35 protein-coding genes, 1 tRNA gene and 2 pseudogenes (1 of these 38 running past the window's edge) are annotated in these 57671 nt (G+C 54.5%); 24 read left to right on the forward strand and 14 right to left on the reverse strand.

The window, feature by feature from the left end; genetic code table 11:
- Positions 1-213: 213 nt before the first annotated feature.
- The 8 genes from chlP to IQ241_RS07500 all read left to right on the forward strand — a co-directional run bounded on the left by chlP (position 214) and on the right by IQ241_RS07500 (position 6848).
- Complete coding sequence (gene chlP, locus IQ241_RS07465) at positions 214-1437, forward strand: geranylgeranyl reductase (protein ID WP_193905798.1); 1224 nt, start codon at positions 214-216, stop codon at positions 1435-1437.
- Between the two features lie 243 nt (positions 1438-1680).
- A complete protein-coding gene (locus IQ241_RS07470) occupies positions 1681-2004 on the forward strand; it encodes an urease subunit gamma (protein WP_193905799.1) in 324 nt (107 codons plus the stop codon).
- Positions 2001-2393: an urease subunit beta gene (locus tag IQ241_RS07475; RefSeq protein WP_193905800.1), complete on the forward strand. Its 393-nt coding sequence runs from the start codon at positions 2001-2003 to the stop codon at positions 2391-2393. The genes IQ241_RS07470 and IQ241_RS07475 overlap by 4 nt, the downstream gene beginning before the upstream one ends.
- A gap of 11 nt (positions 2394-2404) precedes the next feature.
- Positions 2405-4111, forward strand: a complete 1707-nt coding sequence (gene ureC, locus IQ241_RS07480) for an urease subunit alpha (protein ID WP_193905801.1) — start codon at positions 2405-2407, stop codon at positions 4109-4111.
- 4 nt (positions 4112-4115) lie between these two features.
- Complete coding sequence (gene ureG, locus IQ241_RS07485; protein ID WP_193905802.1) at positions 4116-4763, forward strand: urease accessory protein UreG; 648 nt, start codon at positions 4116-4118, stop codon at positions 4761-4763.
- Positions 4764-5630 carry an urease accessory protein UreD gene (locus tag IQ241_RS07490; RefSeq protein WP_193905803.1) on the forward strand — a complete coding sequence of 289 codons (867 nt, stop codon included), beginning with the start codon at positions 4764-4766 and terminating at the stop codon, positions 5628-5630.
- On the forward strand, positions 5627-6154 hold the full coding sequence (locus IQ241_RS07495) for an urease accessory protein UreE (protein ID WP_193905804.1): 528 nt from the start codon (positions 5627-5629) through the stop codon (positions 6152-6154). Before IQ241_RS07490 ends, IQ241_RS07495 begins: the two co-directional genes overlap by 4 nt.
- Positions 6144-6848 (forward strand): urease accessory protein UreF, encoded by a 705-nt coding sequence (locus IQ241_RS07500; RefSeq protein ID WP_193905805.1) that lies wholly within the window; start codon positions 6144-6146, stop codon positions 6846-6848. Before IQ241_RS07495 ends, IQ241_RS07500 begins: the two co-directional genes overlap by 11 nt.
- 197 nt (positions 6849-7045) lie before the next feature.
- On the opposite strand, the gene urtE is transcribed toward IQ241_RS07500, so the two are convergent.
- The 5 genes from urtE to IQ241_RS07525 all read right to left on the reverse strand — a co-directional run bounded on the left by urtE (position 7046) and on the right by IQ241_RS07525 (position 12142).
- On the reverse strand, positions 7046-7732 hold the full coding sequence (urtE, locus tag IQ241_RS07505) for an urea ABC transporter ATP-binding subunit UrtE (RefSeq protein ID WP_193905860.1): 687 nt from the start codon (positions 7730-7732) through the stop codon (positions 7046-7048).
- A gap of 37 nt (positions 7733-7769) precedes the next feature.
- Positions 7770-8525: an urea ABC transporter ATP-binding protein UrtD gene (urtD, locus tag IQ241_RS07510; protein WP_193905806.1), complete on the reverse strand. Its 756-nt coding sequence runs from the start codon at positions 8523-8525 to the stop codon at positions 7770-7772.
- 41 nt (positions 8526-8566) lie between these two features.
- Positions 8567-9679 carry an urea ABC transporter permease subunit UrtC gene (gene urtC / locus IQ241_RS07515; RefSeq protein ID WP_193905807.1) on the reverse strand — a complete coding sequence of 371 codons (1113 nt, stop codon included), beginning with the start codon at positions 9677-9679 and terminating at the stop codon, positions 8567-8569.
- Between the two features lie 41 nt (positions 9680-9720).
- Complete coding sequence (gene urtB / locus IQ241_RS07520; protein WP_228021475.1) at positions 9721-10710, reverse strand: urea ABC transporter permease subunit UrtB; 990 nt, start codon at positions 10708-10710, stop codon at positions 9721-9723.
- 61 nt (positions 10711-10771) lie between these two features.
- Positions 10772-12142 (reverse strand): ABC transporter substrate-binding protein, encoded by a 1371-nt coding sequence (locus IQ241_RS07525; protein ID WP_228021476.1) that lies wholly within the window; start codon positions 12140-12142, stop codon positions 10772-10774.
- 436 nt (positions 12143-12578) lie between these two features.
- On the opposite strand from IQ241_RS07525, the gene IQ241_RS07530 reads away from it, so the two are divergent.
- The 10 genes from IQ241_RS07530 (at position 12579) to IQ241_RS07575 (ending at position 24984) form a co-directional block, all read left to right on the forward strand.
- Entirely contained in the window at positions 12579-15401 is a 2823-nt protein-coding gene (locus IQ241_RS07530) for an ATP-binding protein (protein ID WP_228021477.1), read from the forward strand.
- A gap of 362 nt (positions 15402-15763) precedes the next feature.
- On the forward strand, positions 15764-16843 hold the full coding sequence (locus IQ241_RS07535) for a MarR family transcriptional regulator (protein ID WP_193905809.1): 1080 nt from the start codon (positions 15764-15766) through the stop codon (positions 16841-16843).
- Positions 16844-17137: 294 nt separating this feature from the next.
- The gene (locus IQ241_RS07540) at positions 17138-18223 is read left to right on the forward strand and encodes an aliphatic amidase (RefSeq protein ID WP_193905810.1); all 1086 of its coding nucleotides are present in this window, start codon (positions 17138-17140) and stop codon (positions 18221-18223) included.
- A 127-nt stretch (positions 18224-18350) separates the two neighbouring features.
- On the forward strand, positions 18351-19889 hold the full coding sequence (locus IQ241_RS07545) for a tubulin-like doman-containing protein (protein WP_193905811.1): 1539 nt from the start codon (positions 18351-18353) through the stop codon (positions 19887-19889).
- A 13-nt stretch (positions 19890-19902) separates the two neighbouring features.
- Positions 19903-20229 carry a hypothetical protein gene (locus IQ241_RS07550; protein ID WP_193905812.1) on the forward strand — a complete coding sequence of 109 codons (327 nt, stop codon included), beginning with the start codon at positions 19903-19905 and terminating at the stop codon, positions 20227-20229.
- Between the two features lie 151 nt (positions 20230-20380).
- Positions 20381-22030: an FtsZ/tubulin family protein gene (locus IQ241_RS07555; RefSeq protein WP_193905813.1), complete on the forward strand. Its 1650-nt coding sequence runs from the start codon at positions 20381-20383 to the stop codon at positions 22028-22030.
- 135 nt (positions 22031-22165) lie between these two features.
- Positions 22166-22354, forward strand: coding sequence for a CbtB domain-containing protein (locus IQ241_RS07560; protein ID WP_193905814.1), 189 nt, complete (start codon positions 22166-22168; stop codon positions 22352-22354).
- 28 nt (positions 22355-22382) lie between these two features.
- Positions 22383-23519 carry a hypothetical protein gene (locus tag IQ241_RS07565; protein WP_193905815.1) on the forward strand — a complete coding sequence of 379 codons (1137 nt, stop codon included), beginning with the start codon at positions 22383-22385 and terminating at the stop codon, positions 23517-23519.
- 18 nt (positions 23520-23537) lie between these two features.
- Positions 23538-24524, forward strand: a complete 987-nt coding sequence (locus tag IQ241_RS07570; protein WP_228021478.1) for a CobW family GTP-binding protein — start codon at positions 23538-23540, stop codon at positions 24522-24524.
- A gap of 55 nt (positions 24525-24579) precedes the next feature.
- The gene (locus tag IQ241_RS07575) at positions 24580-24984 is read left to right on the forward strand and encodes a DUF1636 family protein (RefSeq protein WP_193905816.1); all 405 of its coding nucleotides are present in this window, start codon (positions 24580-24582) and stop codon (positions 24982-24984) included.
- A 262-nt stretch (positions 24985-25246) separates the two neighbouring features.
- Here IQ241_RS07575 and IQ241_RS07580 read toward each other — a convergent pair whose 3' ends face one another.
- The gene (locus tag IQ241_RS07580; protein WP_193905817.1) at positions 25247-25537 is read right to left on the reverse strand and encodes a hypothetical protein; all 291 of its coding nucleotides are present in this window, start codon (positions 25535-25537) and stop codon (positions 25247-25249) included.
- A 129-nt stretch (positions 25538-25666) separates the two neighbouring features.
- Complete coding sequence (locus IQ241_RS07585; protein WP_193905818.1) at positions 25667-26044, reverse strand: hypothetical protein; 378 nt, start codon at positions 26042-26044, stop codon at positions 25667-25669.
- An 80-nt stretch (positions 26045-26124) separates the two neighbouring features.
- Between IQ241_RS07585 and IQ241_RS07590 the strand changes: the two genes are divergently transcribed.
- On the forward strand, positions 26125-27660 hold the full coding sequence (locus IQ241_RS07590) for a SagB/ThcOx family dehydrogenase (RefSeq protein WP_193905819.1): 1536 nt from the start codon (positions 26125-26127) through the stop codon (positions 27658-27660).
- A 30-nt stretch (positions 27661-27690) separates the two neighbouring features.
- Here IQ241_RS07590 and IQ241_RS07595 read toward each other — a convergent pair whose 3' ends face one another.
- The 3 genes from IQ241_RS07595 to IQ241_RS07605 all read right to left on the reverse strand — a co-directional run bounded on the left by IQ241_RS07595 (position 27691) and on the right by IQ241_RS07605 (position 29667).
- Entirely contained in the window at positions 27691-28563 is an 873-nt protein-coding gene (locus IQ241_RS07595) for an NAD(P)-dependent oxidoreductase (RefSeq protein ID WP_193905820.1), read from the reverse strand.
- A 121-nt stretch (positions 28564-28684) separates the two neighbouring features.
- Positions 28685-28897 (reverse strand): hypothetical protein, encoded by a 213-nt coding sequence (locus tag IQ241_RS07600; RefSeq protein WP_193905821.1) that lies wholly within the window; start codon positions 28895-28897, stop codon positions 28685-28687.
- Between the two features lie 254 nt (positions 28898-29151).
- Positions 29152-29667, reverse strand: coding sequence for a metal-binding protein (locus tag IQ241_RS07605; RefSeq protein WP_193905822.1), 516 nt, complete (start codon positions 29665-29667; stop codon positions 29152-29154).
- 118 nt (positions 29668-29785) lie between these two features.
- On the opposite strand from IQ241_RS07605, the gene IQ241_RS07610 reads away from it, so the two are divergent.
- Positions 29786-29858, forward strand: a tRNA-Val gene (locus IQ241_RS07610).
- A 20-nt stretch (positions 29859-29878) separates the two neighbouring features.
- A pseudogene (locus tag IQ241_RS26410) lies at positions 29879-30065 on the forward strand (DUF433 domain-containing protein).
- Here the strand turns inward: IQ241_RS26410 and IQ241_RS07620 are convergent.
- The 4 genes from IQ241_RS07620 to IQ241_RS07635 all read right to left on the reverse strand — a co-directional run bounded on the left by IQ241_RS07620 (position 30060) and on the right by IQ241_RS07635 (position 31776).
- Positions 30060-30683, reverse strand: coding sequence for a DNA-processing protein DprA (locus tag IQ241_RS07620; protein WP_193905823.1), 624 nt, complete (start codon positions 30681-30683; stop codon positions 30060-30062). The pseudogene IQ241_RS26410 and the gene IQ241_RS07620 sit on opposite strands and share 6 nt — an antisense overlap.
- 85 nt (positions 30684-30768) lie before the next feature.
- The gene (locus IQ241_RS07625; RefSeq protein ID WP_193905824.1) at positions 30769-31188 is read right to left on the reverse strand and encodes a putative toxin-antitoxin system toxin component, PIN family; all 420 of its coding nucleotides are present in this window, start codon (positions 31186-31188) and stop codon (positions 30769-30771) included.
- The gene (locus tag IQ241_RS07630; protein ID WP_193905825.1) at positions 31181-31402 is read right to left on the reverse strand and encodes a hypothetical protein; all 222 of its coding nucleotides are present in this window, start codon (positions 31400-31402) and stop codon (positions 31181-31183) included. The genes IQ241_RS07625 and IQ241_RS07630 overlap by 8 nt, the downstream gene beginning before the upstream one ends.
- Before the next feature lie 35 nt (positions 31403-31437).
- On the reverse strand, positions 31438-31776 hold the full coding sequence (locus IQ241_RS07635) for a XisI protein (protein ID WP_193905826.1): 339 nt from the start codon (positions 31774-31776) through the stop codon (positions 31438-31440).
- Between the two features lie 139 nt (positions 31777-31915).
- Here IQ241_RS07635 and IQ241_RS07640 point away from each other — a divergent pair, with 139 nt between their 5' ends.
- The 3 genes and pseudogenes from IQ241_RS07640 to IQ241_RS07650 all read left to right on the forward strand — a co-directional run.
- Positions 31916-33109: a hypothetical protein gene (locus tag IQ241_RS07640; protein WP_193905827.1), complete on the forward strand. Its 1194-nt coding sequence runs from the start codon at positions 31916-31918 to the stop codon at positions 33107-33109.
- Positions 33110-33382: 273 nt separating this feature from the next.
- Positions 33383-34111 carry a hypothetical protein gene (locus IQ241_RS07645; RefSeq protein ID WP_193905828.1) on the forward strand — a complete coding sequence of 243 codons (729 nt, stop codon included), beginning with the start codon at positions 33383-33385 and terminating at the stop codon, positions 34109-34111.
- 3531 nt (positions 34112-37642) lie between these two features.
- Positions 37643-57671, forward strand: a pseudogene (locus IQ241_RS07650) (putative Ig domain-containing protein); its annotated part runs 1088 nt beyond the window's last position; the annotation flags it as partial.

A 57671-nucleotide genomic window follows, 5' to 3' on the forward strand; every position in this document is an offset into this window, starting at 1 on the left:
GGGAATAAGGGAATGGGGAAATAGGGGGGTTGAGGCGGGAGGTTGCTCTTGATGATAGTTCATAGATACTGTCTGGGCTGCTGGAGCTGCGGCGGTGTCGTTATGTAAAACTGTGTTTCATTTAAGTTACATCTGCGGAGTCCTTACTGCCCGGTTCAAATCAGCGTGATACGATTCATCTCGTAGCTTTTACGTGTTGTGGAGAAAAAGCCCTTGGTACTTCGGGTCGCAGTTGTCGGATCGGGTCCGGCTGGCTCCTCTGCCGCTGAGACGTTGGCAAAAGCGGGGATTGAAACCTTCCTGTTTGAGCGCAAGTTGGATAATGCTAAGCCCTGCGGTGGGGCCATTCCCCTCTGTATGGTCGATGAGTTTGACCTACCGCCGGAGATCATCGATCGGCGGGTGCGCAAGATGAAGATGATCTCGCCTTCCAACGTTGAAGTGAACATCGGCCAGACGCTCAAGGACGATGAATATATCGGCATGTGCCGCCGTGAGGTGCTCGACGGGTTCCTCAGAGACCGCGCCGCTAAGTCGGGCGCGAAGCTGATCAACGGCACCGTCCATAAGCTAGACATTCCAGACAGCGATAAAGCGCCCTACACCCTGCACTATGCCGACCACAGCAACGGCAGCCTGCAAGGGGAGGCTCGGTCTCTACAGGTGGATATGGTGGTGGGCGCTGACGGCGCTAATTCGCGGGTGGCCCGGGCGATTGACGCGGGTGACTACAACTATGCGATCGCGTTCCAGGAGCGCATCCGCCTGCCCGACGCCAAGATGGCCTACTACGAAGACCTGGCTGAAATGTACGTGGGCGGCGATGTCTCCCCAGACTTCTATGCCTGGGTGTTCCCCAAGTATGACCATGTGGCCGTCGGTACCGGCACAATGAAGCCCAACCAGGCTCGAATTAAGCAGCTCCAGGCGGGCATCCGGGCTCGGGCGGCCAAGCGACTGGAAGGCGGCGAAATTATCAAGGTGGAAGCGCATCCGATTCCTGAGCATCCCAGACCGCGCCGGGTGGTGGGCCGGGTTGCCCTGGTGGGGGACGCGGCGGGGACGGTGACCAAGTCTTCCGGCGAAGGCATCTACTTCGCGGCCAAGTCGGCCCGGATGTGTGCTGAAACTATCGTTGAATTTTCCAACGGCGGCCAGCGGGCGCTGAGTGAAGACGAGCTGAAAATCTATCTCCAGCGCTGGGATAAAAAGTACGGCCTCACCTACAAGGTGCTGGATATTCTCCAGTCTGTCTTCTACCGCTCCGATGCCGCCCGCGAGGCGTTTGTCGAAATGTGCTCCGACATTGACGTGCAGAAGCTCACCTTCGACAGCTACCTCTATAAGACGGTGGTTCCGGCTAATCCCCTGACTCAGCTCAAGATTACGGCTAAAACCGTCGGCAGCCTGCTCCGGGGTCACGCCCTAGCCCCTTAAGGCGGCGCAAATCTAAGCGATCGCAAGGTTATGCAACAAAAGTCCGGCTTTCTTCTAGAGGCCGGATTTTTGTTGGGAATTCACCCATCGCGCTACCGAAAACAGAGCCCCATTATCTCCTAGCAAAGCGTTTGCGGGCCAGGTTTTGACCCAACCTGATTAAGGCAATTTAATCTGTAGTCCATGGACAGAATTTACTGATTGAATGCTCTACAGTTGCGGTCTGGTTAGAGTTGTTGGCCTATGTACTTGACGCCTAAGGAACAGGAACGCTTAACCCTCTTCACCGCTGCCGAGCTTGCCCGACGCCGTAAAGCACGCGGTATCAGGCTAAATGTGCCCGAGGCAACTGCCTATATTGCCGATTATGTGGTGGAAGGGGCGAGAGAGGATAAATCTGTAGCGCAGCTGATGTCAGAAGGCGCAACGCTGCTGACCGAAGCAGATGTGCTGCCTGGCGTTGTGGCCTTAATGCCGCTGATTCAGGTAGAAGCGCATTTTGCCGACGGCACCAAGCTGATCAGCATTCACAATCCCATCCGCGCCGTAGAGAGGCAAGGATCATGACGAAGCAGCCCAGCGCGACTGTTCCGGGCGCTATTCTCTGCGCAGCGGGGACACTGGAACTCAATGCCAATCGTACCCAAAAAGAATTAACCGTCGCCAACAGAGGCGATCGCCCAATCCAAATTGGTTCTCACTTTCACTTTTTTGAAGTCAACCGGGCTTTGCAGTTTGACCGACCTACGGCCTATGGCTTTCGGTTGGACATTCCCGCTGGAACGGCGGTTCGCTTTGAACCGGGAGATACTAAAACCGTAAATTTGGTGGCTATGGCTGGCGATCGCACGGTCCGGGGATTGAACAATTTGGTCAACGGTGCGCTAGACGATGCTGACGTGCGGGCGAACGCGATGGAACAGCTGCAAACGCTAGGTTTCAGTGATCAGGGGTAGAAAGGTTGAAGATGGAAATTAGTCGCGATCGCTATGCCGAACTGTTTGGTCCCACGACGGGCGATCGCATCCGTCTGGGAGACACTTCTCTGATCGTAGAAGTGGAGCGAGACACCACGGTCTACGGAGACGAATGCGTCTTCGGCGGCGGCAAAACCTTGCGAGACGGCCTGGGGATGGCGGCAGGCGTCACCGCAGCGGCGGGCGCGTTAGACCTGGTCATTACTAACGTGGTGCTAATCGACCCGGTCCAGGGCATCGTGAAAACCGACATTGGCATTAAAGACGGCAAAATTGTCGGCATTGGCAAAGCGGGGAATCCGGGCATTATGGCGGGAGTTGCGCCCAATCTGATGATCAGCGCCAATACGGATGTGAAAGCCGGGGAAGGGCTGATTGCCACCCCCGGCGGCATCGACTGCCACGTCCACTTTGACAGCGTCGGACTCTGTGCAGAAGCGCTTTCTAGCGGCTTAACCACCATGCTGGGCGGCGGCCTCGGCCCGGTGACGGTGGGAATTTGCTCCAGCGGTGCCCACAATCTGGGAATGATGCTGCGGGCCTCAGAGGGGTTTCCGATTAACTTTGGCTTTTTGGGTAAAGGCAGCTCTAGCTTGCCCGCCAGCCTGGTAGAGCAGGTTGAAAACGGCGCAATGGGGCTGAAAATTCACGAAGATTGGGGCGCGATGCCCGCCCTGATCGACACCTGCCTCTCGGTAGCGGATGAGTACGACTTTCAGGTCAAGATCCATACCGATACGCTAAACGAGTCGGGCTATGTCGAAGACACCCTCGCGGCGATTAACGGTCGCACGATTCACACTTACCACACCGAGGGAGCAGGCGGCGGCCATGCGCCCGACATCATCAAAGTCGCCGCCTATCCCCACTGCCTCACCTCGTCTACCAATCCCACCAATCCCTACACCGTCAACACCTTTGATGAGCATCTGGATATGGTGATGGTCTGCCATCATCTCAATCCTAAGGTGCCAGAGGATGTGGCCTTTGCAGAGTCCCGAATTCGGGCGGAAACCATCGCTGCCGAAGATATTCTCCACGATATGGGCGCTATCAGTATGCTGGGCTCCGACAGTCAGGGGATGGGGCGGATTGGAGAAGTGATCTGCCGGACCTGGCAGCTCGCCTCCAAGATGAAGGACCAGCGCGGCGCTTTGCCTGAAGATAGCGATCTCAATGACAACCATCGCGTCCTGCGCTATCTGGCCAAATACACCATCAATCCGGCCCGTACCTCGGGGATTGCCGACTATGTGGGGTCAATTGAACCCGGCAAAATGGCCGACCTAGTGCTCTGGCAGCCGGGATTTTTTGGCGTTAAGCCCGAGCTGATCATCAAAGCTGGATTCATTGCCTGGTCGCCGATGGGAGAATCCAACGCCTCGCTGATGACCTGCGAACCGATCCTCTATCGGCCCCAGTGGAGCAGCTTTGGCAGTGCGCCAGCGGCGACCTCCACCGGTTTTGTCACCCAGGCTGCCTTAGACAACGGGCTGGCGGAGCGGCTGGGCCTACGCAAAGCACTCCTGCCCGTGAAAGACACTCGTTCGCTCAGGAAGCAAGACATGCTGCACAATGACGTTTGCCCCGATATTGAAGTGGATCCCGATACGTTTCAGGTGCGGGTGAATGGGGAGCTGGCGACCTGTGAGCCGGTCAGCACCGTACCGCTGGGTCGGCTGTATTTTTTTAGGTAAAGCCATGACAGATGACATTCAATCCGCTGCCCGAGTTGGCATTGGTGGCCCCGTCGGCAGCGGCAAAACGGCTTTGTTGGAGGGACTGGTGCCGCGACTGATGCAGCAGGGCATCGAAGTCGCTGTTGTCACCAATGACTTACTCACCCAGGAAGACGCCGATCGCCTGCGGCGTAAGGGCTTTTTGCCATCGGAGCGAATTGTTGGGGTGGAGACCGGCAGCTGCCCTCACACGGCGATCCGAGAAGACCCAACGATGAATTTGCTAGCCGTCCAGGATCTGGAAAGGCTGATTCCTCAGCTCGATCTGGTGTTCATCGAAAGCGGCGGCGACAATCTCGCCTCTACCTTCAGCTATGACCTGGTAGACACCTACATTTTTGTGATTGACGTCGGCGCGGGGGATGATATTCCGCGTAAAAACGGCCCTGGCTTTATGCAGGCCGACCTGGTGGTCATTAACAAGGTCGATATTGCCCCCTATGTCGGAGCCGATTTAGCCGTCATTCGCCGGGAGGTCGCAGCGCGACGACGGGAGAAACCGGTCGCCTATACCAACTGCAAAACGGGAGAGGGGTTGGATCAGGTCGTCTATTTTATCTCAGAAACGGTGCTATTCCAGACCAGCCAAACTGCCGTAAAAGTCATCTGAATGGTTATCGTTAACGATCGTAACTTGATAACAACCCGACCTCAACTCGAATTACAGATCGGGTGCGATCGCAACTTCCAATCTTTCATTTCCCATCAGTATGCGGCCTATCCCTTTCGCCTATCGCGCTGCTTCCGGCTTGACACCGACCGTCCTCAGCGGGCCTACCTTTATCTGATGAATGCTTCTCCCGGCTTACTGGCCCAGGATAGGATTGAAACGACGATAAAGCTGAACGATTTTACTCAGCTCTATCTGACCGATCAGGCGGCACTCAAGGTTCACAGTATGCCTGCCAGCGGCACGTCAGCCCAGGTAGTTCAGCATATTCAGATTGGCAAAAAGGCCTGCCTGGAATATGTTCCAGAGCCAATTATCCTATATGCTGATGCGGAATTCAATCAGCGATCGCGTCTCACCTTGCATCCCACCGGCCAGCTGTTCTGGAGCGAAATCATTCTTCCCGGTCGGCTGGCTCGCCAGGAATGGTACCAGTTTCGACACTATCGCAGCCGTCTTCAGGTCGTTCATTCGGATGGAACGCCGCTCTTTACCGATGCGATGTTTTTGGCAGGACAGACAAATCCTTTCAAAGACCGACCGCTTTTTTCTGCGCTGCCCGCGATCGCAAATCTGATTACCGTCTTGCCAGAGACCGATTTAACCCCGCTGACAGATCTGCTCTCGTCCCACAGCCCCTCTGTTCAGCGGCTACAAGCCGAGCACTCGCGTTTGCCCAACTGTAATGGGCTATTGATTCGCGCGATCGCGGATAGCGCCAGCACGCTCAAAGCCTACATCCATTTTGTGCTGAATCAGATTCGCCAGCTCACCCAGCAAGCCCTGCTGCCGGAGGTGCCCAAATGACCGAACTGGTTTCTCACTATCTGGGTAATATCACGACGGATGCGGCCCTAGAGCAGCGGGTTCACCAGGCGCTGCATCGGGGGCAATGTCTGGAGCTGTATTTGGATGAGCGCGATCGCGTTAAGGGGCGAATTCATGCCCAGGCGCGGTCTGGCGAATCTATTGGCATTATTAAGGACCGCAGCTGGTCTCTAAAGCAGGGAGATGTTTTTGCAGCCAAAGCTGGCAAGCTGCTGCTGGTTCACTTGCAAAACTCGGGAATGCTGGTGTTGGACTGCTCCGGCATTGCAGCGGGTTATGAGCTGGCGCTGATTCATTTCGGCCACACCCTGGGAAATCATCACTGCCCCATCAGCATTCGAGATCAGAAAATCTATATTCAGCTCCAGGATAATCGCGCTCTGATTGAATCGCTCATTGACAGCTTTGCAATTCCCGGTCTGGAAATCGCCTACGACCCCCATCCGCCTGCCCTGGCCGCCATTCCTCCCCATTCTTCTATCCCTCACTATCATGACTGGTAACCGATCGGTCCTTGACTCCCGACTGGCCCTGATGCAGCTGTCAGATTCTTTCTTTCCCTCCGGTTCGTTTACCCTCTCCCATGGGCTGGAGTCCCTTGCCCACTCAGGCCAAATTCAGTCACCTCAGGACTTTCAAGACTTCCTGCATATCCTGCTCTATCAAAAAGTGGGCTCTTCTGACTTAGTGGCGCTGCTTCATGCTTACCAGGCCAGTCAGAGCGCAGCCTTGGATGAGATTCGACAGGCCGACCTCAGCCTGTTTGCCCAGACGCTGATTCAACCTGTGCGGGAGGCGCAGGGTAAAAGCGGTCGGGCTTTGCTGATGGTCGCGCGGTCTACCTGGCCCGATCGACAGCTGGACTGGCTAGCCGATCAGATCAGCGTAGGCCAATGTCACGGCCTGCATCCCGTTGTCTTTGCAGTCGTAGGCCGGGCGGCTGGGCTCGAACCGTCTGATATTCTGCTGGCCTATCTGCACAGCTTCGTTACCGGCCTCTGCGGGGCGGCGATTCGGTTGGGAGTCTTGGGCCATCTCAAAGCTCAGCTTGTGCTTAAAGCGATCGCGCCTGAGTTGGAAACCGTCATAGCTCAGGCGACCGATCTGACGCTGGAAGACATGTGGACCTGCACGCCCCTAATTGACATCGCTCAAATGGGCCATCAGCACCTGCCGCAGCGGCAGTTCATGACCTAAGGCACTGGCAATTAAATAGCGTACCGGTTCGCCCTCACCCTAAATCTCTCTCCCGAGGGGAGAGAGACTTTGAATCCGGCTCCCTTCTCCCCTCGGGAGAAGGGCTGGGGATGAGGGCTCCGGCGCTTACAGCTGGTGCGTTACTAACATGCACGTCCCCTCTCCCTCTATCTCTGGGAAACATTTCAGACGTCAATTTAGACAGCCAGGTACCGATGCAGCAGGTCGTTGGTGAGCTGCTCGGTGCTGCCCCGCTCGACGATCGCGCCTTTTTCCATGATGAAAAATTTCTGGGCCAGCTTGCGGGCAAACTCAATTTTTTGCTCGACCACCATGACGGTGATGCCCTTTTCTTCGTTAATTCGCTTCAGGGTATCTTCAATTTCCTGAACGATTGACGGCTGAATCCCTTCGGTCGGTTCGTCCAGCAGCATGATTTGGGGATTGCACATGAGGCCGCGCGCGATCGCGAGCTGCTGCTGCTGGCCGCCGCTGAGCAGGCCGCCCTGGCGGCTCAGATGGTCCGACAGCATGGGGAAAAAGTCAAAAATTTCGCTGGGAATCCGGTTTCCCTTCTTACCGCTCGCCGCAAACCCCATCTTCAGGTTATCCAGCACCGACAGGTAGGGAATGATCTCCCGCCCTTGGGGAATGTAGGCAATGCCCTGACGCGCCCGCTTATAGGTCGGCGCTTTGGTAATATCCTGACCGCCGAAGCTAATCGAGCCCTTAGTAGGCTGGTTGAGGCCGATGATGCTCCGCAGCAGCGTCGTCTTGCCAACACCGTTACGCCCCAGCAGGCAGACGATTTCGCCGCGATTTACCGCTAGGCTAATGTCAAACAGCACCGGCGTCTGACCATAGCCCACCGTCAGATCGCGCATTTCGAGCAGCGGCTGGGCAGCTCCATTCTGTTCCAACTCAAGCAGCTGTGCTGATGGCTTCACGACCTAAATAGACCTCGATGACTTCACGATTACTTTGGACCTCTTCCACCGACCCTTCGGCCAGTACGCTGCCCTGGTGCAAAACGACAATCCGCTCGGCAATCTGTTTGACAAACTCCATGTCATGCTCAATCACGACGACAGAGTGCGTCTGAGCAATACTTTTGATAATCTCGCCGGTCATCCGGGTCTCCTTAGCCGTCATCCCGGCGGTCGGCTCGTCTAATAGAACAATAGACGGGTCCTGGGCCAGCACCATGCCAATTTCGACCCACTGCTTCTGGCCGTGGGAGAGCGAGTCAACCTGCTCAAACGCCTGGTCAAGTAGGGTAGTCCGCTCGAGCACGTCATAGATCCGGCCCTTCTTGGCCTTGGTCAGCTTGGCCGTTATCGACGCCAGGATGCCGTGGGAGCCCTTCAGCGCCAGCAGTATGTTGTCAAACACGGTGAGCTGATTATAGACGTTGGGATTTTGGAACTTGCGGCCAACGCCCATGCGAGCGACCTGGTGGGGGCTCCGGTTGGTAATCTCCTTGCCCTGGTAAAAAACATGCCCCGAGGCCACCGGCGATTTTCCTACAATCGCGTCTAGCAGCGTGCTCTTTCCAGCCCCGTTCGGGCCAATAATGGTGACGATCTCGTTGTCATACACCTCTAGATTGACGCCTTTCAGCGCCTTGAAACCCGAGAAAACAACGTTTAGATCCTTAACCGATAAGACCGCATCCATGGATTAATCCCTCAGAAATTTAACCGAAATCGGGCGCGTCCTCAGGACTTTTGCTCAGACGGGGCACGGGGCGATATTCGAGTGGGCTTTGACAAGTTGGCCAGACTAAAGCGCTCGGGCAGCAGGCTCATCAGCCCGTTGGGGATAAACAGCACCACAACCAGCAGCAAAATACCCACAATCAGCTGCCAGTCCTGAGTCACCCGGTCGGCATAGTTTTGAAACTGGCCTAGCAAGATCGCCGCGATGAAAGGGCCAATCAGGGTGCCGCGACCGCCAATGGCCACCCAGATCACCACCTGAGTGCCAAAGGCCACGGCCAGATACACCGGCGAAATAAACCGGTTCAGCGGGACAAATAATCCCCCCGCCATGCCCGCCATCGCGGCGGAAAGCGTCCAGATAAAAATCTTGTACTGGGCCACGTCATAGCCCAGGAAAGCGATTCGCTTCTCATTTTCGTTAATCGAGCGCAGAACTAGGCCAAAGTTAGACTGGGTGAGCCACCAGCTCAGGGCCAGCACAAACGCGGCATAGGCCAGGATAATAAAATACAGCCCGATCGGTGGAATCTCACTGCCGAAAAAGCTCAGACTGCTGACATCTGTAATCCCGTTTGTCCCGCCCGTGTAAGCCTGCTGGCTGACGAAAAAGGTGGTCAGGGCCGACGCAATCGCCAGGGTAATAATCGTGATATAAACGCCGCTGACCTTAGAGCGAAAGATAAAATAGCCAATTATATAAGCAAACAGCGCTGGGACAGCAACCGTCGCCAACAGCGCAATCGGAAAATACTTCAGCGGAGCAATAAACCAGGGAAGTACCTCCAGGCCGTTCCAGACCATAAAGTCAGGAATATCTACCCCATAGGTGTTGGCGGCCGCTGAGAGGTTGAGCTTGAGGTAGTAGGCCGAGGCATAGCCCCCCAGGGTAAAGAATACCCCATGGGCAAAACTCAGAATGCCCGTAAAGCCCCAAACCAGGTCGAGGGAAACCGCCAGAGTGCCGAACAGCATCAGCTTTGACAGAAATGAGAGCTGAAACGTCCCTAAGACAAAGGGCAAAACCGCAAAGATTAGCAGGCCAATGAGGCTAATGATCACCAGCTTGGTTGGGAAAGTAGATTGCTTGTATCCCAGTACTGCGTTTGCCATTCTAAAAAATTCCCCAGATCAACAATTTTGCAAGCCGCAGGCTAGGCCCGCTTCTGCACGGTAAACAGACCCTCAGGTCGGTACCGAATCAGCACAATCACCGCTGCCAGCACAATCACCCGAGCTAGGGGATCGTTGAGCATGAAGGCAATAATGGCGTTGGATTCGCCAATCAGGAATGAGCCGGCCAGAATGCCGATTAGCTTATCGACCCCGCCGGTCACTACGACCATCCAGGCATCGACTAGGTAGTCCTGTCCCATGGGTGGAGCGACCGTCTTCAGCGCAGAAATCACCGCGCCAGCGACGCCCGCCAGCCCACAACCGTAGGCAAAGGTGCCCATGTCGATCAGCTTAGTATTGACACCCAGGCATTTGGCCATCTCCCGATTTTGGGTCACGGCCCGAATCTGGCGGCCCCAGGAGGTGCCATAGAATAGGAACATGGTCAGGGCCAGCAGAGCCAGGGCTACCGCAATGATGAAGAGCCGGTAGTAAGAAATCGCAATCGGCGATGTACCGGCCTCATTCGTCAAAAACGATAAATTTCCCGACAGGTAGGATGGAGCCCTGACGTACTTTAGCTCAGCCGTAAAGATCAGCTTAACCACCCCTTGCAGCACGATGCTGAGCCCCCAGGTGGCCAGCAGCGTTTCTAGCGGCCGACCGTAGAGCCGACGAATAATAGTCAGTTCCACAATCGCACCGATCAGCGCCGTGCCGATAAAGGCAAAGGGAATCGTCATCAGCAGGTCCATCTTGAAGAAATCCTGCATGACAAAGGTGACGTAGGCTCCCAGCATGATGAATTCGCCATGGGCCAGATTAATTATCCGCATCACGCCAAAGGTGATTGCCAGTCCCAACCCAGTCAAAAGCAAAATGCCAACAATGCCAATGCCGTTTAGGGCCTGATTCAGCAGCGCTATCCAGCTGATGCCCTCGGCGGCCGGGGCTGCTTCCTCAGCAAGTAAGAACAGCGATGACAGCATCGAAGTTAGCGAAAAATCTAGCATAGTCAAAACTGGCATAGTCAAAACCGGCTCTCAGCGGATGAACTCAATCTTCACAACAATCAGGCTGCCCGATTGACTAGGACTCAAGATACTGAGTCTCCAGGTCTTTGCCGGTCTCCTTAATCGGGTCGCTGCGATCGTCTGGCGAGGGATGTACGCAAGTCCGTCCTTTATACAGCACCTGACTCCAGGGGATTGGCTTCACCGCAGCGTCCGTTGAAAAGACAATATCGGCCTGCCCATCTTCTTTCCAGCGGCCAATCCGAGAGTAGAGGTAGGTGTGGTAGTTATCGGGATCGATCTTCACTCGGCCCTGGGGAGCGCTAAATTCCTGCCCGCGGGTGGCCGCTCGAATCGTTTCCGTATTCAGCTCTTCGCCAGCTTCTAGCGCATCTTTCATCGCCTGCGCCATGAAGAATGTTTGCAGATAGGCCGCTTCCATCACGCCGTTGGTAACGCGATCGCCCCCAAACATTTCCTTGAACTGCTCCACAAACGCCTTATTTTCAGGCGTATCAACGCTTTGAAAATAGTTAAAGCTGGTATAGTGCCCGGCTGCAAACTCAGGTCCCATCGCCTGAATTTCTTCCTCAGTCGTGGGATAGGCCATGATCGGAATGTCGTCTGCCGTGATCCCCGCGTCCTTATACTGCCGGTAGAAGGCGGGAATGCTGTCGCCGACCAGGTTGCTCAGCACAAAGTCGGGCTTGGCAGCCTTGATTTTATTGATAATGGTGATAAATTCTGTGGTGCCCAGCGCCGCGTATTCGTCACCGACGACCTGGCCGCCAGCCTGCTCCAGCTCTGCCTTAGCAATCCGATTGCTCTCTTTGGGATAGATGTAGTCAGACCCGATAAAAAAGCCCTTGGGGCCAAAGTTTTCGTAGGCGTAGGGAATTGAGTCGGTGATCTGCTGGTTGGGCGCAGCGCCGGTGTAGAAGACGTTGGAGCTGCATTCGTTGCCTTCGTAGTAGACCGGATAGTAGAGCAGAGAATTTTTCTCTTCAAACACCGGCAGCACCGACTTTCGGCTGGCCGAGGTGTAGCAGCCCAGCACGCAGACGACCTGGTCTTCCTCGATTAAACGCTTGGACATCTGGTTGTAGAGATCCCAGTCCGAGTTGGGGTTCACCACCACCTTCTGAATCTTACGGCCCGCGATCCCCTCGCCGTTAGCTTCCCAGGGTCCGGTGCCGGAATTGATTTGCTCGATTGCCAGGAAAGTTGCATCTTGAAGAGATTTTTCAACAATCGCGATCGTCCCGGTGGTGGAATACATCACCCCCACTTTAATCGGATTTTCCCCCAGGTCAGCGGCCTCGTCAGACCCGCCGGAGCTCGAAGATGTCCCCCCGCTGCAGGCCGCAATGACGCTGGCTCCCAGGGTCAGCGAGCCATACTGCAGAAATTTCCGCCGACTCGCTTTGACGATCATGTGCTTTGACATCTGCTTCCTCAATCTCCTCTAAAAATTTAGTAAAATCCATAGCCGCATAGACCAGCAGCCGCTTCTATCCCTACATAGCTCAACGCTGGAGCCGGTAGGACATAAATCCTAAAGTGCAACAGGTTAGGAAAAGTCAGCCATCCTGATAGAAAATTTCAGACCAAACCCAACTTTTGGGGAACGAAGCTTCAGTAGATGGAGTCTTCTGAATTAGACCTGTTTGCCTAAGGTCAGCGACGTCTCAGCTACCTGGTTCAGGCCCTAAACTAAAGCTATCAAACCTTCATCTCAGCCAAAATAGCCTGAGTGACAAGTTTTGAGATGCGCGGCCCATTTCTATGGATGAATCATAGAGAATGCGTTCACGGTGATTTGTATCATTAGCTACTAATCATAAATTGTTTGACTCGGCCAGGGGCTGCGCTAAGGTCATAGGATGACGCACGATCCTAGCGCGATGGCAGGCCAGCCGCGTTCCAAAATTGTTGAAGCTAGACGGGACTATAACACCTGGGTCGCCACAGAGACGCTGGAAGATTACGCGCTGCGGTTTACCCCCCGGTCGTTTCGCAAATGGCCCGAGTGGCTGGTGGCGAATACGGCCACCGGCGGACTGTCGTTTCTCGCATTGGAAGCGATCGGCGGCTCGCTGGCGATCAGCTATGGGTTTGCCAATTCTTTCTGGGCAATTACGGTCGTCGGCACAATTATTTTTCTAACCGGCCTGCCGATTTCCTACTATGCGGCTAAATACCACGTCGATATTGATTTACTCACCCGGGGGGCGGGGTTTGGCTACATCGGCTCTACCCTGACCTCATTAATTTACGCCTCGTTTACCTTTATCTTTTTTGCCCTGGAAGCCGCCGTCATGGCCCAGGCGCTAGAGCTGTACTTTCACCTGGCGCTGTGGATCGGCTACATCGTCTGCTCTCTAGTGATCATTCCGCTCGTCTTCTTTGGCGTCACCCTAATCAACCGGCTCCAGCTTTGGACGCAGCCCATCTGGCTGGCGCTGCTGATTGCACCCTATGTCTGCATTCTTTACAAAGAACCCCAAGCGTTCTCAAACTGGGTGCATTTTGCCGGAACCTCCCGCAGCGGCGCTGGGTTCGATCCCCTACTGTTTGGCACGGCTGCGACCGTTTCCTTTGCGCTGATTGCCCAGATTGGCGAGCAGGTAGACTACCTACGGTTTTTGCCCGACTCCGAGGAAATCCACCCGGCCAAATGGTGGCTAGCCGTAATCCTGGCCGGTCCCGGCTGGATTCTTATAGGCTGTGCCAAGCAGCTGGGCGGCGCCTTTTTGGCAACGCTGGCGCTGGCCCACGGCATCGGGCTGGCCCGGGCGAATGAGCCCACCCAGATGTACCGGGTCGGCTTTGAGTACGTTTTTGCTAACCCGGAGACGGCGCTGGCAGTGACGGTTTTATTCGTAATTCTTTCCCAGGTCAAAATCAACGTCACCAATGCCTACGCTGGCTCCCTCGCCTGGTCCAACTTTTTTTCGCGGCTCACTCACAGCCATCCGGGCCGTGTGGTGTGGCTGGTGTTCAACGTCGCGATCGCGCTGATGATGATGGAACTCGGCGTCTTCTCCACCCTAGAGGCCGTGCTGGGGCTATACTCCAACGTCGCGATCGCCTGGGTCGGGGCGCTGGTCGCTGATCTGGTGATCAATAAGCCGCTGGGGCTGAGCCCGCCCCAGATTGAATTTAAGCGAGCCTATCTCTATAACGTTAATCCGGTCGGCGTAGGGGCTACCCTGATCGCCTCCCTGGTCGCCATGGCGGCTTTTTTGGGTCTCTTTGGGCCAACAGCCAAAGCCTTTTCTGCCTTCATTGCCCTGGGTCTGGCGCTGCTGCTGGCTCCCGCGATCGCGCTGATCACCCGAGGTAAATACTACATTGCCCGCGAGGAAACGCTCTCAGCCGCCGAGGCACACCAGTGCTGCATCTGCCGCCAGACCTACGAACGGCAGGACATGGCCTTTTGCCCGGTGTATGACAATCCGATTTGCTCCCTCTGCTGCACCCTGGAGGCCAGCTGTGACGATATCTGCAAGCATTCCCAGGAGACCCCAAGCGGCCAGCCGGTAGACCTCTCCCAGGCTCCGCTCCGGCGCATTTTTCGCGATAAGCTATCGCCGCAGCTGGGCCAGCGGCTGCTCCGATTTCTGCTGGTCAGCCTGCTGCTGTCGAGCCTGGTGGGGGGCACCCTGGGCTGCATCTACTATCAGCAGGTCGTTTCTGTGCCCGACCTGCCCGCGATCGCGGCTCAGCGGCTGACGGCCACCCTGGTTGAAGCGTTTGCAGTTTTCTTTGTGCTGATTAGCATCGGCAGCTGGTGGCTGGTGCTCACCCAGGAAAGTCGCCGCCTGGCCCAGGACGAGCTGGATAAGCAAAACCTCCAGCTCCAGCAGGAGATTCAAGAGCGCCAGCTGGCAGAGACCCAGCTGAATGAAAAAGCCCAGCAGCTGGAAAAAACGTTGGACAGCCTGCGCCAGGCTGAAGACCAGCTGATTCAGACCGAAACGATGGCAGCGCTGGGCCGTTTGGTGGCAGGGATTGCCCATGAGATCAACACGCCGATCGGGATTGGGGTAACGGCGACCTCACTGCTAATGGAGAAGACCCGCGCCTTTTCCAACCGGTTTGCCCGGGGCGCGATGCGGCGATCGGACCTGGAAAAATTTTTGGCGACGGCGGAGCAGAGCAGCAAAATGGCGCTGACCAACCTGGAACGAGCCGCCGAGCTGATCCAGAGCTTCAAGCAGGTGGCAGTGGATCAGTCCAGCGAGTCTAAGCGCATTTTCAACGTTAAAAGCTATTTGGAAGAAGTGCTGCTACAGCTCAGCCCCAAGCTCAAGTCAACCCAGTACCGAGTGGAGATTCAGGGAAATGCTCACATCAGCCTGTACAGCTACCCCGGCGCGTTTGCTCAAATCGTCACTAATTTAGTCATGAACTCGGTTCTCCATGCCTTTGGGCCGGCAGCGGCAGGCGCGATCGCGTTTGAATTTGATCAGCGCGACCAGCAGTTTGTCCTGATCTACCGCGACGACGGCCAGGGCATTCCGGCGAAAAACCTGGGTAAAATCTTCGAGCCGTTTTTTACCACCAAGCGCGCCCAGGGCGGCAGCGGGCTGGGGCTGCACATTGTCTACAACCTGGTGACGCGCAAGCTGGAGGGGAAAATTCGCTGTGACAGTCAGCCCGGCCAGGGAACGCAGTTTACAATCGAACTGCCCTTGGCGTGATTTCAGAAATTCATTCCTTGTGTATGTATAACTTCTGAAAAGCTTATCTTGACTGCGTTTTACCTACTCTGCGAGCAGCCGCTTTGACCCTCATTCTAAATCCTTCTCCCAGAACGGGAGAAGGACTTTGAGTTGGTCAGCTTTCATAGCCCAAATGAGCTTTATAATCTGTAAAAGCTTTGCAGCATAAGCTCTTGCTCCCCTTCTCCCCGCTTGGGAGAAGGGGCTGGGGGATGAGGGCCACTAGGATGTTCAGCTAGCTTTAAACTTGTGTGAACGTAGTAGCCAGATTTAGGGAATCAAGCGGGTTACTGAAGCCAATCAATTCACGCAGATTACTAAAACTATATTCAAGATTCGCTATGCCCCAGCCGACATCCCCTGCTCCGCTCCGGCCCGAGCACACCAGCCCAATTCAGGACGACGAAATTCAGTTTGCCGAAGAAACCGAAGACGAGCGGCCGGAAAGCAGCTGGAAAATCCTAATCGTCGATGATGAGGCGGAAGTTCACGAAATCACCAAGCTGGCCCTGGATGACGTTACCTTCGAGGGCCGCTCCCTCAGCTTTATCAGCGCCTATTCCGCCCGGCAGGCCAAAGCATTAATCCAGGCCTATCCCGACATCGCCATTATCTTTCTGGACGTAGTGATGGAAACCGAGGATGCCGGACTGGCGCTAATTAACTACGTTCGCACAGAGCAGGACAACTCGACCACCCGGATTATTCTGCGTACCGGCCAGCCTGGGCAGGCCCCGGAAGATATCGTCGTGGTCAACTACGGCATCGACGACTATAAAACCAAGACCGAGCTCACCGCCCGGAAGCTCTTGATCTCGGTGATTACGGCGCTGAGAACCTATTCTGTGATGGTGCAGATGCTGGAGCAGGCCGCTCAGGATAGCCCGGCGGCAGGGCGAGAAGGGCAAATGGGTCAGCTGGCGGAAAAACTGCGATCGCGCCAGGGCGGTGGGGCGGGCGCGATCGCGGGTCCCCTCCACACCATGTCGATGGTCTCGCGCATTGCCCGCATGGTGCTGCGGATTATGGACGGGCAGTCTACCCAGCTAGGCATTTCCCAGTCAAAGCTAGCGGTTTTGATGTACCTCAGCAGCGAGCCCGAGGGCACCAGTCCTTCCACCCTAGCCAAACACTGCGGCGTATCGCGGGCGGCGATGACCGGCCTGCTGGATGGGCTCACCCAGGACAGCTACGTCGAGCGCACTGTCCACCCCTCCGATCGCCGCGCCTTGAGGGTGAAGCTGACGCCGGCGGGACGGCACTTTCTAGAGCAGATTGGCCCCCAGCAGGTCCAGATGTCTGAGCTGATGGAGTCGCTGGACCCGACCGAGCGCCAGACGCTGATGGAGCTGATGATGCGGTTTATCCGAGTCCTGGACGAGCAGCCTGAGCCAGCTCATGACTCGCCGGAAACTACTTAAGTAATGAATAGTTAACAAATTAACTATATGGTAGGTACGGATACAAACGGTTACGAGGTCAATCCCTACTGTTAGTTTATAGCGCTTAAGGCTTTTGATTTCTGAAGTCTTCAGCACCATTCGGATCTCGAAGCCGTCAGGGCTTCCAGATCTTCCAAGCAGGTTACGCGCGTTCGGAGCGCTCATAGCTGCCTAGCAACCAGGCTAGAGCAGGCGACACGGGTCTTAGGTCCTAAATCTTCCTCTATTCAACGCGAATCAGGAAGAGTTTGTAGATTCATTAAGAGGTCAATCATGGCTTACCACGGCGATATTTCATCCAGCGCAGATGCAGTCGGCGTTGCGGTTGTTAACTACAAGATGCCGCGTCTGCACACCCGGGCAGAGGTGATTGAAAATTGCAAAAACATTGCTTCTGTGATCGACGGGATGAAAGTGGGTCTGCCGGGGATGGATCTGGTGATCTTCCCAGAATATTCCACCCACGGCATCATGTACGACCATCAGGAAATGATGGATACGGCATCGGATATTCCCGGCCCGGAAACCGACATTTTTGCCGACGCCTGCATTCGCAACAAAACCTGGGGCGTCTTTTCCCTGACGGGCGAAAAGCACGAAGCCCATCCCCATAAGGTGCCCTACAACACGCTCATCCTGATGAACGACCAGGGTGAGATTGTTCAGAAATATCGCAAAATCATGCCCTGGTGCCCGATTGAGGGCTGGTATCCTGGCGGCTGCACCTATGTGTCTGAAGGTCCCAAGGGGCTGAAGGTGAGCCTGATCATCTGCGACGACGGCAACTATCCCGAAATCTGGCGCGACTGCGTGATGAAGGGGGCCGAGCTGGTAGTGCGCTGTCAGGGCTACATGTACCCGGCCAAGGAACAGCAGATTACCGTCGCCAAGGCCATGGCCTGGATGAACAACACCTATGTCGCGGTAGCTAACGCTGCGGGGTTTGACGGGGTTTATAGCTACTTCGGCCATTCTGCACTGGTCGGCTTTGACGGTCGCACCCTAGGCGAATGTGGCGAAGAAGAAAACGGCATTCAGTATGCTGCCCTGTCGAAGTTTGCGATTCGTGACTTCCGCAAAAACGCCCAGTCACAAAATCACCTGTTCAAGCTGCTCCATCGGGGCTATACCGGCACCATCAAGTCAGACGACGGCCCCGACGGTATGCAGGAATGTCCCTTTGACTTCTATCGCGAATGGGTCAACGATCCGCAGAAGTCGAAGGAGCGGGTTGAGGCGCTCACTCGATCTACGGCGGGCACTGCAGAATGTCCGATTGAGGGGATTCCCTCAGAGAAAGTGGCCAATCCGGTGAGCAAGCCGCAGCCGTCTACGGTTCCGGTCTCGGTGAAGGGATAGGTTAGAGAATCACTGACGAGATGCCAACGCAGCACTCTGGCCGACCTGCTCCAGCAGCGTTCACAGCCCGAGTGCCGCGTTCCAGCAGTCTTTTTTCTACAACAGCAGCAAACTAGAGGGTCTCATCATGGATGAACAGCGAGAAATGCTTCGCCTCAAGAAGCGCCTGGAAGCGCTGAAGCGGGGCGGAGTTCACCGGGTAAAGGATGAAGACCCAATGCCGACGGTGGTGCATCTTGTGGGCGTCGGCAAGGCAGGGGCTGATTTTATCGCCCAGACCATTCGCCAGGCCCCAGAAGATTTCTTAGCCGGCGATCGGACTCGATTTACGGCTCTAGCGGTAGACATTGGCGACCAGGATTTGACCGAAATAGCAGAGTTGGCTAAGACGCTGCCGAGCGATCGCGCCCAGGTCAGAACTGTTGGCCTGGAAGTTCCTACCCGTGACGAGCTATTCACCTCCCTGCGCCGCTATCGGGAATACCTGAAGCTGGAATATCCCCGCTACTACTGGAATCCCAACTACGAGCCCTGGCTGCCCGACAGCATTCAGATGCCCGAAGCTGGGGGGCATTTTCCCCGCGCGATCGCCAAGGCTATCTACGGCAAAGCCTACTACGACGGTGCCCGGACGCTCGACCAGGAGCTGGAGCTGTTTACGAAAAGCGTTGACGCTACCGCCTGTCAGTCCATCGTCTGCGTCGTGTTCGGCCTGGGCGGCGGCACCGGCAGCGGCATTGTCGTGGATTTGGCCCGGCATCTGTCGAACGTCAAGTTTGGCCGCCGTGCTCTGGTCATGGGCGTCGGCATTGCCCCCTGCGACGGCGACCCCGAGCACCACCGCGACAGCGCCCTGTTCCCCGTGCTGAACGAGCTGGACTGCATGTTAGACCAGGAGAAAAATCAGGGCGTCGTGCAGGTCTGGGGCGACCTCTACCGCAATCCCTTCACCGCCGGGTTTATGATGGTGCCGCAAAAGCCCGCCTGGCAGGAGACGCAGGATCTGGCCGCGACGCAGAAAGCGGTGGATAGCGAGCTGGCTTCCTTTTTTACCCGTAACCAGGGGCTAGAAATTTACGAAACCCTGAGGCTGCTCAACTGGGTCGGCGCACCACCTTCGCAGCATACGGCAGCCCGCAGTCAGTACGGCGATCGCTGGGTGCATCTGTTTGGTGCCATCGATCCTGAGAGTACGGCGGAAATACTGCCCGACCGGCTTGGACTCAAGGCCGACAGCTTCTCGACGGACTTCTTCGAGCTGCGGGCGGCGGTTCCCGAGAGCGCCAATCTGGATGAGAAGCTGGCCGATATCGCTAGCAAGATGAACAGCGCCTTTTCGCCCATCCTGGAGCCGGAGGTGATCCAGTCTGCCAGCGACGAGACTCATATTCAGTTTGTCATTCCCGGCGCTAAGAAGACGGACCTGGAACTGTTCTTTGAGGCTCGCCTGGAGTACGACGGCAAAATGTGGGATGAGAAGCTGCTCCAGCATTCCTGGCTTTTAGAGCTGGGGGTGATGCTGTCGGAACCGGCGATTCGGTTTGAGGGGATGGCCGGGGAATGTCTGTGGGGCTGCGCCTGCTGGGTCGTCGTGCCCTACGAGGCAATTCGGGGCGAGAGTCTAGAAGGAATTCGCGACAAGCTTGAGCAAATTGTCACCGCATAGGGGGACTATAACAATGCCGCTGGATTGGTCAGTCGTCAGTCAGAGATACGCCAACGGGGCCGAGGTGCCAACCGTTGCGGGGAACAAGATCCTTCAGGTCACCGGGGCAGACGATCAGAAGATTTACATTAAATCGCCGCTCTGGACGGCCAGTCTGAGCCGGGAAAATTTGGAAAAGGGCGTCACCCTGATTGAGGAAGGACTAATCGATCGGGAACCGGGACAGTTTGTAGAAGACTATCGGATTTATGTTGCCGATGAGCGGGCGACTTCGGCGGCCCATATTCTCAAGGATTTGGGGATTCTGACGGAAGATACGGGCTACTATCCGACCTGCTAAGCGATTAACTTTATCGGCTGGAAAACAAGCAGCAGTTTTAACTTTTTGCAGGGGTCTCCAGACCTTCAATCCTGGAGGCTTTGACTTCAGTTTTTTTCTCATTTCACCCATTGCACTCAGCTAAACAACAGAAAATCAAGGAGATTTATCCATGCCACTATCCATGTACCATAGCGCTTCCGGGTCTCAGTCGCCCCACTGTCTGCACTTTGTCGGCATTGGCCGCACCGGGGCCGGAATGCTCGACTCCATGCTGCGGACGGGCGAACTTGAAGATATTCTAGAAGATCCTCGGGCTCGGTTTACCGCCCTGATCGTCGATATTGGCGAGCAGGATATGCAGCAGGCCAGGGACTATGCCGATGGCTTCCTGGAGCGGCTGAAGGAGCGCAACATTCCCACCGAGCGGGCGCAGATTCGCTTTGCGCCAATGGAAGTACCTACCCGAGATGAGCTGTTCACCTCGCTGCGCCGCTACCGCGAGTTCCTCAAGCTGGAATATCCCCGCTACTACTGGAACCCCAACTACGAGCCCTGGCTGCCCGACAGCGTCGAGATTCCCGAGGCGGGCGACCATTTTCCCCGGGCGATCGCGAAAGCCATCTACGGCAAAGCCTACTACGACGGCGATCGCACCCTAGACAAAGAGCTGGAGGACTTCGCTAAGAGCGTCGATCAGACCAAGCTGCCCTCGATGGTGCTGATGTCCTTCGCGATGGGCGGTGGCACCGGCAGCGGCATTGTGGTGGATCTGGCCCGGCACCTGTCCAATGTCAAGCTGGGCCGCCGGATTCCCGTCGTCGGCATTGGCACCCTCCCTTGCAGCGGCGACCCTGAAATGTATCGCGGCAGCAACCTCTTCCCCACCTTCAACGAGCTCGACTGTATGCTCGATGACGACAAGAATCAGGGCGTCGTCACGGTTTGGGGCGACCTGTACCGCAATCCCTTTACCGGCGGCTTCTTTGCCCTGTCGATGGAAAATTCCTGGCAGCGGCTGACCCGCTATACGAATACGGGTGAGCAGAAGGTGCGCGATCGCATGCGCCTCCAGGTCACTAATAAATTCGTCGCCGATGCCTTTATGCGGACGGCCCTGGATGACTACGGTCGCACCCTGTTCAAGGCGCTGCGGCTGGTGGGCATGACCACTGCGCCTCACGAAGCGATCAGCTCCAAAGATCACAGCTGGGCGCTCTACAACGTCGCCAAGCTCACCCACCCGGCTGTGCAGGTGCTGCCCGGTGAGCCCCTGAGCAAATGGCGGCAGGTGATCAGCCAGTGGATCGACCATATTCCTGAATTTGGCGGCCTCAAGCCCGGCTTCAAGACCGACTATGCCGAGTGCATTGTGCATTCGCCGCGAGAAATGTGGAATGACAAGCTGGATGAAAAATTCAAAGCGGCCATGGGCGAATTTCTGCTGGATTCCGAAGACTCCGGCATCAAGGTGACCTATCGAGAATTCTTCGACCACCTCACCGCCTTTGCCGATATCATGCTGCCTGGCGTCGCCAAGACCGACTTCGTTTCCTTCTACGAAAGCCGCGACCAGTACGACACGCTGAGCTGGGAAGAAAAGCTGCTGCACCATTCCTGGCTGCTCGACCTGGGCGTAATGATGTCAGAACCGGCCATCCGCTTTGAAGGGATGGCGGGCGAATGCCTGTGGGGCTGTGCCTGCTGGATTGTGGTGCCCTACGACGCGATTCGGGGTGACTCGGTGATCGAGACCACCCGCCGCGACATTCTCCGCGAAGGCATCGCCGAGATGACCAAGACGGTCGTAGCAACGCCCTAAGCGGCATGCTACTAGGGCAAGCACGGGTTAGAAAATTGAGCGAACCGGGTTAATTTTTATACCCATGCTACATTCGCCACAAAAGGCCGCAAAAGGTTAGTTTATTCTTTATCGTTGAGTACCGAGGATATAGTCATGTACAGTTCCAAACTTTCTACCCTGAAGCGGGCGAAGCAGGGAGTGCTCTCCGTCCCCGTCCAGGCCATTCTGTTTCTCTCGTTGGGTTCATTGAGCCTGTGGATGCTCTTTTTTAGCTCCTATCCGGCTACCCACAACACGATGCACCAAACACGCCACCATACCCTCGGCGTAGGCTGCCACTAGGGTCGGTTTAACCTCAAGGAGATTATCTATGAAACGCTCTATCTGGGCTGGCTTGAGTGGCGCGGTCTGTCTATCTGCCCTGGCTTTGTCTGGAGCCGCTGCTAGCGCCGCGCCGCGCGTTGAGCTTCAAACAGACCCGCCGCTATCTCAGATAGAGCCGTTTTCAGAGCCCGTCATCTTTTCTCTAAAGGCCGTAGCTGATGACGGGCAGCCCCTGGAGGATGCAATCCTGGAGCTGCTGCTGAATACGCCACCTAAGACTCCCTGGCTGACGACTGATTTTCCGGTCGTCGAAGGCACTATGCTGGCTCGCCTGACGCTGCCAGCGCCCCAGGGAGAAGCTCAGTTTCAGCAGGTTCCGCCGATTCGGGGCTCGTATCAGCTTCAGGTGCGGGTGTCTCCTCGGGTGCCGGGAACCTTTGAACCTTACACCGACCTGCTGACCTTCCAGGTTCCAGAAAATCCTGTGAAGTATCGCAACTTAGCGATTCTGCTGAGCATTTTGCTGCTAGCCGGGCTAGGCGGCGGCTGGGTGATTGGCGGCAGCCAGCCGCCCAACCCTGGCGAAGTGGCTTCCCGCCCGGTTCAGCTCGTGCTGAGCGGCACGGTACTGGTCGCGATCGCGACTTTACTTTACATCAGCATCACCGCTGAAAGGGCGGGAGCCCATACAGAGGCACCGACAGGGCAGGACAATTATACCGAACCCTTAAATGCCGAGCCAGTGCCGACCAATATCACGGCAACCCTCGAAGATCAGGCGATCGCTACGGTGGGGCAAGCGATCCCGCTCGAAGTCGAACTGACCCGTGCAGAAACGGGAGAACCTATTTCTGCTGCGGTGCTCGATATCAACACAACATCTTTGGAATATGAGCGGACAGTATTTGACTTCACCGCCCAAACCGATACTCAGGGTGAGTTTGTTTGGGAACAACAGTTTTTTGACGGTGCGCCCCACCTGGTAACGGTTCACGTCTCCCCTGCGGCTAACAGCTCGATCCCGTTTGAACCCTTTGAATTCTCCCAGCGAATTGACGTGACCGGCGTTGCTCCACCCCTGTTCGTACGGCTGGTGAGCCTGGGCTATTGTACAGGTGTTCTAGCCTTGGGAACCGCAGCTGGATTCTGGCTAAGACGACGGTCTACTCAACATGCCCTTTAAGTTCAGGATTTTATTCCTATGATTATGTCGCAGGCCAAGCCTCAAAAGCGCATCCCAGCTACGGTCGTGACCGGCTTCCTGGGTTCGGGCAAAACTACCCTGATCAACTATCTGCTCAAAGAACAGCGCGATAAAAAAGTTGCGGTTATCGTCAACGAGTTTGGCGAAATTGGCATTGACGGTCAGATTGTCGTGGAAGAAGATAATGAGCAGCTGGTCGAGTTCAACAACGGCTGTCTGTGCTGCACGGTGCGGGATGACCTGGTTAAAACGCTGATTAGCCTGACCCAGCGCACCGAGCTGGATGCCATCCTGATTGAAACGACGGGCCTGGCCGACCCGGCCCCGGTGGCCTCTACCTTTTTTGTCTCGGACGAAATTAAGCCCAGCATTAAGCTAGACGCCTTTATCACCGTGGTCGATGCCTGCAATCTGGAACGCAGTCTGGCAGGCAGCCATGAAGCCCAGGAGCAGGTGGCCTTTGCCGACGTGATTTTGATCAACAAGACTGACTTAGTCGATGCTGAAGAACTGGCCAGCGTTGAGCAAAAACTGCGATCGCTCAATCCTCTAGCTAAAATCCATCACACCCAGAACAGCGTCATCGATCCTGCCCTAATCCTGGGCGTCGGCGCGTTTGAGCTGGCGGCCAAGCTGGAGGTCGATCCAACTTTTCTCGAAGACCTAGACCACGAGCATGACGCCGAGGTCGGCTCTTTTGCCCTCAGCTCTGAGCAGCCAATCGACATCAACAAGTTCATGATCTGGATGAACGATGTCGCGATGGAAAAGGGCGAAGATCTCTACCGCACGAAGGGACTGTTTTATGCCCGAGGATTTTCTGAGCGGGTGCTATTCCAAAGTGTTCGGATGCTCACCTCAATGAGCCGAGACCGGCAGTGGAAGCCGGATGAGGCTAAGCGCAGCGACTTTGTCGTGATTGGCCGCAATCTGAATCGCGATGAGTTTAGCGAAGGATTTCATAAATGTGTTGTAGCGGGATAGGCTCAATCTGATCTCAAATAGGAACATTGCCGCAAACCGCGATCGCGCCTTCACCATGTCTCAACAACATACCATCTTTGTCTGCACTACCTGCGCCAGCGCCCACCGCACCAAGCAGCCGATTAAGGTCAGTGGGGGCAATCGCCTGCTCACCCAGCTCAAAACGCTGCTTCAGCATTGGCCGCTTCAAAACGAGTTCTCAATTCACCCGGTGGACTGCATGGGCGTCTGCGATCAGGACTGCGCTGTCGCCCTGAGTGCGCCAGCCAAAAATACCTACCTGCTCGGCAATCTGCCGGTCGATGGCGATCAGCTGGAGCCTACCGCTACTGCTGTTCTAGAATATGCCAGCAAGTTTTATAACAAACCCGACGGCACGGTCACCTACATTCAATGCCCCGGCCTTCTGAGAAAAAAGGTTTTAGCCAGAATCCCCCCTTTGCCAGAAAGTCCCGCATAAGCTGGTCGGCATTATTCTGACTCACTGTCCCCGTTCCTGGTCACGTCTCAATATCTGATTACTTGGACGTTTGGCTGGTTTGGGCACCGCATGACGGCCAGGAACTCAACCTGGGCCGTCATCGAACGCTGGAAACGGGATGAGCTACAAGCTTGTATTGAGGCGGGTAAGTCTACCTGTAACTTTCATGTGGAGGTGCCTTAACGGATAAGAGCGGAGAAAAAAACTGTAGCTAGCCAAAGCTAGCTACAGACCATAATGGTTACTCCTCCAGCAGCCGGTCTACTTTATGTTCGATAGAATTCAGCCGCCGCAGGATGGTGGGGCGATCGTCATCCAACGCGCTGAGCAAATTGGCGATACCGAGCGTCGCGGCTCTAAGCTCAGCTCGTTCTGATTCGGCGTCACGCTGGACCTGGATCAGGTCTGCGATCTGGTCACCTAGCGATTGGATAGATTCGGAATTAGACTCACTCAACGCTTGGATTGACCGAGCGTTAGACTCAACCAGCGCTTCAATGCGAGACAAGCGGTCTTCAGATGAATTAGTCATTGTGCTGCCTCCTGGCTAGCTCTATTCAGTATAATCTGACGGAATTTTGATTGAACTTCAGCAAGGTATGAAAAACTGTCTACAGGAAAAAGCCTGCCCCACAGCCGCAGCTGCGAGACAGGCAGTAGGTTAGAACACGGGGAAAGGATCGTCGAGCTGACCCTGAGCCTGACTGGCTTCAGCATCAAAGTTGCCAAAGTTCTCCCAGGCATCAAACTCAGCCAGAACCCGGTCTTTCGTCACGGCATCGTAGCCAACGAAATACGAAGTCCAATCCTTGCTGGTTGTCTTACCGTATGCACTAACGGAGCAGACCCAGGACTTTTGGTCAGTGCCCTTAAGCTCCGGCTGAAGTCGCACAGCTAGGACAGAAAGTGCCATAAACCGATCGCTCCGAGGCTTATTAGCGCCTTTCGTAGCCCTGTAGGCTTTGCTGTGCTCAACGCCTTGCGGCATCAGAGGTTTGGCATTTTCAATCCGATCGAGGCGTGGGCTGTCGGTACTCATAACGGCGGGTAATGGCTGATTCCTGATGGCGAGACGGCTATAGTGGAAAGGGGATTCTCTGAGGACTCTGCGGCGACTTCATGGCTGACTCGATTGCTCAACACTATCACCAGCGCACGAAGTACGATCCTCAAACGATTGCTAACAAAGGGCGACAGTTGGACTGGTCAAAGCAGCCGGTTCCCTACAAAGACTATAAGCTAGGCTTCCCCGTCGATCTCAAACCCTACCTGGAAAAATCTCCGGCTGCGCCCGCTGAGCGGCTCTGGTGGCAGCGGCTGTCGCGGCTATTAGTAAACAGCTACGGCCTGACGGCGAAGGTCATGACGATGACGGCGGAACCGCTATATCTGCGAGCTGCCCCCTCCGCTGGTGGGCTCTACCCAGCGGAGATCTATCTGATTTCGCGGGGTACTTCACTGCTACCGGCGGGGCTCTACAACTATCAGGTGCGCACCCATACGCTGCTGCGGTTTTGGGATGATTATCCCTGGCAGGCGCTGCAGGAAGGGTGCTTTTGGCATCCGTCGCTGGAGAATACGCAGCTGGCGCTGGTGATCAGCGCCGTTTTTTACCGCTCGGTCTGGCGCTATGAAGACCGGGCCTACCGCCGCATTTTTCTCGATACGGGCCACCTGCTGGGCAACCTGGAGCTGGCGGGCTCGCTGTGCGACTATCGGCCCCATCTGATCGGTGGCTTTGCCGATGATGCGGTGAACCAGCTGCTGTATTTAGATCGCGACCAGGAGGGCGTGATTGCGATCGCCGCCCTCGCCGACCAGCTCCAGGTAGCGCAAAATCTGCCCCTCGCCCCCACCGTTCTTCCAGCCCCGGTGCAAACCCAGTTTCCCAAACTGGCCGACGGTGAGCTGCTACCCTATTTCCACCAGGTCACCCAGATTGCGCCAGACGATCGGCCACCGCCGCGCTACCCGATCTCACCGGCTGACGACCCGGCTGAGCCAATCGATAAATACGACCTGCCCTTTTGCCTGAAAATTTCCACCCAGAGCTCGTCTATCCCCTGGGGTGAAGGGCTGGCTGAGCTGGAGCAGACGCTGCTCACCCGGCGCTCAACCCGCCGCTATACCGGAGACCCCCTGACCCAAGCCGAGCTGCTAGCGCTGCTGGACTTCACCTACCACCCCGAGCATCTCAGCGAGCAGGGGTTTGATGCCCAGCCCGACTATTTCGACCTCAGCCTAATCCAGACCTTTATTGCCGTCTCTGGCGTCGATTCGCTAGAGCCGGGCTGCTACCACTACGCCCCCCAGGCCGAGGAACTGCGGCAAATTCGCTTCAAGCAGTTTCGCCAGGAGCTGCATTTTCTCTGCCTCGGCCAGGAGCTGGGCCGCGACGCCGGGGCAGTAGTGTTTCATACGGCGAATCTGGCCCAGGCGGTGGAGCGCTATGGCGATCGCGCCTACCGCTATCTGCATATGGACGCAGGCCATCTGGGTCAGCGGCTGAACCTGGCCGCCGTGCGGCTGGGTCTGGGCGTTAGCGGCATTGCAGGTTTTTTCGATGACCAGGTCAATGAGGTGCTGGGCATCCCAGAGGATGAGGCGGTGCTGTATATCACCACACTGGGGAAGCCGTGGAAGTCGGGGTCGTAAATCTGCCCGCTTGAAGCCGTTCGCGATTCCCTATAGGCCACCCATTTCGCGAACGCTGCGGGCGATCGCGGATACATCTTCATCGCCAAAGCCTTTAGCAATCAGCCCGGTCTCGACCTGCTCGACCTGGGCAGCTAGGGGCAGGGGCTGGCCTAGCTCGCGGGCGGTTTCCAGCGCGATCGCTAAATCCTTATGATGCAGCCGAACCCGAAACCCTAACGGATAGTCCTGGTCAATCATGTTGCCTGCCCGGTGGGTCAGCCCCCAGGAACCCGCCGCGCCGCTGCCCACCGCCTGGACAACGCGCTTCATATCCAGCCCGGCCTTTAGCCCCAAGGCCATGCCTTCGGCCACCGACCAGTAGGTACCCGCCACGATAATCTGGTTAATCGCCTTGGCCGTTTGCCCAGCCCCAATCGGGCCGATGTGGGTAATCGTCTGACCCATTGCCTGGAGCACTGGCCTAGCGTAGGCAACATCCTCAGCTGCACCGCCGACCATAATCGAGAGCGTCCCGTTTTTGGCCCCTTCTGACCCACCCGAAACCGGCGCGTCAATCATCCGGACGCCCGTTTCAGCTAGCTTCTGAGCAATTTCACGGGTGACGCTGGGGCTAATCGTGGACATGTCGATGACTAAAGCGCCCGGTCGGGCTCCGGTCGCAACGCCGTGGTCACCCAAAACCACCTGCTCGACATCGCTACTATCGCTGACGCAGACAACAATAATCTCTGCTGAGGCCGCGGCTTCAGCGGGTGAAGTGGCAGCCTTAGCCCCGGCGGCAGTCAGGGGAGCAACTTTCTCGCGAGTCCGGTTATAGCCGGTAACCCGATGGCCCGCCGTTATCAGGTTCAGCGCCATCGGCGCACCCATCGTCCCCAGGCCCAGAAATGCGACATCCATTGCGGTTTCCTCATCGGCTAATGGGGTCTAATTTATCGCATTCTGTAAAAATCGCATTCTGTAAAAAAAGCCTCCAGCCAAAGCTAGAGACTCGCATGAGGACACGTGCAAAAGATTCCTGCTAGCTGCCAGCACAGGGATCGGCAGCACAGGGATCGGCAGCGCAGGGATCGGCAGCGCAGGGATCGGCAGCGCAGGGATCGGCAGCCGGATCGGTAGTCGTATCCGCAGCAGGGTCGGGGGATTCAGAAGCCTGCGGACCACAGCTGGTGAGCAGACCTACGCTCAGAACAGACGTGGTTGCCGCGATCGCGGCTAAGTACTTAATTTTCATCAGGACACTCCCTCTCTAAAAAAATAGCTGAAAACAAATCCGTTGAAGCTAGGCCATTAAATCTAGGCCATTAAATCTAGGCCATTAAATCTAGGCCATTAAATCTAGGCCATTAAATCTAGGCCATTAAATCTAGGCTAGTCACCTTCGCTCGCCCAGGGCAGAATCACCTTAGGCTAAGGTGTCCACATTATTCGCTGTTAACCTGAGAGCTCCCTGAGAGGAAAATGAAAGAGTCGGAAGTAATGCACCGCTCAGCGTTTGCGGTTTTTGCGCCGTCTTTTATGGCGGGAGACCAGCCAGTCGCTCACCGAGTGCAGCAGGGCACCCAGCTCCAGCCCCGCCAGCAGCGCGACCCATTCCCATCGGTATTGAGCGGCATTGCGGCTCACGCCATGGCGCAAATCGGCCCAGGTCAGCTGGCCATTGCCCGGTCCATTCACCAGCTCGACTAGCAGCAGGCCAAAGATAGCCAACCATACCGAGAGATAAGTCACGCGGATCAGAGTGCCAATAATCGGACCGTGGGAAAGCCGGGAGCGATGCTTGAGGCTGCCTTGGTAGGGCAGCCAGATCCAGCGAAAGACACCCCAGCGCTTATACTGAATCGAATGAATATCCAGGTCGGGGCCGAGCATCAGGCCGCCGACCAGGTAGCCCAGGCTGGTAATCAGGGTCAGCGGCAGGCTGCGGGTGAGCCGAAAGGTCAGGCCAGAAACGAGCGGCAGACCCCAGAGCGTAATCCGGTCGTGGGTGCGGCCAGAAGGCATAGGGCATCAGTTTGACGGTAGGCCAATAATACAGGTGAACTGCCGGAAAATTTCGTTCCGCTCGTGACGAGTTACGGGGGCGGTCTGCTATGATAAAATCCCGTGCTTAAAGCCGTACGGGCGGTTAGCTCAGTTGGTAGAGCGCCTGCCTTACAAGCAGGATGTCACTGGTTCGAGTCCAGTACCGCCCATCAAATCTTCAGCTATTTTCATGAAGCTCGATCGCATCACCAGCAATCCTAAACGAATGAACGGGCAACCCTGCATTCGCAATCTTCGCCTGACCGTTCGACGAGCCGCTAGCGACCTATCCGAACCGGGATGAGCTATACCAGGAATTCCCCGAATTGGAAGATGAGGACATTCGACAAACCCTAATTTTCGTCTCTTGTTTATGACCATCGAGCCCTGCTTAAGCAGGGCTCGATGGGCTGTGCGCCCAGGTTGAGCAGGTTCTGATTATCGCTGCTGGCAAAGGTCAGCAGGGGCTTATTCCAGGCGATCACCTGCCGGGCTAAGGCTTCGGTTTTGCTCTCCGGGGTTGCATAGGCGATGAAGACAGCGTTAGCCAGGGCGGCAACGAACCGATTGCGTCGCTGGGCCAGGGCGGCAGTCATGCGGTGCTGATTGCCTTGGAAGGGGGAGAGGATGAGAACGCGATCGCGCTCCACCGCCATTTCATAATCCTTCAGACGCATCTTTTCTAAACTGCGGGCAGGACAATAAATCACGGGCTGAGTGCCCCGCAGCAGCAGGCGCAGACATTCCTTCTCCATCGGCGAGTGAAAGCCGCTGACGGTCGCTATTCCCGCATCGCGCAGGCTGCGAGCCAGGTCATAGGTTTGCAGAATCAGGTCGCCGGGGCATTGGACTGAGCAAAATAGGGCTAGGGTTGGCTGCTGGAGAAGGCCAAGGTTGCCGATGGCGCTCAGGGTCGGCGGGCTGTCTGACCAGTCGGGCGACAGGGCCTTGGGGTAGGCTGGATGGCTGGCGTTTAGAGCTATGGCCTGAAGCATGGCTAGCGGCTATGCCTGCACTTTGGCCACTTGAATCCGGTAGCGTTAAACAGGCAAAGCCAGTAGGTGCGCTGATTCATGGATACTATTTGGAGATTACCTGCTCTAAAAACTGAACGGGTGTAATCACCACAGTTTGCCTGAAAGGATTGAGTATTAGCAAATCGCGATCGCCAGTAATCAGATAAGCCGCTTGCCCGCAGGCGGCTAGTTCCAGAAATTGATTATCTTTGCGATCGCGGCAAATCTCAATACTTTCATTGATGGTGACAAGTTCTGCGCGAAGAGTTAAGGCAGCCATGAACTGAAGACGCTTTTCCAAGGAAAGGTAGCGGTTGAATTTCTCCTTGGTCAAAATTCTACCGAGTTCAGCCTGGGTTGATTCTGACAGTAGCACAATCGCTTCTGCAAGGGCATAGTCAAAAACTCTTTGAGGAACTGACGAATCTATGAGAACGCTGCTAATCAGGACATTAGTATCCAAAACCAGGCGTAGCTTACTCATCTTGAAGCAAATTTTCCAGGATTTCTGGGGTTAGGCCCTGGGCGCTAGATTCTTCTCTCATCTGACGCACAATGTTTTCTAATATATTGGGCTGAGCCATATATTTGAGCCAGAGGTTTAGCATCGATTGAATTTTTTGCTGCTGCTCTGCCGAGGCTTGCTGAAAGGCGTCTGCAACATCAGCGTCTACCTGAATCGTAATCGGTTTAGTCATAGCGTTCTCTGTGAAGTGCTAATTGTAATACTGCATCAGCCTACGGCAAACTCGGTATACTGTCGCACGTGGGGGGCATGGTAGGCCAGTACGATGTCCTGCTTGGGGACGCCTTTTTCGATGAGCTGATCCGCGATCGCGTCTTCCGTCCCATCGCGCTGCACCCAAATTTTGCCATCAATAATATCAGCATGAATGGCACAGCCATAAATTCGGGTACTGCTATTTTTCCATCCCAAATTGACAAGCTGATAGTGATCGCCGTCATGGTCGCAAACGGTTTGACTCTTGACCGGGTCATCCGGAGCACGCAGTTTCGCTCTCTCTAAAAGTGATTGCTGAATGAGCTGACGATACAGGTTTAGCTTATCCATTTGAGAATCTCCTGATGCTTTGTGTCATAAACCAGTAGCGGAATTTGGTTGCGGTGAATAACAGCTTGAATGAATAGTCCACCCTCCGCCTGCATCTGGCAAAATGGAACCAGGCGAGGGAAAAACCTAAAGAAATCAGATGGTTCAGCCAAAACTTCCTAAGTTCGTAGCGCCACCGGGCTATCGAACTCAAGCGATTGATATCTCCCAAGAAGCAGACCTGCTAGACTTCTACCTGCTTGCTCAACGGTCAGTAACTGAGCGGGTGGAGATCGCAGCTGACCTGATGTCTAGTGCCAGAGAACTCTCACTCCAATGCCTGAGCCGCCAATTTAACTATCTTACCGCTCATCAGTTAGCCAGAAAGCTAGCCGAAGCCTGGCTACAAGACGATTGCCCGCCGGGCTACGTTCCTGGAGGTTCCGCCGTGACCTGGGTTCAGAATTCAATTGAATTAGCTGCTCACCTGCACAATGTCTTTGAAATGGCTAACCTGGATTACTTCATCACCGGAGGCGTTGCTGCAATTGCCTATGGTGACCCGCGCACGACTCGAGATTTAGACATTGTACTTCGGGTTACCTCTGCGGCTATCCCAACGCTTCAAGCAACCCTTGAACAGGCCGGCTTTTATGTCGCCGGAAGCAATGATGCGGCGGCTGGTCGCATGAATTCTCTGCAAATTACTCACCTCGAAACGATCTCTCGGGCTGATTTAATCCTCTCTAACGACAGCGCCTATGCCCAAGAGCAGTTTATGAGGCGGCGTCGCTACGCCTTCCCAAACCAGACCGAGGTCTTCCTGTCTTCGCCTGAAGACGTCATCATCAGCAAACTTCGATGGGGGCGAAGCAGTGAGTCGGAAAAACAGCAGCGCGATGTGCTCGCTATCTTCAAGGTGCAGCAAGATGCGCTGGACTATTCTTACCTCTTCCGCTGGGGCGCTGAGTTTGGCCTATCTGAAAAACTAGAGCAGCTCACGACCGCCGCGGGCGTTCGCTCAGTTGCTGACCGGCAGTGGGCCAGTACGCTCTACCCGATTATGATGCAAACTTTTTCAATGGCTCAGGCGATGGGGCAAACGGCTCTCACTGCAAGAGGCGATGAGGTGGCGAATGGTCGTCTCTACATCCTGAGCAAACTCAGCAAGGCTCAAATCTTCTCAATCCTCGCCAAGGCTGATGGTCGGCTGGTTGCTCGCTTCGATAATCAGGGCCAGGTCTTTGAAGCTCAGCCCTCGCTACTTGACCGTCGCCAATGGAATGACATTGACGCTCGACTTCAAAAACTAGCTCAGCAGCCTGAACCGCCTGATCAGGAAAGCGAACTGTAAATCGGTAAGAATGCAGTCTGGACTTTAGCAAAACTGCGTTTCTGGATTTTGACGTCTGAGCAACCGCGATCGCCCGATGAGCCCTACACCAGTCACAAGGGGGCCAGGTCGTCCCTAAAAATCAAGTATTCCTACCTAGTTAGTTTAATGAAACATAGCCAATACTACTCATAAGGGATTCAATCCCGTAGGGTCTTCGACGAGCACTTGCTCTATAAAAGCAAGTGAAAGTCAAGCCATTTCAGTAATGTATTGAGTATTGTAGAGGCTCCAATGACAGAAGAAGTCAAAGTTCAAGAATTTGTTTTGGTTCTGGCAACCAAAGGTCAGAGTCCGTCTATTCTAAACGCGGACTTCCTTAAATATAGCGGAATCGTTTCTGAGGATATGGAGCTAGCTAGAGAGCCCATATATACTAATCAGCTCATCCAAATTGGCTACAAGAACGGTTTAGTTATTACAGCTCAGCCCAACCGGATTGTGTTTTCTGAACTGCTTCAGGGAAAAAGCACCGCCGAGATTACTGCACCCTCTATCGCTCGTAAGCTTGTAGAAGCTCTACCGAAGCTGAACTATCAGGCTATCGGTATCAATCCTAGGGGATACGTTCCGGTTGAGCAGGAAATCGCAACCCAATTTGTCTCAGACCACCTACTGGCAAAAGGCCCCTGGCAGAAATACGGTCAAAGCTCTGTCAGAGCGACGGTTAACTATGTTTACAATTTGGATCGGGGCCAGCTGAACCTTGCTATTAGCGAAGCTTCACTCCAGCTGCCGGAAGATAAAACGATTCCAGTAGTTTTATTCTCTGGAAATGTAGACCACGTTCTAAGCGCAGAACAGCCAGAGCAAAATCTTCAAGAAATTTATCAATGTCTAGATAGCTGGCAACAAGACTTGAATGCCTACACAGAACTCGTTAACGGCTGTTTCCTTGTGCCTTTAAGCGAAACTGTTTTCAAAAAAGATAGGACTGGAATTCGCGAGCCAGCAATCGTTTAGAATCTGCATTTCCCCAAAACCACCGACTGCATTACATTTGGATGATGTGTTGCTAGATTACCTGGCGTTTGAATTAGACACTTAGTTATGATCTCTAAAGATAGGCACCTTAAATGTAATGCCTATCTTTTTTATTTGCCGACCTGGCAAGACTTACAGTAATACTCGAAATAAAAACTTAAAGGCTTTAAGCATTAGCTAAATCTTCGTTAATGAAAAATAACATCAATATATTTATCTATTTTAGTCTAAGTTGACTTTAAGCGCTTTACAAAGTAGCTAAAGATATTAACCGAAAGTTCATAGAGCAAAAGCTTGTTTTTAGGTGTAAATGCTATTGCGGTCGTTAGTGAATTAACCCTAAATTGCATACAACACTATATCCTATTTGTAGGAATGGTGCCAACAAAAAATCTGCTTTAACTCGACTGAACCAATCTTGCTTCTCAAGTCTGTCGGTGCTACTTAGCCAACCGATTGATTTTACTGCAAAAGCAGTCGAGTTGACATTTCATGGGTATTTGACTTTAAGGTAAACCTCACTTTTGTGAGCCAATTTTGCTCTGGCTGAGATGAATATCTCGCTAGGGCTACTCCAATTGACTTTCTGCTCTTAAGGAACTCTAGGTGATGAGTGAGAATTTTGAGCGTCTCTACCCTTCTTGGGAGTCCTATACAACGACACCCAAACAAACACTGATTGATTCGGTTCTGTCGAGCGAATCTGCCGCTTTTTCGCCATCAAATATTGGTGGGCTACCACTAAATCATGACGGTGATCTCATCCAAGCAGAAACGCTTATTCAAGCAGATAGCGCTTTCAACCTTGAGTCCCTATCATCGCCTGTTCTCGATTCAGGTCTTGCTGCCCCAGGGATTTATGGAACAGATTCATTGACGCGGCTACCTAGTAATACGCTTCAGCTCACTGAATCGCTTGAGAGTATCCGTCAGGCGGCGATCGCGCGATGGGTTGGCTTGGGTTTGACCGATGAGCAACTTGAAACGCTACAAACTATTTCCTTCAAGTGGGAAGATCTGCCAGGGTCCCAACTAGGGCTTCACTCAGCACAAGGTATTTCGCTTGATATAGATGCTGCTGGGCAGGGATGGTTTATTGACGATACGCCTTGGGAAGATTCAGAGTTTTCTATCTCTATCTCGCCTACTGCGTTTCGGGCAAATTATAGCGATACTCCGTATGGTTATATTGACCTATTGACAGTAGTAGCCCATGAGATGGGTCATGCTATTGGCTTAGATCACCCGCATCTAAGTGGTGAAACTATTAACAATCTGATGAATGCAGGGATTGACCTTAGCGTCAGACGAAATCCCAGTCAAAGTGACTTTGAATTTGTTCTTTTTGGAGATCATAGCGATCTAACACAGGCTCTACAGTTTAATGGCCCAGCGGCTCAGGTAAACACCTATGTTGAGGGCCACCAGTACACCAACTACGAGTCACCGCACTACATCGCCAGCGGCCCCAACGGCGACTACGTCATCACCTGGGTCAGCCAGGGCCAAGACGGCAGCAGCGAAGGCATCTATGCCCAGCGCTTCGATGCCCAGGGGGTGCCGCTCGGCGGTGAGTTCAAAGTCAACACGACTACTACGCATAGCCAAATTGATGCAGGCGTCACGGTTGATGGCAACGGTGACTTCGTCATCGTCTGGAGCAGTCAGTATCAAGACGGCAGCAGTTGGGGCATGTACGGCCAGCGCTTTGCGGCCAGCGGCGAGCCCCTCGGCAGCGAGTTCCGCCTCAACACCTATACCTATTACGACCAGCGGATGACCGCCATCGACTCGGATGCCGAAGGCAACTTCGTCGTCCTCTGGTCGAGCTATAGCCAAGACACCTTTTGGCACGAGGTGTATGGTCAACGCTTCGATGCGCAAGGGGTTGCCCTCGGCAGCGAGTTCCGCGTCAACACCTACACCGCCTATGAACAGACCTATCCTTCGGTAGCGATGAGTGCCTCAGGTGAATTTGTGGCGACCTGGAGTAGCCGTTATCAAGATGGCAGTGGCTGGGGGGTTTATGGCCAGCGCTACAACGCGAACGGGGAGCGGCTCGGCGATGAGTTCCTGGTCAACACCGCTACTGCCAGCGACCAGATCTACTCTCGCGTCGATATTGATGATGCGGGCAACTTCATCATCGTTTGGGAAAGTCGAGACTATCCTTCAAGCAGCGCTTCCAACTACAACATCTATGCGCAGCGCTTCGATGCCGATGGCCAAAAGCTGGGTGCTGCCTTCAAGGTCAACGATGCTGAGCTTGGCGACCAGCGTCATGCAGTAGTCAGTATCGATAAGAGTGGTGACTTTGTCGTTACCTGGCACAGCGACCAGCTCAACGAAGGCCAGGATGTCTTTGCCCGGCTGTTCAACGCCAATGGCGTTCCGCTGGGCAGTGACTTCCTGGTCAATCAGGCGACTGCCGGTGACCAGAAGCAGCCCTCAGTCACTACCGCCGACAACGGCTTCGTCATCGCCTGGGTTGGTGACGGCACCAACGGCACCACTGAACTCTTCGCTCAGCGGTTTGTCAACGACACGATTGCGCGACCGCCGCTGGTCGCTGGTATCTTTACGCCAAATGGAATGCCTGTCAGCAAAGGCAAGCTGCTGGTTGAGCGCACCCCTGAGCTGCGGGTTGACTTCTCAGCCACGCTAGATGCGGCAACGGTCACCGATCTAGCCAACTGGGCACTGCTGCGCAACGGCGAAGACCGCAGTGACCTGCTCTCTGCGGTGCAGTATACGGTGAGCGAGCTGGGCTATGCCAGCGCTACGCTCACTTTCGCGACTGCTTTGGGCAGCGGCGACTATGTCCTGGTCGCTAAAGACTCGCTGCGGAGTGCAGCGGGCACCCCACTCGATGGCGACCTGGATGGCACAGCAGGCGGGGACTATGCCCGCAGCTTCACAGTGGCCAACTACCTGGCTACTGGCCCAGCGGCTCAGGTAAACACCTACACTGACGGCAACCAGTACACCAACTACGAGTCACCGCACTACATCGCCAGCGGCCCCAACGGCGACTACGTCATCACCTGGGTCAGCCAGGGCCAAGACGGCAGCAGCGAAGGCATCTATGCCCAGCGCTTCGATGCCCAGGGGGTGCCGCTCGGCGGTGAGTTCAAAGTCAACACGACTACTACGCATAGCCAAATTGATGCAGGCGTCACGGTTGATGGCAACGGTGACTTCGTCATCGTCTGGAGCAGTCAGTATCAAGACGGCAGCAGTTGGGGCATGTACGGCCAGCGCTTTGCGGCCAGCGGCGAGCCCCTCGGCAGCGAGTTCCGCCTCAACACCTATACCTATTACGACCAGCGGATGACCGCCATCGACTCGGATGCCGAAGGCAACTTCGTCGTCCTCTGGTCGAGCTATAGCCAAGACACCTTTTGGCAAGGGGTATACGGTCAGCGCTTCGATGCCCAAGGAGTTGCCCTCGGCAGCGAGTTCCGGGTTAACACCTACACCACCTATGACCAGACCTATCCTTCGGTAGCGATGAGTGCCTCAGGTGAATTTGTGGCGACCTGGAGTAGCCGTTATCAAGATGGCAGTGGCTGGGGGGTTTATGGCCAGCGCTACAACGCGAACGGGGAGCGGCTCGGCGATGAGTTCCTGGTCAACACCGCTACTGCCAGCGACCAGATCTACTCTCGCGTCGATATTGATGATGCGGGCAACTTCATCATCGTTTGGGAAAGTCGAGACTATCCTTCAAGCAGCGCTTCCAACTACAACATCTATGCGCAGCGCTTCGATGCCGATGGCCAAAAGCTGGGTGCTGCCTTCAAGGTCAACGATGCTGAGCTTGGCGACCAGCGTCATGCAGTAGTCAGTATCGATAAGAGTGGTGACTTTGTCGTTACCTGGCACAGCGACCAACCTGGGCTAGGACAAGATGTCTTTGCCCGCCTCTTTAACGCCAACGGCGTTGCGCTGGGCAGCGCTTTTCGGGTCAACCCCAAGACTGCTGGCAACCAGAAGCAGCCTTCGGTCACTACCGCTGACAATAGCTTCGTCATTGCCTGGGTCGGCGATGGCAGCAACGGCACGACCGAACTCTTCGCTCAGCGCTACAAAGCAAATAGCCCACCCTCTTTGATAGGCAGCATTGACAATCAAAGTGCTTTAGAAGACACCTTTTTTAGCTTCACGGTTCCAGACAACCTATTTCAAGATTCAGACGGTAATGATGACTTAACCTATAGGGCAACGCGGGCAGATGGTAGCGCATTACCAAGCTGGCTAAGCTTTGATATCTCAACCCGAGTTCTGAGTGGAACTCCCAGCGAACAAGACGCGGGCACGACCACTATAGTCATTAAAGCTATTGACGGTTCGGGTGAAATTGCAGCCGAGTTCTTCAACCTGACAGTAGCACTAAAACCCGCAGATTTAATTATTTCTAGCATCAGCGCACCCGAAACACTCATACCTGGCAGCACAGTCCAGTTAGAGTGGACGGTCACAAACCAAGGCCCTGGCAAAGCTCGTTCCGTTTGGAATGATGCAGTTTACCTATCCCCTACGTCTGAGCTTGATCGCACAAAAGCAACTCGCCTCAAACAAGTAACGGTCACTGAGCAAGTTCCTCTAAACGTCGATAGCAACAATCAATACACGCTTCAAGCTGACATCACTATTCCCAATGACCTAGTGCTTGGTCAGCATTATCTTTTTGTTGTCACTGATGAAAGTGATGCCCAAGTAGAAGTTAACGACGATAATAATTTTGCTAGTGTAGCCATCACGTTAGTTGCCTCAGACTTACAGGTCGTCAGCGCAACTGTTCCTAATACGATTCTTTTGGGTCAGTCAACCGACCTAACTTGGACGGTAAGAAATTCAGGAGCTGGGCCGACTCAAACAAACTGGAAAGACGCCGTCTATATTTCCGACTCCCCCATATTGGATGGTTCAGCGACTCGGCTAGAGACTACTCTACGATCTAATCCGGCTGCGTTAGGCACTGCTGATAGTGACAATGCTTACACGCAGACTGCAACAATAACCTTAAAGGGGCTAACCACAGGGCAAAAGTATCTCTTCTTTGTCACAGACATTGACAACCAACAAAAAGAGGCTAACGATTCAAACAACGTCTTACAGATTCCAGTTACGCTAATCGCGCCTGACCTTCAGGCAGTCCTCAGCGTGTCAGAAACAGCAATATCTGGTACTACAGTAGCCGTCAACTGGAGCGTTCGAAATAACGGGACAGCCTCTACGACTGCTACACCGTGGATCAATAGATTTTATCTATCAACTGACCAAAAGATAGACTCATCGGATCGACTCATCCAGACAATCACTTTAAGTACGGCATTGGAGGCAGGAGCGAGTTATTCTGATGCATTTACCTTTGACTTGCCCATTGCTATAGAAGGTCAGTACTACCTCCTGATGGTCACTGATGCTGATCATGGGATCGCCGAGGGCGCTGCGGCAGGGGTGCTAGCTGAGTCAAATAATCTAGCGTCCGCAGCGTTAGAAGTCGTCCTTGCTCCCTACTCAGACCTTGCTGTCACGAACGTCAATGCAGCTGAAATCTACGTTGGCGATCCTGCCAAAATTCAGGTGAGCTGGAGCGTTACCAACCTTAGAAATGAGGTTGGACCTAGCAGTACCTGGACAGACAGAGTTTGGGCCTCAGTCAACGAAGTTTTCGGCGACGGCGACGATCGCTTACTGGGAGAATTTGTCCATACCGGTTCACTTGCAGGTTTAGCCAGCTATTCGCGTACAGAAACCATTACGCTAGCGCCTCGGTTTGAGGGCGAATATCGGATTTGGGTTCAAACCGATAGCGCAGGGCAGGTTTTCGAAAATGGCCTGGAAGACAATAATGCTGCCGCTGCTGCGAACCGAACCCAGATTGTGCCAATTCCCTATGCGGACCTGGTGATCAATCAAATCGATGTCGCTTCAAACGGGAATAGCGGTCAGCCCTTTAGCTTATCTTGGACAGTCGCTAACCAAGGGATTGGTCTAACCAGTACTTCAACTTGGAACGACTATGTCTATTTGACGGCGGACCCAGCTGGTAAAGCAGGGCTTCAGCAGTTAGGCCAGTTCGAGCATATTGGTGTACTAGCAAAAGGCACAAGCTATCAACGCTCGGGTCAAATAATTCTGCCTGATGGGATCGAAGGCGAATATTACCTCGTGGTGAGAACAGGTGGTCCCTATGAGTTTCGCTACACCGATAATAACGCTCTCACCTCAGCTTCTATCAACGTTAGCTTGGCCCCCACCCCAGATTTAGCCGTTGTGGACATTGAAGGGCCAACCAGCACAAAAGCAGGGAGCAAGGTTGATATTGCTTGGACGGTCATCAATCAGGGGCAGGGCAGCACAAATCGAGCCTGGGTTGATCGGGTTTACCTGAAAGCAGCGGGTTCAGACCAAAAGATTGAGGTAGGCAAGTTTACCTACACGCAGGAATTAGAAGCCGGTAAAACTTACAGGCGTTCGGAGCAGTTTACACTGCCCAGCACAATCCAGGGAACTTATCAAATCGTTATCGAAACGAATGCAGGTCAGTTCCTTTACGAAGGCGCTTTCACCAATAACAATACGAAAATTGATAATGACCTGCTTACGATTTCATTCCCCGCTCGGCCCGACCTGCGGGTGGCTGATGTTGAATCGCCAGCTACTGTCGCCGCTGGCGGTACATTGACCGTTGGCTTTATCGTTGAAAATCAGGGTGGCGTTGCGACTGACACGCCCAGCTGGCTTGATCGCATCTATATATCGCGCGATAACACCATCAGTGATGATGATATTCTGCTTGGAGAAATTAGTAATGCATCTGCGCTGATGCCAGGTGGGCAGTACCGTAGCGAAGTTGAGACCGCGCTCATCCCTCGTTATTTCCGAGGAAACGCCTATATTCTGGTCCAAACAGATGCTAAAAATCAGCTGAATGAATATCCACAAGACGACAACAACCTGTTTGCTAAGCCTATCTACGTCGAGCCTCTGCCCCCTGCTGACCTGGTTACAGCTAATGTAGCTGCGCCCAGCCAGGCCTATGAAGGCTCGTCCATTGCGGTTACTTACCGGGTTACCAATAAGGGTATTGGCGAAACCGATCGCAGCGGCTGGCAAGATACCGTTTGGCTCACCCGGAATAAAGACCGCCCATCGGCTTCCAGCTCAGGTTCCTTTGAGCCAGAAGATATTCTGCTAGGAACCTTCAGTCATCAAGGTTCGCTCGCGATCAATGACAGCTACCAAAACACTGTCACAGTAACGCTGCCAAAGCAAATCACGGGTGACTGGTACATTACCGTATGGTCAGACGCCTATGATGTTGTAACTGAGGATACTCAAAACATCAACGTCAATCCAGACGACCCCAACGAGCTAGATAGCAACAACTATGCTTCTACGCCAATCACTGTCCTTCTGACACCGTCGCCAGACCTGATTGTCGAATCGATTACAGCGACCCCAGAAGCTAAAGCAGGCAATCCGTTTAAGGTATCTTGGACAGTCAAGAATCAGGGACAAGCTGAGACAGAGGGCAAATGGTATGATGAGGTTTACATTTCGGATAGCCGCGATCTGAACGATCGCAATGGCCACAGATGGCTACTAGGCAGGGTCAACCATACTCAAGCGCTAGCGGCCAACGGCAGATACACAGCCGAGCTCGAAGTAGAGTTAGCGCCATCGGTTCACGGCCAATACGTCATCGTTAAGACCAATGCGGGAATCGCTAACTGGGAGCGAATTTGGGAAGGGCCATATATTGATAACAATACTGATGTCACCGATACGCTAGTCACCCGTGCGCCTTCTGACCTCGTTGTCACTAGCGTCAAGTCGCTAACCGATGCTTTCTCAGGCGAAAAGGCAACGATCACTTGGACAGTGACGAACCAAGGTGCCGCGACCTGGGCAGGCACAAAATACTGGTATGACGAAGTTTGGTTATCTCCCGATTCCACCTTTATCAAGGATAGAGCAACTAGACTAGGCCTATTTGCGTATAGCCCTGGACAATCCCTCGGCAGCGACGAGAGCTATACCCAAACCCAGGAGGTTATTCTTCCAGCCGGGACAAACGGAGAATACTATCTCTACGTTAGTACTGACTATACCTACAGCGAATATGACAATCGCCGGGTGTTTCGCGGCAGCATCCAGAACAGCGGCAGCAATGACAATGCACTGGGCCTTTATAAAGACACTGTTTTTGAAGATGCTTCCAATAATTTAGGGGTAGGCAAGTTCGATATCAACTATCGAGAGCCGGACTTGCAGGTTGCTGCCTTTGCGTCCCCCATTCAGTCTGCAAACTCGGGTGAATCTGTCTCCGTATCCTGGACAGTTACCAATCAAGGGACCCGTGACACTCGTCAAAGTGCTTGGTATGACAGAGTTTATCTCTCTAGCGATCTTTCCCTAGATTCTGCCGATGTCATGCTGGGTTCGGTCAAGCATGTCGGTGGGTTATCAATTGGTCAGAGCTATAGTCAAACCGCTACTCTAACTCTGCCCGATGGAATCGAAGGGAATTACTATCTCATCTTCGTCACCGATGCAAATCTGGAACCCAACCGTTCCGGCACTAAGCTCGTTTTTAGCGGCCCGCTTACGTGGGATAGTGTCGTATATGAAAACTTTTCTAGATACGCCAACGTACCAGAGTTTCAAGACGAAGGGAATAACCTTGCTGTTAACGCGCTACAAGTCGTTCTTACTCCGTCACCAGACCTTCAGGTAACCAGCATTGTCGTGCCACAGCGCGCAACTGTTGGTCAACTACTAGACGTTACCTACACCGTCACGAATAAAGGCACCGGCGATACGCCTATTCGCCAGAGCAGCTGGAACGACTCCATCTATCTCTCCCGCGATGAATTTTTAGACGTGCAGCGCGATCGCTTCATGGGCATTGTCTCCCACAGCGGCGGCCTCGCCGCAGGCGGAAGCTATACCGTTAGTAAAACGCTAGACCTGAGCACCGATCTGACCGGGCCTTACTATGTCTTCGTGGTCACCGATGCCATTACCAGTCAGACATCGCTACGCGGCAGCGTCTTTGAAGGAACCTTTGAAGGCAACAACGCCTCCCCGAGTCAGCAGCCGGTTATTCTGGAACTGCCGCCACCGTCAGACCTGCAGGTCAGCAGTATCACAATTCCAAATGCGGCAAAATCCGGCGATTTAGTCACGATTAAGTGGGAAGTGACGAACTCGGGTGTGAACGCTGCCGCCGGGCGGTGGAGCGATGCCCTCTACCTTTCAGCCGATGAGCAATGGGACATCACCGATATTGCTCTAGGTCGAGTTTTACGAAGCGGCATTGTCGCCCCAGGCGAGACCTATAGCGCCAGCCTGTCTGTAAACCTTCCCCCGGCGATTCCCGGCGACTACCGGATTATTGTCCGCCCAGATATCTTTAACCAAATCTACGAAGCAGAAAACGAAGCAAACAACACCACCGCATCGGCAGATACGCTCTCAGTGAGCGTTGAAACGCTTCAGCTTGGCGTGCCGCTTGATCTAACCTTAGACCCGGGTGAGGAGCGTCTGTTCCAGATCACCATTGGGGCCGGGCAAACCCTTAAGGTCAATGTAGACTCTGCCTCCGGCAGTGCAGCCAATGAGCTGTTCCTAAGACACGAAGCAGCCCCGAGCGGTATTGTCTATGACGCGGGCTACGACGGCGAACTCGGGCCTGACCCAGTAGCCATTATCCCGACTACAAAGCCTGGAACGTACTACGTTTTAGTGCGGGGCTACAGCCAGCCGTCTCAGGACACACCCACCCGAATCATTGCGGATGTCCTCCCCTTCGGCATCACCAACGTCACGACGGACCGAGGAGGCGATAGTCGCTATGTCACTACGACAATTTCTGGGGCGCAGTTCCAGGCGGGTGCCATTGTCAAGCTGGTACGGCCCGGGATCGCAGAATATGTGCCTGCCCGCTACGAAGTCATCAATAGCACGAAGATTATTGCCATCTTTGACCTGACGGATGCACCCCATGGTCTTTACGACGTCAAAGTGATAAACCCCAATGGGAAAGAGGCGATTGTCCCCTATCGCTATCTGGTCGAGCGCGCAATCGAGACTGATGTATCGATTGGCGTGGGTGGCCCTCGCGTCATTGCCCCAGGTGAGGCGGGCACCTACGGCCTATCCATCAATAGTTTGACTAACCTCGATACGCCCTATGTATTCTTCCAGGTCGGTACGCCCGCGCTGGGCAAGAATGTAGAAGTCTTCAACCTGCCCTTCGTCACCTTCAGCTCAAATCTGAGAGGAACACCGGGGGATGAGTACAGCGATATTCCCTGGGCTAGCTTAGTTTCTGATGTAAATCGAGAAGGTGAAACACTAGCGCCGGGCTATGTCTTAGATTTGGCCACCGGCGGCAGCATCGGTCGAAACTTCAATGTTCAAACCTATGCGGGCCTGGTTGAAGAACTGCTGAAAGATCCCAGGGCACTCGAAGATATCCCCGATGACCAGATTGCCTTCCGCTTCCATATCTTAGGGTCAGCAACTGCGCTCAGCCGCAGCGAATTTGTGGCTCAGCAAACCGTAGAAGCGCTGCGGCTGCGCGACGCCATTCTCAGAGATCGCACGGCGGCCCAAGCGCTCAGCGTGCTGGCAGCGGATGCCCAGACCTGGACACAGGCCTATCTCGCCGCGCTGGAGCAGGTAGGACTGCTGCGCCCTGAGGCGGAAGCACCGCCCATCCGCGAGAGCGCGCAGGTGATCAGCCTGCTGGCAACCCTGGCGACGGGCCTGCTGATTGGCCCGGCTGGAGCGGGAATTCGCTCGACCGGCAATCTGGTTGAATTCTTTGAGCAGATTCGCCGGTGGTATGGCGATACGCCTGAAAAGACCGGAAGTGAGAAAATTCCCAACCCGAGCTTATTTGATCTGGGCCTTTCGCGACCGACGCGCACCCAGGCTTTCAACATCTATGTGCCGTACGGTGACGCCCGAGTTGATCTACCGCCATCTACGTCTGTCCCGCCGCCAAGCTTTGCCAGCCTGTTCCAGGCGAACGGCTCGCAAAGCAATCAGGTGTCCCTGGTTGGCCCGCTGGGCTACGGCAGTGAAAACTATGTGCCGCTAGGAGAATCACTCCCCTACAGAGTTCGCTTTGAGAATAGCGCCAACGCTGCTACTACAGTAGGTGAAATTCGCATCGTTTCCCAGCTAGACACAGACCTTGACCCCCGTACGTTTGAGCTAGGCGGTCTAAAGCTGGGGGACATTCAAATCCATATCCCTAAAGGCCGGGGCGCTTTCCAAGGCGATTTCGACTTCACTCAGAGCAAAGGCTTTATCCTGCGCGTCAGTGCCGGGCTAGATCCGCTTTCGAATACGGTGATCTGGCAGCTCCAGGCGATTGACCCCAGAACCGGGCAGGTGATTAACGACCCAGAGCGGGGGCTACTGCCGCCTAACAATTCTAAACAAGCCGGGGCTGGCTTTGTCAGCTATACGGTTAAACCGCTGGCCAATCGCCCTACCGGAACGGAGATTACCAGTGCCGCTCGCGTGTTCTTTGACCGGGCAGCGCCGCTGGATACTGCTGTGGCGACCAACCTGGTCGATGGCAAAGCACCGACGACGCTGCTGCAAGTCAGCCCGCTGACGGCTGGGGGCAGTGACTATCGGGTGCAGTGGAATGCCGCTGACGAGGCTAGCGGCTCTGGGGTGCGCCACGTCACCGTCTATGTCGCCACGGACGGCGGCGACTTTAAGATTTGGCAGTCGCAGACGACGGCAACCGAGTCGATCTTCCAAGGTGAAGCCGGGCATACCTACGAGTTCTTGGCGCTGGCAACCGATAATGCGGGCAACCGTGAGCAGCCCCAGATCGGGATTACCCCGCCCAGCGATGGCTTTGCAACCAACCTCGGCACCCTGCCGGAAGTTGGTCGGACGACCGAGCCCGCCCTAGCACCGCCACCGGCCCCAGCCCAGCAGCCATCCACCAATCCTCTCTTCTTACAGGCGCAGCAGGCCATTCCAAACGCGGTGGTCAACGGTCAGCCGTCTGAGTTTGCTCAGGTGCTACGACCCTTCAACGCCAGCTCGTTCGCGACCGGCATCCCCCAAAGCCACCGTGAGATTGGCCCGATGGCCATTGTTGAACTTGCCGATGGCACTATCCTGGCGAGCGGCGGGCAGAATCGCGGTTCGCTCTATCAGTTCTCCAAAACCGGCGGCGCGGCCCAAAACCCGCTGGCTATTCTGCCCTATCCTGTTTTCGACCTGGCGCAGGCAGCAAACGGCACGCTCTGGGCGACGACCGGTGGTGGGCCGCTGCTGAAGCTAGATGCCAAAACTGGCGAAATTCTAGCCCAGTATGCAGATGGAATTACTCAAGCGCTCGTGATCGCGCCTGGCACCGGCAAGATCTATCTTTCTTCGGGCAACGGCGTTGAAATCTTTGACCCCGCCACCGAAACCTTCAAGCACTTCAGCAATCTGCGGGTCGGCAACCTGGCCTTTGCGCCCGATGGCAGTCTCTGGGCCACCCGCTGGCCGCAGCGGGGCGAAGTGGTGCGCTTCAACGAGTACGGCGAGCCGCAGCAGATGCTGAAGCTCGACGCACCGACCGACTCACTCGCCTTCGGCCAGCCGAATACTCGCCTAGCCGGGCTGCTGTTTGTCTCGACTAATCGGATAGACGGGCAGAACGGCGAGCTGATTATGGTCGATACCAAGACCTTGGATACGGTGGTGGTGGCTTCAGTCGGCAGCCGTGGCGATATCGTTAAGGTGACTGCGGACGGACGGGTGCTGCTCAGCCAGTCAACGCAGATCGATGTCCTAAATCCGCTGATTGCGCCGCAGGTTGCCTTCACCAACCCGTCGCCGGATGCGATCATTGCCCTGCCGCAGGGGTCGATCACGGTCACCTTTGACCAGGATATGTGGGTCGGCACGTTGACCGATGCTGCCTCGATCCTCAATCCCAGCAACTTCATCCTGACCGGGCAGACCAGCGGCACGCTGACGCCGCAGTCGGTGCGCTATGACGCGGCCACCCGCTCGGCCATCCTCGAATTTGGCTCAATTGCAGCTGACCTATATGAGCTAGACGTACTGCCGACGCTGCAAAGTGCGGCTGGGCTAGCGCTAGGTGAAGGCTATGAAGTTGACTTTACGGCTGTGTCTGACTTCTCCGCCTTTGTTGATATTGCCTTTAGCAATACCCGCTACGACCGGGCCAGCCAGACGATTGCCTTTGACCTGGCGCTGACCAACCAGACCGACTACGACCTCCTGCTGCCGTTGACCCTGCTGCTGACCCCCACAGGCTCGTTTACCAGTGAGCCGATGGGCGCGATCGCGCAGCAGCGAGAAACGGGCGCTTACCTGCTCGACCTCAGCCAGGCCCTAGCCGATGGCCGCCTCAAGGCCGGTGAGTCGGTAACTGGGCAAACGATTACGGTCTATAACCCAGACGCGCTGCGGTTTGACTATGAGCCGGGCATCTTTGCCCTGCCCTATCCGAATGAAGCGCCGCTGTTCAACAATGCGCCGCTGACGACCGCCCGCATCGGTGAAGTCTATACCCATCAGGTCGCAGCCAGCGACCCCGATGGTACGGTATTGACCTACTTGCTGTACCAGGCTCCCAAGGGCATGACGATTGATGCCCAAGGGGTGATTACCTGGACACCAGGGCCGGATAGCGCGGCGATTGAACCGGTTGTGCTCCAGGTGTACGACGCGCGCGGGGCGCGTTCGACGCAGCGGTTTAAGATTGCCGTGGCCGGCGGAAATCATCGACCCGTTTTTGCCGGGCTGCCCGCTGAGATCTATGGCGCGGAAGGTCAGCCGATTCAGCTAGCCGTCCGGGCGACGGATGCGGATAACGATGCGCTGGTGATTTGGGCCAACCGGCTGCCGCCCGGGGCAATCTTCGACTCCAAGACCAAGGTGTTGACCTGGACGCCGGGCTACTCGGCGGCGGGCACCTATGAGGACGTGCGCTTTATCGTCAGCGACGGCACCACGACGACGACGGCTTCGACCACGTTCCTGATTGCGCCGACCAATCAGGCCCCGACGCTAAAGCCGCTGACCAACCGCACCATTCGCGAGGGTGAGACCCTGAGGCTCCAGCTCCAGGGACAGGATCCAGAAGGGACGCAGCTGACCTACTTCAGTAATCTGCTGCCGGGCGGCGCTCGCCTCGACCCGCGCACGGGTGTCTTTGACTGGACGCCGAACTACTTCCAGGCCGGTCACTTTGAAATTCCGCTGCTGGTCTCTGACGGCGAGCAGCTGGCCTCTCAGCTGCTGAAGATAGACGTGCTGAATGTCAATGCGGCCCCCGTGTTTGAGGGTTTACAGCAGTGGACGGTGGTAGAAGGGCAAACAGTTCGCTTCAGAGCGTTTGCCTTTGATCCGGATAATCCCGGCTACATCCCGCCCGAGCGCAACCGGGATGGCGAACTGACGCTGCTAGAGGACAGCGACCCGTCGGTCACCTACAGCGTCAGCGGCCTGCCTGCGGGGGCGAGCTTTGACCCCGATACGGCGATCTTTAGCTGGGCTCCGGGCTTCAGCAAGGCTGGGACCTATGCGGTCACCTTTACCGCTACCGACGATGGCAATGGTACTGGCGTGGCCCAGACCGCGACGATTACCGTGCCGATTACGGTGCTCGACGTGAACCGGGCTCCTGAGATTGCCGCGATCGCGGCTCAGACATTGCAGCGCGGTGAAAGCCGGACGCTCGAGATTGTCGTGACTGACGCTGACGGCGATCGCGTTTCGATTACGGCGACGGACCTAGACGGCAGGGCGCTGCCTGGCTTTGTTGGCTTTGTCGATAACGGCGACGGCACGGCTCAGCTCCAGCTGGCTCCTGAGGCGACGACCGTCAGCGGTGACTATGTGCTGGAGGTGGTTGCGAGCGATATCACGGGCGCGCAGACGCGCTACGAGTTTGTGGTGACGGTCGATGCGCCCAATGACGGGCCGGTAATGGATTTCATCGGTGACAAGGTGGCGGTCGCGGGTGAGCCGCTGACTTTTGACGTGCGGGTTCAAGATCCTAATCAGGACAACCTCAGCTATGCCCTCAGCGGTTTGCCGCCAGGAGCGACGCTGGTAGGAACCAATGTGTACGGCGTGGCCCGGTTTAGCTGGACGCCGAGCGCGGCGGATTTGGGTAGCTATCCGGTCACCCTGAGCGTGACGGATAGCGGCAATGGCGATGCTGCTCAGCAGCTGAGCGGTGAAGTCACCTTTACGCTGAAGGTGCGCAGCCAGAATCAGGGGCCGGTACTGGCCCCAATTGGTAACCTCAGCCTGCAGGAAGGGGAAACGCTGACGGTGGTGCTGAATGCCACCGATGCCGATGGCGATGGGCTCACCTACCGGGCCGAGAATTTGCCCAGCGGCGCGGTGCTGGATCCCAGAACGGGCGTGCTGAGCTGGACGCCGAATCACTTCCAGGCGGGCGTCTATAGCAATGTGATTCTGAGTGTTAGTGATGGTCATCGCCAACAGTCGGAGACGATTACGCTGACGGTGGGCAACGTCAACCAGGCTCCGGTGCTAGCTCCGCTGCCGCCGCAGCTGGGGCAGGAAGGTGTAGCGCTTCAGTTCTCGCTGGCCGCTGGAGACATTGATGGCGATGCGCTATTGTATTCAGCGCTTTCTGCCCTACCGACTGGGGCTAAGCTCAACCCGACGACCGGTGCCTTTAGCTGGACACCGTCCTATGAGCAGGCTGGGGAGTATGTCATTTCGTTTGCTGCGACCGACCCCAGCGGGGCGCAGTCGGTACGCGATGTGTTGGTGCGGGTGGGCAATGTCAACCGGGCTCCCCAGCTGACGGCGCTGAATCGGAATGTGGCTCTGGGTGAAACGTTGAATTTTGCGCTGAGCGCGACTGACCCTGATTTGGGTACAGTGCTGACCTACAGCGCTCGCAATCTGCCAGAGGGCGCAACGCTCAATGCCCAAACCGGAGAGATTAGCTGGCGGCCTACGCCGGGGCAGCTGGGTGAGTATGTCGTGACCTATGTGGTCTCAGACGGGGCAATTAGCGTTACTCAGAATGCGCTGATTACGGTGTCTTCAACGCCTATTGTGCCGACGGTGACGCTGGATCTGACGCCCAGCTTCCCGGCGGTGCCGGGGCAGGCAGTATTGATTCGGGCAGTAGCAGATAGCCTCAGCCTGGTGCAGAGTATTGCCGTCAGCGTGAATGGCGATCCGGTGTCGGTCGATGCGCAGGGCCGAGTTAGCTTTACGCCAACGCTGCCAGGGCGCTATGAGATTGTTGCTCAGGTGGTAGACGCGGACGGTCGTCTGGGTGAGCAGACTACGGTTCTAAAGGTGAAGGATCCGGCTGACCAGCTGGCCCCTGAGCTCAGGCTGGCTCCGACACTGGGGCTGATGGCGCTGAATCAGCTGACGGATGTGGTCGGCCAGGTGCGCGACACTAACCTTGATGAATGGTCGCTGGAGATGGCGCTGCTAGGGAGCAACCGGTTTACGACAATAGCCCAGGGAACGACCACTATTGGAGAAGGCGTTCTAGCTCAGCTCAACCCGGCGGCGCTAGCTAACGGCTTCTATCAGCTGCGGCTGAGTGCGACTGATATCGGCGGGCGTTCCAGCCAGGTGCTCTCGACCTTTGAGGTTAACAGTGCTCAAAAGGCAAATCAGTATAGCCGCTTAGAGAGGGACCTGACGGTAGATCTCGGTGGCGTATCGCTCAGCCTGGAGCGGGCCTATTCGTCGCTGCAATCTCAGGTGATGGGCGACTTTGGCTATGGCTGGCGCTTGGCCAAAGCTGATTTTCAACTGCAAAGTAATGTGCCGCTGACCGGGCGAGAGCACCTGGGTAGCTTTAGCCCGCTGGCGGTCGGCTCTAGGGTCTATCTGTCGCTGCCGGATGGGCAGCGCGTAGGCTTTACGTTCCAGCCGGTGAAGCAGCAGGTGGGCGGGGTGACCTACTACCACCCTGGTTGGGCCGCCGACACAGGTATTGACTATACGCTCTCTTCCGCGGACGCTCGTCTATCGCTGGCGGGTAATCGGCTCTATGACTTGGATTCTGCTCGGCCCTACAATCCGGCGGATGAGCACTTTGGGGAGACGGCTTACCATCTGCGGGCGGCGGATGGCACCCAATATTCTCTCGATGCCCAGGGCCGGGTGCTGGCGCAGCAGACAGCGGATGGTAAGCGGCTGGTCTTCTCTAGCAACGGGGTGCTCCATCTCACGACCGGGGAGGCGCTGCGTTTTGTCCGGGGTGAGAACGGCGAAATTTCTCGAATTGAATCTAGCGATGGCCAGTCGCTCAGCTATGCCTACCGCGATGGGGAGCTGATCTCGGCTCGCCATTCATTCGGCACGACCAGCCGCTACGGTTATGCCTTAGATGGCTCGCATCGGCTGTCGCTCGCGACCGGTGCGGCGGGTACAGGTGGAGAGGCAGTACTGGGGGGCGTGTCGCCTGTAGTGGTGCCGGTGCTGGGCGATCTGGGTAGCGCGGCGCGGTTCTCGGGGGCGACTACTGCTGGGGCGCTTGGGGATACGGGGACGGACTATTGGGCCTTCAGTCTGCGCGACAGTGAGCTGACGTCTTTGGCTAGCGGCCAGGTACTGCTTAGCGTTGACTGGCAGGTCGCGAACGGCGCGCTGCCGTCGATTGCAGGGCTCTCGCCGCTGCTCTCTAGTTCGACGGCGACGGGAGGCTTTGGCCTGTTTGCGTTGGAGCGCTCAGGCTTACAGCTGCTATCGCTGCATGGCTCGGGTGACTATTCGCTGCGGCTGTCGGTAGCGGGCGATGTCAACCTCGATGGTGCGGTGGACGGGATGGACAGCACTCTACTGTTGGCGGCGTTGGGTAGCCGGGAAGGGGAGGCGGCCTATGGCTGGGCAATGGACCTCAACCGCGATGGTCGTGTGGATAGCGCTGATGTCCAGATCCTCAGCGCTAACTTTGGCTTTGTCGCGAATCAAGCGCCGGTATTGACGGGAACTTCTGTGCTCACCCATACGGACCTGCCGTCGGTGTTCTCGGTTGCGAATCTGGCTCATGACCCTGAGGGAGATGACCTCTTCTTCAGGGTCGCAGATGCCACGAATGGTACCGTTACGTTTACGAATGACGGGAAGGTTCGGTTTACGCCGGATGCAGGCTTCAACGGTTCTGCTAGCTTCCAGCTGATAGCGGATGATGGCTTTAGTGCTTCCATCCCCACGACAATAATCGTGAAAGTTAGCGATGCGCCATTGATTGGCTTAGATTTTGTCAATCGCCAGCCCAGACTGGGTATCGGCGATCAAGAAGATCTAATTACTATTGGCGATTTTACAGATCAAAAGAATGTCATTTTAGATAGTTCTTACTTGAGCTATCTTTCAGATACGTCGTCGGTCGCCAGTATCAACGACAATGGCCGTATTATTGGTCTGTCAAATGGCACGGCAATTCTACGAGCGTTTCGAGACGGTATCGAAGCAGTAACAGTTTCTAGAATTGGAGATATCCTAGCGCCTAGAAACCAGCAAGAGCTATATGTGACACTTGCCGAAGAATTGGGTCTTGAGCTATATCCTCAAGCCGTTACTCTAACTGAGGGAGCCAGTCGGCAATTGCTAGTCAGCATTGAAAGTCTGACCGGGTCTCCAGATCTTGGGGGCGCAATTTCTGGAACCAGATATTTCGTCAGCAATTCATCAGTACTTCAAGTCGGCGAAAACGGCCTCATTACAGCATTAGATACGGGCTGGTCTACGGTTACAGTTATCAATGGTGGTGCAGAAAGTGTCATTCCTGTACAGGTAAGCTCACCATACCCCAACCTTGGTGTGATAGGTAAAGATGGTGGTGTAATCCAATCAGATGATGGATTGGTAGTAGCTATAGCGCCTGGAGCGTTACAAGAAGAAACGACTGTCAGTATTCAGCAGGTGCTAAGGGAAGATTTGACCCTCAGCCTTCCCGAAAAATACGATTTTGCTGGCTCTTTCCAGCTAACATTTGATAGCCAAGAACTCTTAGTCCCTGCACAGTTAGCCATCCCCAATACAACTGGGCTGAGTGCTGGCACAGAAGTATTTTTTATGCGACTAGACAGCCTTCCTGCACTAGATGGCGTTGCCGAGCCCATCTGGTTTATTGAGGAATCAGGGATTGTTGGCGAAGATGGAATGATCCGGACACAATCGCCGCCGTGGAAAGGTGCCAGAAAAGATGGTGCCTATACAATTGCTGTACCTAAATTCAACTATCGAGTTGTAGATGCTTTACTACCACCAAGCGCAATTCCTGCTGTCGGGCTGGCTGCACCTTTGATTACGACAGTAGGAGGGGCTGCCCTCTCTCTATGGGCATCACCAGCGATTGGGTTGACTGCTGCGCTGGCAGGACCAGTCATTTCAGCCTTACTGATTGATGAAGAGTCTAATCCTATCTTAGATAGGTTCACTACTCGATCAACCGTAAACATGAGTGTTGAGGTAGTGGTTGTTCCAGCAATAGGCTTACCCTACAAAACCAGTGCTGGCGTGTCTCTAAACTTGGCTCAGCTATCATCAGATTCAGATAACCCTATAGCTTGGGTCTCAGACATCAGTTCACCGGTCACAGACCCACTTACCCCTATAATTACGATAGTAACAGCACATTTTGACGATGAAGGCATCTTTCTGAAGATTCGAGGAGAGAATTTAATCTCTGTAAGCGTAAATCCTGAGACCGATCAAGCTGAATACAGTCCTACAAAAGGTCTCAGAATCGATTTTGGATATGGCTCATATAGCAGCAAGCAAACTGAACTAGAAGTTAACACAGAAGGAACATACATCAAGCTCCGAGTTCCTAATTCAGTTCCCGTCAGCGAGCAGCTCAGTATCATGGCTGTCAGGACTGTTGAGTCTCAAGGCGTTGAATATGTTTCTACGCCAACCGCTATCTTCTATGAGCATTTTGATCGAGTTCTAGGAGCTAATCCACTATCGGGCAACATCAAAGTTTTCAATGCAAAAGACGCTGACAATGTTGTAGAACAAAGCGGGAGCGAAAACATATTGCTCGCAAGCATTCCGCTTGGTAACAATACAGGCGCTAGATACGTAGCTACGACAGAAGACGTAGCATATGTTCCTTTGCCTGGAGAAAGTTCAATTGCTGTCATTGACGCGATAGGTTTGAGAGAGCTGGATATTAACCCAGAAACCACAGAAGTTGATCGGATCAAGTTGCCTAGTGGAAGCAGTCCAACTTCAATTGTAATCGGCGAAGGAAATCATTACGCCTACGTAGGGGACCGGAACTTAGGAATTATCTATGTCATAGATATCAACCCAAACTCAGGAAGTTACAACAAATATATTAAAGCCATTCATATTGATGGCACGATAGGCGTTCGTCGATTAGCCATAAATTCGGATGGCTCGCTTTTATTCGCGACTACCAATTCTAGTAAGTCGGGTAAAAGTGGCATTGTTGTTATCAACGTTGATTTAGGCAATGCCCAAGTTCATCAAGTCGTTTCTGTTATCGATATTGAAGGTAAAGTTGAGGGCATTACAGCCACCGACAAACCAAATACGGTCTTCTTCACCAACAGAACTAATGACTCCAAAGGCTTTGGGAAGCTAGCTGTAGCTGTGGGTCAGGATGGAAGTTTCTCTCATACAGAGGAGTATGCGTCACTTACGCTGGGAGATTTCGACGATTACTTTGATGTCAATGAAGCGATTGACGTTGTATGGCTGAGAGATAGTTCAGGCATAGAGTATGCCTTTGTTGCTGGCTATAACGGCAGAATGTTTGGTGCTGGCATTGAAAGTGTCGATGGTAAAGGTGCTGGTAGCAACGTCGGCATCATCAAGATTTCAGGGAATTCTGCACCGAAGCTAGTAGCAGCTACTCGCCCAATTCCTATGGGCTTGACAAGCTCGTTGACACTCTCTGGTGATAATAGGTTCCTTTATGCGGCGAATCCTGGAGTGGCTGCAACTTTTGTTTACGACGTTCAGGAAATACTGAATACAATCAATAACCCAAACAATTTGTCTAAGTTAGAGAATACACCGCTTGAGGATGTTAACAGCAAAGTAGGGGTAGCGGCCAATATTTCAAGTCCCTTCTTAGAAGGTGTGTTTGGAGATACAACTAATGACAGACCCATTGGCGCGGGTAGCACTTGGGGGCTCACTGCTCATACGCCAAATACGATTATCCTTCCTGGCTCATCTTCTGTAGAGTTTAGTGGAGACCAGGAGAACTCTACACAGAAATTAATATTTAATTGGTCACTACATGAGAGAGCCGATGACCAAGATGGATCGCTACGCAGTACGATAGAAAACCTCTTACTTCCTGGGCAATCTGCACAAGCTTTTCAGCTAAGAGAAGCTCCAGTAGTAAGACCCATTCCACAACCGACAGTAATTCCGTCGTTGCCGCTACCTCAAACACCGCCTAGTCTAGGTAGACTGTATCGACCACAGCCTGTACCGATAACGCCAACCTCAACTAGTATCCGATGGGAAGATCTACCTGTTTGGGAGGACTTACCAAACACTCAGCCTACTCCGTCCCCAGAGGCTCAGAAACAGTTAAGAGAACGAGAAGACGTTAGAAGCATCAAACTATATGTCAGTTCTTTCCCCAATGGACAGGGCCTCGTACCCGGCGACTGGGCTCCAACTGAGTCACTGAGGGATGGAACTGACTACAACCCTAATCGAATTTTGACTGCTGAGTGGACAAGAAACGGAGGTGATAACTCAGGCAAAGGTATATGGCAGATATTAGACGCACGAGGTAATCCATTATCGGAGCCTCAAGAAGGTTATAGCTATGAGCTTTTATTGTCTGGAGAAAGAGCATTAACAGCAGGGCAGCGTTACTTTTGGAGTATCGAAATTGAGAAGTCTAGTGGTGCGAGAGTATCATCTCAAAGCAGTGTTACAACTGTTTTTGATATCCCTGCGACTACGCTCGATACAACTACCCCTGAGAGTTTTCCTAGTGTTACCATTATTCCAACAGTTTCTCCAGGTACAAATTGGGGGTTTTCTGAAACTTTAATTGGAAGTTCACCAGAAGTGGCGTCCCTTATTAAAAGCTATCTTGACTATCAGAGCCATATTGTATGGTATCGATCTGAAACAAATAAATGGTATACCGGGACACCTTCTATAGCTCCTGGAAAAACGCTTTTCTTTGATACTCGGGAGGTCTCTATTGAAGAAATATCTCAATTTTCAAGGAACTTACCGCTCGTCATCTTATCTGAATCTGATTCCCTAATCAACTCTTTGACTTCTGGTTTTACTGAGGCCGAAGCCGATAGTTTATTCTCAGCTCTTGTCCAGCTAGACCAAAAGATGGGTGGCAGTATCAATGGTTACGATGCTTCAGGTAAAATTAATAGAACTCAAGGAGATCTACTAAATTCACCACTCCACTTCATTGGATTTGGTAGAGGTGCTGTCGTCAACACAGAAATCGTTCAAAGGTTGGGAGCTCTGTATCTACATGCAGGGGGTACCAGTAGTGCAAATCGTGATTTGCACTTTACAACGATCGATCCAATCGCTTATGGATCAACTTTTCAGGGAACCGGGTTGTATGGCAACACGTATGATCCATATTTACGAATTTGGGATAATGTTACCTTTGCGGATAACTACTACCAGACGACTGCCAGCGAATTTGACGAAAGAGGACAGTCTTTACGTCAAGGGCGTTCAATAGATGAAGGACTTGCTGATTGGGAAGTAAACCTTAGTAAATATTCAGCATTTGAACCGAATAGCATACGTGACGTGGCGTCCCAGCGTGCGAAAGACTGGTATCTGGGAACAGCAAATCTCTCGCTTCGCCAGGAGCTTGGCGACGACTACATACGACGACTAGGCGATCTTCCAAGAGAGCTCAGAACGTCTAGCGGTGGTACAAAGACGTGGTATACCCCCGATCACACCTCAGCCATCAGAAATGGACAATCAGTTCAACACGGTGATCCCAACTCAGTGTGGGAAGGCATCGGTACGGGCTGGTTCTATTCAGTACTCGGCGGTGGCTATGAGTATCGTCCCTATGGGAGCAGTATTGGTACTAGGACTGACAAAGAGGGACTAGGAAGTTTCGATGCTTACTTGAATAATCCGCTTAATAGGGCATCCGTTCTAGAAGACAATACGTTCACCGGTGGCACGGTTGGGAATGGACGACGCGGGGACTATGCCGTTCCTACGCTCTTCAACGGGAATTTTGATTCCATAGCACCTGGCTTTGATACAGCGGGTAGTAATCTGGATATTCCTGGTTGGTCATTTGAAGGTGGGGATGCTGTACTGAAGCATCTAAAGCGCGGTATCGCAGGCAATACTAGTTTTGCTTTGGAGCTAGGCAATGGTGCAAATAGTGTTACACACAACAGCTTCTTAGTCCCTGATTGGGGAGTGCTGCGATTTGATTTGCATGTACCCAAACCAGATAATAGCGATAGTTCTCAAACTAGTACTTTTCGGGTGTTTTTAG

The organism is Vasconcelosia minhoensis LEGE 07310, from assembly GCF_015207255.1.
Lineage (GTDB): Bacteria > Cyanobacteriota > Cyanobacteriia > Phormidesmidales > Phormidesmidaceae > Vasconcelosia > Vasconcelosia minhoensis.

Coding starts and splice junctions, on each gene's coding strand:
- IQ241_RS07550 (WP_193905812.1), top strand. CDS start 19,903: ATGCCGCTGGATTGGTCAGTCGTCAGTCAGAGATACGCCAACGGGGCC.
- IQ241_RS07630 (WP_193905825.1), bottom strand. CDS start 31,402: ATGACTAAACCGATTACGATTCAGGTAGACGCTGATGTTGCAGACGCC.
- IQ241_RS07490 (WP_193905803.1), top strand. CDS start 4,764: ATGGTTATCGTTAACGATCGTAACTTGATAACAACCCGACCTCAACTC.
- IQ241_RS07475 (WP_193905800.1), top strand. CDS start 2,001: ATGACGAAGCAGCCCAGCGCGACTGTTCCGGGCGCTATTCTCTGCGCA.
- urtE (WP_193905860.1), bottom strand. CDS start 7,732: ATGCGCGATCTGACGGTGGGCTATGGTCAGACGCCGGTGCTGTTTGAC.
- IQ241_RS07585 (WP_193905818.1), bottom strand. CDS start 26,044: ATGAGTACCGACAGCCCACGCCTCGATCGGATTGAAAATGCCAAACCT.
- IQ241_RS07605 (WP_193905822.1), bottom strand. CDS start 29,667: ATGCCTTCTGGCCGCACCCACGACCGGATTACGCTCTGGGGTCTGCCG.
- urtB (WP_228021475.1), bottom strand. CDS start 10,710: ATGCCAGTTTTGACTATGCTAGATTTTTCGCTAACTTCGATGCTGTCA.
- IQ241_RS07625 (WP_193905824.1), bottom strand. CDS start 31,188: ATGAGTAAGCTACGCCTGGTTTTGGATACTAATGTCCTGATTAGCAGC.
- IQ241_RS07560 (WP_193905814.1), top strand. CDS start 22,166: ATGTACAGTTCCAAACTTTCTACCCTGAAGCGGGCGAAGCAGGGAGTG.
- IQ241_RS07540 (WP_193905810.1), top strand. CDS start 17,138: ATGGCTTACCACGGCGATATTTCATCCAGCGCAGATGCAGTCGGCGTT.
- IQ241_RS07470 (WP_193905799.1), top strand. CDS start 1,681: ATGTACTTGACGCCTAAGGAACAGGAACGCTTAACCCTCTTCACCGCT.
- IQ241_RS07555 (WP_193905813.1), top strand. CDS start 20,381: ATGCCACTATCCATGTACCATAGCGCTTCCGGGTCTCAGTCGCCCCAC.
- IQ241_RS07590 (WP_193905819.1), top strand. CDS start 26,125: ATGGCTGACTCGATTGCTCAACACTATCACCAGCGCACGAAGTACGAT.
- IQ241_RS07620 (WP_193905823.1), bottom strand. CDS start 30,683: ATGCTTCAGGCCATAGCTCTAAACGCCAGCCATCCAGCCTACCCCAAG.
- IQ241_RS07575 (WP_193905816.1), top strand. CDS start 24,580: ATGTCTCAACAACATACCATCTTTGTCTGCACTACCTGCGCCAGCGCC.
- urtD (WP_193905806.1), bottom strand. CDS start 8,525: ATGGATGCGGTCTTATCGGTTAAGGATCTAAACGTTGTTTTCTCGGGT.
- IQ241_RS07530 (WP_228021477.1), top strand. CDS start 12,579: ATGACGCACGATCCTAGCGCGATGGCAGGCCAGCCGCGTTCCAAAATT.
- IQ241_RS07525 (WP_228021476.1), bottom strand. CDS start 12,142: ATGTCAAAGCACATGATCGTCAAAGCGAGTCGGCGGAAATTTCTGCAG.
- IQ241_RS07570 (WP_228021478.1), top strand. CDS start 23,538: ATGATTATGTCGCAGGCCAAGCCTCAAAAGCGCATCCCAGCTACGGTC.
- ureG (WP_193905802.1), top strand. CDS start 4,116: ATGACAGATGACATTCAATCCGCTGCCCGAGTTGGCATTGGTGGCCCC.
- IQ241_RS07545 (WP_193905811.1), top strand. CDS start 18,351: ATGGATGAACAGCGAGAAATGCTTCGCCTCAAGAAGCGCCTGGAAGCG.
- IQ241_RS07640 (WP_193905827.1), top strand. CDS start 31,916: ATGGTTCAGCCAAAACTTCCTAAGTTCGTAGCGCCACCGGGCTATCGA.
- IQ241_RS07565 (WP_193905815.1), top strand. CDS start 22,383: ATGAAACGCTCTATCTGGGCTGGCTTGAGTGGCGCGGTCTGTCTATCT.
- IQ241_RS07635 (WP_193905826.1), bottom strand. CDS start 31,776: ATGGATAAGCTAAACCTGTATCGTCAGCTCATTCAGCAATCACTTTTA.
- ureC (WP_193905801.1), top strand. CDS start 2,405: ATGGAAATTAGTCGCGATCGCTATGCCGAACTGTTTGGTCCCACGACG.
- IQ241_RS07495 (WP_193905804.1), top strand. CDS start 5,627: ATGACCGAACTGGTTTCTCACTATCTGGGTAATATCACGACGGATGCG.
- IQ241_RS07535 (WP_193905809.1), top strand. CDS start 15,764: ATGCCCCAGCCGACATCCCCTGCTCCGCTCCGGCCCGAGCACACCAGC.
- IQ241_RS07595 (WP_193905820.1), bottom strand. CDS start 28,563: ATGGATGTCGCATTTCTGGGCCTGGGGACGATGGGTGCGCCGATGGCG.
- IQ241_RS07645 (WP_193905828.1), top strand. CDS start 33,383: ATGACAGAAGAAGTCAAAGTTCAAGAATTTGTTTTGGTTCTGGCAACC.
- IQ241_RS07500 (WP_193905805.1), top strand. CDS start 6,144: ATGACTGGTAACCGATCGGTCCTTGACTCCCGACTGGCCCTGATGCAG.
- IQ241_RS07580 (WP_193905817.1), bottom strand. CDS start 25,537: ATGACTAATTCATCTGAAGACCGCTTGTCTCGCATTGAAGCGCTGGTT.
- urtC (WP_193905807.1), bottom strand. CDS start 9,679: ATGGCAAACGCAGTACTGGGATACAAGCAATCTACTTTCCCAACCAAG.
- IQ241_RS07600 (WP_193905821.1), bottom strand. CDS start 28,897: ATGAAAATTAAGTACTTAGCCGCGATCGCGGCAACCACGTCTGTTCTG.